At 70.2% G+C, this 55,065-nt stretch carries 54 protein-coding genes and 3 pseudogenes (2 of these 57 cut by a window edge); 25 read left to right on the forward strand and 32 right to left on the reverse strand.

The annotated features are described in order from the left end of the window. Positions 1–629 carry the 5' portion of an endonuclease NucS gene (gene nucS / locus ABZ154_RS13590; protein WP_356832093.1) on the reverse strand. 43 nt of this gene lie to the left of the window's left edge, so the window shows 629 of its 672 coding nt (coding positions 1–629); its start codon is at positions 627–629; the stop codon falls past the left edge of the window. A gap of 271 nt (positions 630–900) precedes the next feature. Here nucS and ABZ154_RS13595 point away from each other — a divergent pair, with 271 nt between their 5' ends. Next, a complete protein-coding gene (locus ABZ154_RS13595; protein WP_003966234.1) occupies positions 901–1,293 on the forward strand; it encodes an SCO5389 family protein in 393 nt (130 codons plus the stop codon). A 134-nt stretch (positions 1,294–1,427) separates the two neighbouring features. Here ABZ154_RS13595 and ABZ154_RS13600 read toward each other — a convergent pair whose 3' ends face one another. Next, positions 1,428–2,459, reverse strand: coding sequence for an LLM class flavin-dependent oxidoreductase (locus ABZ154_RS13600; protein WP_356832095.1), 1,032 nt, complete (start codon positions 2,457–2,459; stop codon positions 1,428–1,430). A 251-nt stretch (positions 2,460–2,710) separates the two neighbouring features. Here ABZ154_RS13600 and ABZ154_RS13605 point away from each other — a divergent pair, with 251 nt between their 5' ends. Continuing rightward, the gene (locus tag ABZ154_RS13605; protein ID WP_356832098.1) at positions 2,711–3,040 is read left to right on the forward strand and encodes an ATP/GTP-binding protein; all 330 of its coding nucleotides are present in this window, start codon (positions 2,711–2,713) and stop codon (positions 3,038–3,040) included. A 19-nt stretch (positions 3,041–3,059) separates the two neighbouring features. Here ABZ154_RS13605 and ABZ154_RS13610 read toward each other — a convergent pair whose 3' ends face one another. The 7 genes from ABZ154_RS13610 to mce all read right to left on the reverse strand — a co-directional run bounded on the left by ABZ154_RS13610 (position 3,060) and on the right by mce (position 12,904). Next, the gene (locus ABZ154_RS13610) at positions 3,060–3,926 is read right to left on the reverse strand and encodes an ABC transporter permease (protein WP_356832100.1); all 867 of its coding nucleotides are present in this window, start codon (positions 3,924–3,926) and stop codon (positions 3,060–3,062) included. Then, complete coding sequence (locus ABZ154_RS13615) at positions 3,923–5,098, reverse strand: ABC transporter ATP-binding protein (RefSeq protein ID WP_356832102.1); 1,176 nt, start codon at positions 5,096–5,098, stop codon at positions 3,923–3,925. The genes ABZ154_RS13610 and ABZ154_RS13615 overlap by 4 nt, the downstream gene beginning before the upstream one ends. A 163-nt stretch (positions 5,099–5,261) precedes the next feature. After that, on the reverse strand, positions 5,262–6,041 hold the full coding sequence (locus tag ABZ154_RS13620; protein ID WP_356832104.1) for an ABC transporter permease subunit: 780 nt from the start codon (positions 6,039–6,041) through the stop codon (positions 5,262–5,264). 5 nt (positions 6,042–6,046) lie between these two features. Further along, a complete protein-coding gene (locus ABZ154_RS13625) occupies positions 6,047–7,069 on the reverse strand; it encodes an ABC transporter ATP-binding protein (protein ID WP_356832106.1) in 1,023 nt (340 codons plus the stop codon). A gap of 82 nt (positions 7,070–7,151) precedes the next feature. After that, positions 7,152–8,090, reverse strand: a complete 939-nt coding sequence (locus ABZ154_RS13630; protein WP_356832108.1) for a cellulose-binding protein — start codon at positions 8,088–8,090, stop codon at positions 7,152–7,154. A gap of 288 nt (positions 8,091–8,378) precedes the next feature. Continuing rightward, positions 8,379–12,272: a polarized growth protein Scy gene (gene scy, locus ABZ154_RS13635; protein WP_356832110.1), complete on the reverse strand. Its 3,894-nt coding sequence runs from the start codon at positions 12,270–12,272 to the stop codon at positions 8,379–8,381. 203 nt (positions 12,273–12,475) lie between these two features. Next, positions 12,476–12,904, reverse strand: a complete 429-nt coding sequence (gene mce / locus ABZ154_RS13640; RefSeq protein WP_356832112.1) for a methylmalonyl-CoA epimerase — start codon at positions 12,902–12,904, stop codon at positions 12,476–12,478. A 145-nt stretch (positions 12,905–13,049) separates the two neighbouring features. Here mce and ABZ154_RS13645 point away from each other — a divergent pair, with 145 nt between their 5' ends. Then, positions 13,050–14,255 carry an acetyl-CoA C-acetyltransferase gene (locus tag ABZ154_RS13645; RefSeq protein WP_356832114.1) on the forward strand — a complete coding sequence of 402 codons (1,206 nt, stop codon included), beginning with the start codon at positions 13,050–13,052 and terminating at the stop codon, positions 14,253–14,255. Between the two features lie 34 nt (positions 14,256–14,289). After that, the gene (gene meaB, locus ABZ154_RS13650) at positions 14,290–15,258 is read left to right on the forward strand and encodes a methylmalonyl Co-A mutase-associated GTPase MeaB (protein WP_356832116.1); all 969 of its coding nucleotides are present in this window, start codon (positions 14,290–14,292) and stop codon (positions 15,256–15,258) included. An 85-nt stretch (positions 15,259–15,343) separates the two neighbouring features. On the opposite strand, the gene ABZ154_RS13655 is transcribed toward meaB, so the two are convergent. Further along, positions 15,344–16,063, reverse strand: a complete 720-nt coding sequence (locus ABZ154_RS13655) for a PepSY domain-containing protein (RefSeq protein ID WP_356832118.1) — start codon at positions 16,061–16,063, stop codon at positions 15,344–15,346. Between the two features lie 119 nt (positions 16,064–16,182). On the opposite strand from ABZ154_RS13655, the gene ABZ154_RS13660 reads away from it, so the two are divergent. Together ABZ154_RS13660 and ABZ154_RS13665 are read left to right on the forward strand one after the other, a co-directional pair. Continuing rightward, positions 16,183–16,845, forward strand: a complete 663-nt coding sequence (locus ABZ154_RS13660; protein WP_356832120.1) for a response regulator transcription factor — start codon at positions 16,183–16,185, stop codon at positions 16,843–16,845. After that, entirely contained in the window at positions 16,842–18,302 is a 1,461-nt protein-coding gene (locus ABZ154_RS13665) for a HAMP domain-containing sensor histidine kinase (protein ID WP_356832122.1), read from the forward strand. The genes ABZ154_RS13660 and ABZ154_RS13665 overlap by 4 nt, the downstream gene beginning before the upstream one ends. Positions 18,303–18,337: 35 nt before the next feature. Here the strand turns inward: ABZ154_RS13665 and ABZ154_RS13670 are convergent, their stop codons facing one another. The 4 genes from ABZ154_RS13670 to ABZ154_RS13685 all read right to left on the reverse strand — a co-directional run bounded on the left by ABZ154_RS13670 (position 18,338) and on the right by ABZ154_RS13685 (position 21,016). After that, on the reverse strand, positions 18,338–18,814 hold the full coding sequence (locus tag ABZ154_RS13670) for a MarR family transcriptional regulator (protein WP_356832124.1): 477 nt from the start codon (positions 18,812–18,814) through the stop codon (positions 18,338–18,340). A 170-nt stretch (positions 18,815–18,984) separates the two neighbouring features. Further along, positions 18,985–19,737 (reverse strand): AIM24 family protein, encoded by a 753-nt coding sequence (locus ABZ154_RS13675; protein WP_356832126.1) that lies wholly within the window; start codon positions 19,735–19,737, stop codon positions 18,985–18,987. Further along, positions 19,734–20,384 (reverse strand): AIM24 family protein, encoded by a 651-nt coding sequence (locus ABZ154_RS13680; protein ID WP_356832128.1) that lies wholly within the window; start codon positions 20,382–20,384, stop codon positions 19,734–19,736. Before ABZ154_RS13680 ends, ABZ154_RS13675 begins: the two co-directional genes overlap by 4 nt. Continuing rightward, on the reverse strand, positions 20,384–21,016 hold the full coding sequence (locus tag ABZ154_RS13685) for an AIM24 family protein (protein WP_356832209.1): 633 nt from the start codon (positions 21,014–21,016) through the stop codon (positions 20,384–20,386). Before ABZ154_RS13685 ends, ABZ154_RS13680 begins: the two co-directional genes overlap by 1 nt. Positions 21,017–21,251: 235 nt before the next feature. Here ABZ154_RS13685 and ABZ154_RS13690 point away from each other — a divergent pair, with 235 nt between their 5' ends. Both ABZ154_RS13690 and ABZ154_RS13695 read left to right on the forward strand, forming a co-directional pair. Beyond that, a complete protein-coding gene (locus tag ABZ154_RS13690; protein WP_030569041.1) occupies positions 21,252–21,602 on the forward strand; it encodes a DUF3817 domain-containing protein in 351 nt (116 codons plus the stop codon). Next, positions 21,599–21,733: pseudogene (locus ABZ154_RS13695) on the forward strand (thiamine-binding protein); the annotation flags it as partial. The gene ABZ154_RS13690 and the pseudogene ABZ154_RS13695, both read left to right, overlap by 4 nt. Before the next feature lie 164 nt (positions 21,734–21,897). On the opposite strand, the gene ABZ154_RS13700 reads toward ABZ154_RS13695, so the two are convergent. Further along, positions 21,898–22,143, reverse strand: coding sequence for a hypothetical protein (locus ABZ154_RS13700; RefSeq protein WP_356832130.1), 246 nt, complete (start codon positions 22,141–22,143; stop codon positions 21,898–21,900). Continuing rightward, entirely contained in the window at positions 22,140–22,331 is a 192-nt protein-coding gene (locus ABZ154_RS13705) for a hypothetical protein (RefSeq protein ID WP_356832132.1), read from the reverse strand. The genes ABZ154_RS13700 and ABZ154_RS13705 overlap by 4 nt, the downstream gene beginning before the upstream one ends. A 149-nt stretch (positions 22,332–22,480) precedes the next feature. Here ABZ154_RS13705 and ABZ154_RS13710 point away from each other — a divergent pair, with 149 nt between their 5' ends. Then, positions 22,481–22,750 carry a winged helix-turn-helix domain-containing protein gene (locus ABZ154_RS13710; RefSeq protein ID WP_356832134.1) on the forward strand — a complete coding sequence of 90 codons (270 nt, stop codon included), beginning with the start codon at positions 22,481–22,483 and terminating at the stop codon, positions 22,748–22,750. A gap of 1 nt (position 22,751) precedes the next feature. Here ABZ154_RS13710 and ABZ154_RS13715 read toward each other — a convergent pair whose 3' ends face one another. From ABZ154_RS13715 to ABZ154_RS13765, 11 genes are all read right to left on the reverse strand, one after another. Further along, entirely contained in the window at positions 22,752–22,898 is a 147-nt protein-coding gene (locus ABZ154_RS13715; RefSeq protein ID WP_356832136.1) for a hypothetical protein, read from the reverse strand. 122 nt (positions 22,899–23,020) lie between these two features. After that, the gene (locus ABZ154_RS13720; protein WP_356832138.1) at positions 23,021–28,273 is read right to left on the reverse strand and encodes a peptidoglycan DD-metalloendopeptidase family protein; all 5,253 of its coding nucleotides are present in this window, start codon (positions 28,271–28,273) and stop codon (positions 23,021–23,023) included. After that, positions 28,270–28,554 carry a hypothetical protein gene (locus ABZ154_RS13725; RefSeq protein WP_356832140.1) on the reverse strand — a complete coding sequence of 95 codons (285 nt, stop codon included), beginning with the start codon at positions 28,552–28,554 and terminating at the stop codon, positions 28,270–28,272. Before ABZ154_RS13725 ends, ABZ154_RS13720 begins: the two co-directional genes overlap by 4 nt. A 97-nt stretch (positions 28,555–28,651) precedes the next feature. Further along, complete coding sequence (locus ABZ154_RS13730) at positions 28,652–28,930, reverse strand: hypothetical protein (RefSeq protein WP_356832141.1); 279 nt, start codon at positions 28,928–28,930, stop codon at positions 28,652–28,654. Positions 28,931–29,576: 646 nt separating this feature from the next. Further along, entirely contained in the window at positions 29,577–29,906 is a 330-nt protein-coding gene (locus ABZ154_RS13735) for a hypothetical protein (protein WP_356832143.1), read from the reverse strand. 154 nt (positions 29,907–30,060) lie between these two features. Then, positions 30,061–30,390 (reverse strand): HNH endonuclease signature motif containing protein, encoded by a 330-nt coding sequence (locus tag ABZ154_RS13740; protein ID WP_356832145.1) that lies wholly within the window; start codon positions 30,388–30,390, stop codon positions 30,061–30,063. 3 nt (positions 30,391–30,393) lie between these two features. Continuing rightward, positions 30,394–30,633: a hypothetical protein gene (locus ABZ154_RS13745; protein WP_356832147.1), complete on the reverse strand. Its 240-nt coding sequence runs from the start codon at positions 30,631–30,633 to the stop codon at positions 30,394–30,396. Continuing rightward, on the reverse strand, positions 30,630–31,001 hold the full coding sequence (locus ABZ154_RS13750; RefSeq protein ID WP_356832149.1) for a hypothetical protein: 372 nt from the start codon (positions 30,999–31,001) through the stop codon (positions 30,630–30,632). The genes ABZ154_RS13745 and ABZ154_RS13750 overlap by 4 nt, the downstream gene beginning before the upstream one ends. Positions 31,002–31,012: 11 nt before the next feature. After that, a complete protein-coding gene (locus ABZ154_RS13755; protein ID WP_356832151.1) occupies positions 31,013–31,894 on the reverse strand; it encodes a hypothetical protein in 882 nt (293 codons plus the stop codon). Positions 31,895–31,969: 75 nt separating this feature from the next. Then, a complete protein-coding gene (locus tag ABZ154_RS13760; protein ID WP_356832153.1) occupies positions 31,970–32,221 on the reverse strand; it encodes a hypothetical protein in 252 nt (83 codons plus the stop codon). 1,077 nt (positions 32,222–33,298) lie between these two features. Continuing rightward, on the reverse strand, positions 33,299–33,958 hold the full coding sequence (locus ABZ154_RS13765; protein ID WP_356832155.1) for a hypothetical protein: 660 nt from the start codon (positions 33,956–33,958) through the stop codon (positions 33,299–33,301). A 151-nt stretch (positions 33,959–34,109) separates the two neighbouring features. On the opposite strand from ABZ154_RS13765, the gene ABZ154_RS13770 reads away from it, so the two are divergent. Then, entirely contained in the window at positions 34,110–34,292 is a 183-nt protein-coding gene (locus ABZ154_RS13770; RefSeq protein WP_356832157.1) for a hypothetical protein, read from the forward strand. 53 nt (positions 34,293–34,345) lie between these two features. Here the strand turns inward: ABZ154_RS13770 and ABZ154_RS13775 are convergent, their stop codons facing one another. Further along, on the reverse strand, positions 34,346–35,815 hold the full coding sequence (locus ABZ154_RS13775; protein ID WP_356832159.1) for a recombinase family protein: 1,470 nt from the start codon (positions 35,813–35,815) through the stop codon (positions 34,346–34,348). A gap of 23 nt (positions 35,816–35,838) precedes the next feature. On the opposite strand from ABZ154_RS13775, the pseudogene ABZ154_RS13780 reads away from it, so the two are divergent. The 4 genes and pseudogenes from ABZ154_RS13780 to ABZ154_RS13795 form a co-directional block, all read left to right on the forward strand. Then, positions 35,839–36,000: pseudogene (locus ABZ154_RS13780) on the forward strand (thiamine-binding protein); the annotation flags it as partial. A 173-nt stretch (positions 36,001–36,173) separates the two neighbouring features. Beyond that, positions 36,174–38,027 (forward strand): glycosyltransferase family 2 protein, encoded by a 1,854-nt coding sequence (locus tag ABZ154_RS13785; protein WP_356832161.1) that lies wholly within the window; start codon positions 36,174–36,176, stop codon positions 38,025–38,027. Positions 38,028–38,030: 3 nt separating this feature from the next. Next, positions 38,031–39,986: a kelch motif-containing protein gene (locus tag ABZ154_RS13790; RefSeq protein WP_356832163.1), complete on the forward strand. Its 1,956-nt coding sequence runs from the start codon at positions 38,031–38,033 to the stop codon at positions 39,984–39,986. Between the two features lie 66 nt (positions 39,987–40,052). Further along, positions 40,053–40,208: a hypothetical protein gene (locus ABZ154_RS13795; protein ID WP_356832165.1), complete on the forward strand. Its 156-nt coding sequence runs from the start codon at positions 40,053–40,055 to the stop codon at positions 40,206–40,208. A gap of 81 nt (positions 40,209–40,289) precedes the next feature. Here ABZ154_RS13795 and ABZ154_RS13800 read toward each other — a convergent pair whose 3' ends face one another. Both ABZ154_RS13800 and ABZ154_RS13805 read right to left on the reverse strand, forming a co-directional pair. Further along, on the reverse strand, positions 40,290–41,366 hold the full coding sequence (locus ABZ154_RS13800) for a glycoside hydrolase family 6 protein (RefSeq protein WP_356832167.1): 1,077 nt from the start codon (positions 41,364–41,366) through the stop codon (positions 40,290–40,292). Between the two features lie 202 nt (positions 41,367–41,568). Continuing rightward, positions 41,569–42,552: a DUF5937 family protein gene (locus ABZ154_RS13805; RefSeq protein WP_356832169.1), complete on the reverse strand. Its 984-nt coding sequence runs from the start codon at positions 42,550–42,552 to the stop codon at positions 41,569–41,571. An 88-nt stretch (positions 42,553–42,640) separates the two neighbouring features. Here ABZ154_RS13805 and ABZ154_RS13810 point away from each other — a divergent pair, with 88 nt between their 5' ends. The 4 genes from ABZ154_RS13810 to ABZ154_RS13825 all read left to right on the forward strand — a co-directional run bounded on the left by ABZ154_RS13810 (position 42,641) and on the right by ABZ154_RS13825 (position 46,604). Further along, positions 42,641–43,915, forward strand: coding sequence for an MFS transporter (locus tag ABZ154_RS13810; protein ID WP_356832171.1), 1,275 nt, complete (start codon positions 42,641–42,643; stop codon positions 43,913–43,915). A 10-nt stretch (positions 43,916–43,925) separates the two neighbouring features. Next, complete coding sequence (locus tag ABZ154_RS13815; protein ID WP_026241067.1) at positions 43,926–44,435, forward strand: MarR family transcriptional regulator; 510 nt, start codon at positions 43,926–43,928, stop codon at positions 44,433–44,435. A 55-nt stretch (positions 44,436–44,490) separates the two neighbouring features. Then, positions 44,491–44,817: a DUF3817 domain-containing protein gene (locus ABZ154_RS13820; RefSeq protein ID WP_356832173.1), complete on the forward strand. Its 327-nt coding sequence runs from the start codon at positions 44,491–44,493 to the stop codon at positions 44,815–44,817. A gap of 86 nt (positions 44,818–44,903) precedes the next feature. Beyond that, positions 44,904–46,604, forward strand: a complete 1,701-nt coding sequence (locus tag ABZ154_RS13825) for a methylmalonyl-CoA mutase family protein (RefSeq protein ID WP_356832175.1) — start codon at positions 44,904–44,906, stop codon at positions 46,602–46,604. 45 nt (positions 46,605–46,649) lie between these two features. Here ABZ154_RS13825 and ABZ154_RS13830 read toward each other — a convergent pair. Both ABZ154_RS13830 and ABZ154_RS13835 read right to left on the reverse strand, forming a co-directional pair. Continuing rightward, positions 46,650–46,852: pseudogene (locus tag ABZ154_RS13830) on the reverse strand (ATP-binding protein); the annotation flags it as partial. Then, the gene (locus tag ABZ154_RS13835; RefSeq protein ID WP_356832177.1) at positions 46,849–47,493 is read right to left on the reverse strand and encodes a TetR/AcrR family transcriptional regulator; all 645 of its coding nucleotides are present in this window, start codon (positions 47,491–47,493) and stop codon (positions 46,849–46,851) included. The gene ABZ154_RS13835 and the pseudogene ABZ154_RS13830, both read right to left, overlap by 4 nt. 413 nt (positions 47,494–47,906) lie before the next feature. Between ABZ154_RS13835 and ABZ154_RS13840 the strand changes: the two genes are divergently transcribed. From ABZ154_RS13840 to ABZ154_RS13870, 7 genes are all read left to right on the forward strand, one after another. Further along, positions 47,907–48,875 carry a tetratricopeptide repeat protein gene (locus tag ABZ154_RS13840; RefSeq protein WP_356832179.1) on the forward strand — a complete coding sequence of 323 codons (969 nt, stop codon included), beginning with the start codon at positions 47,907–47,909 and terminating at the stop codon, positions 48,873–48,875. 667 nt (positions 48,876–49,542) lie between these two features. After that, positions 49,543–50,184 carry a DUF6230 family protein gene (locus ABZ154_RS13845; protein WP_356832181.1) on the forward strand — a complete coding sequence of 214 codons (642 nt, stop codon included), beginning with the start codon at positions 49,543–49,545 and terminating at the stop codon, positions 50,182–50,184. A 96-nt stretch (positions 50,185–50,280) separates the two neighbouring features. Next, a complete protein-coding gene (locus ABZ154_RS13850) occupies positions 50,281–50,850 on the forward strand; it encodes a DUF6114 domain-containing protein (RefSeq protein WP_356832183.1) in 570 nt (189 codons plus the stop codon). Continuing rightward, positions 50,840–52,204, forward strand: a complete 1,365-nt coding sequence (locus ABZ154_RS13855; RefSeq protein WP_356832211.1) for a hypothetical protein — start codon at positions 50,840–50,842, stop codon at positions 52,202–52,204. Before ABZ154_RS13850 ends, ABZ154_RS13855 begins: the two co-directional genes overlap by 11 nt. Before the next feature lie 345 nt (positions 52,205–52,549). Beyond that, on the forward strand, positions 52,550–53,701 hold the full coding sequence (locus ABZ154_RS13860) for a right-handed parallel beta-helix repeat-containing protein (protein WP_356832185.1): 1,152 nt from the start codon (positions 52,550–52,552) through the stop codon (positions 53,699–53,701). Between the two features lie 36 nt (positions 53,702–53,737). Next, positions 53,738–54,262, forward strand: a complete 525-nt coding sequence (locus ABZ154_RS13865; RefSeq protein WP_356832187.1) for a SigE family RNA polymerase sigma factor — start codon at positions 53,738–53,740, stop codon at positions 54,260–54,262. Further along, positions 54,259–55,065, forward strand: the 5' portion of a protein-coding gene (locus ABZ154_RS13870) for a hypothetical protein (RefSeq protein ID WP_356832189.1). Its footprint extends 69 nt past the window's final position; 807 of the gene's 876 nt are visible here — the first part of the coding sequence; its start codon is at positions 54,259–54,261; its stop codon lies off the right edge, out of view. The genes ABZ154_RS13865 and ABZ154_RS13870 overlap by 4 nt, the downstream gene beginning before the upstream one ends.

Consider the following 55,065-nt stretch of genomic DNA (forward strand, 5'->3'; position numbering starts at 1 on the left):
TCGTAGTCGAGGACCAGGCAGCCGATGCCCCGGTCCGTCGCGAGCACGCGCGCCTGGGGCTTGATCTCCTGGGCCGCGAAGACGCCCCTCACCGGGGCGAGATGCGGGTCGCGGTTGAGCAGCTCCAGATAGCGGGTCAGCTGCTCCACGCCGTCGATGTCGCCACGCCGCTTCAGCTCCACGGCCACCGTCCGCCCGTCCGCGTCGCGGCAGAGGATGTCCACGGGGCCGATGGCGGTGGGGTACTCACGGCGGATCAGGGTGTGGCCCTCGCCGAGGATCTCGATCCGGTCGGCGAGCAGCTCCTGGAGGTGCGCCTCCACGCCGTCCTTGATGAGGCCCGGGTCGACGCCCAGCTCGTACGAGGAGTCGTGGAGGATTTCCTCCATCGTGATGATCAGTTTTTCGCCCGCCTTGTTCACCACGGTCCAGACGCCCGCCTCATCGCCGGCGCCCTCCTTCAGGGTGCACGGCGGGGACATCCAGTTGAGCGGTTTGTACGCCCGGTCGTCGGCGTGGATCGAGACGCTGCCGTCCGCCTTCACCAGGATCAGACGGGGGGCGGAGGGCAGGTGGGCTGTGAGCCGGCCCGCGTAGTCGACGGAGCAACGGGCGATGACGAGACGCATGGTCGGCAACGCTACTCGACGACGGGGGCCCGGCGCGATTCCCCATCCGTCGACCCCTGTCACTCGCTCCCCAGCACGGAGCGCCGGAGTGAGCTTGCCCCTCTTTGCGCCCCTTCGTTGGTGGCCGGTTGTGTTCCCAATCTCCTGGTGCGGCCCCCACCGCACGCTTAACGTGGATGCAGGAGGTCGTCGTCCGTGCACGCTGCGTCGTCGCCTTCCTTCCCTGCCCGTAAGGCCCCGGTCACCGTCCGGGGTCGCGAGAGGAGAACCCATGTCGCTCGACGTCTCACCGGCGCTGTTGGAACAGGCCGAGCGAGGCGAGGTCGACGAAGCCGACTTCGTCGACTGCGTCCGGACCTCCCTGCCTTTCGCATGGGAGATGATCAGCTCGCTGGTGGCTCAGCTGAAGGTGGACGGCGGCCAGTTCGCCGACAACCAGACGCCGCCGCCGGATGAGCAGGCACGTGGTCAGCTGCTGCGTGCGCTCGCGAGTGATGCGATACGCGGCGCGCTCCAGCGGCACTTCGGAGTGCGTATCGCCTTCCAGAACTGCCACCGCGTCGCGGTGTTCCCGCTGGACGCATCGGTCGACGACCGGCTGGCCAAGTTCACTTCGGTGAGGGGCCAGTTGCTCAACCAGTCGCCCGAACTACGGGACTGCTGAACGCTCCTGCTGCCGCTTCGGGCCGCGGGAGGTGCAACTGGCTCCGGGGCGGCAGCTCCCGTACCACCGCACCACGTTCCACCGCACCACGCTTCACGCTTCACGCGAGGTCGTTCCGCATGCACAGGCGCAGGTCAGGTGAGCAGCGGCAGGACGTCCGCGCCGAGGCGCCGCACGTTCTCCTCGGTCGCCGCGAGGTCGCCCGACCCCTCCACCAGGAGGGCGAAGCGGGTGATGCCGGTCCGCTCGGCCGTGGCCGCGAGCCGGTCGGCGGCCAGCTTCGGCGGGCCCACCGGGTGCAGCCCGCACAGCAGCTCCGCGTACGCGACGGGGTCCCGCATCACGCGGTGCCGGTCGTCGACCGTGACATGGGCGTCCAGGCCCTGGCGCAGCCACCCCGGCATCGTCTTCACCAGCGTCTCCGTGGCATCCCCCGGTCCGTCCGCGATCTGGGCCACCCCCGCGGACACATGTGCGGCCCCCTCGACCACCTCCGGCGGATGACCGGCCTCCCGGGCCGCCGTACGCCACAGGGCGACCATCTCCGCCTTCTCCTCGTCCCCGCAGTGCATGCCCAGCAGCATCGGCAGCGCCCGCCCCGCCGCCAGCCGCACGGTCTTCGGCGAGGTGCACGCCACGATCACCTCGGGCCCTTCCGACGGTCCGTCCAGCAGTTCGTCCGCGCGCGGCACCACCGCCACCTCCCGGAAGCCGAACCGCTCCCCGCGCCCCGCGACACGCGGCTCCCGCAGCCAGTCGAGCAGCAGCTCCAGCGCCTCGGGGAAGCCGTTCTCGTACGCGTCGAGACCGCCGCCGAAGACCTCCAGGTCCACCCAGGGCCCGCCCCGGCCCACCCCGAGCGAGAACCGTCCGCCGCTGGTCAGATGCAGCAGCGCGGCCTGCTCGCCGAGGGCGACCGGGTGGTGGTTGGGCAGCACGCTGACGGCGGTGCCGACCCGGATGCGCCGGGTCCGGCCGAGCAGCAGGGCGGCCAGCGTGGTGGCGGACGGGCAGACCCCGTACGGCACGAAGTGGTGCTCGGCCAGCCAGACCGAGTCGAGCCCGGACTCCTCCGCCGCCTCGGCGGACCGGACGGCCCGGTGCAGGGCCTCGCCCGGCCCCTGGCCCGGGAACTGAGCTGCCAGAACGAACGTTCCGATGCGCATCGCGTGTTGCCTCCTCTGCGGCCGACGCGTGTCTCCCCCACTGGCAACAACGTCTGACACGTGCCAAAGGCACGGTCCGGGGCGAAGTTGTTGCGATTTTCCGCTAACTCACTCCCGTGAGCGATCGTGCCGGATCGTGCCCGGACCCCGGTGCCGGATCGCGCCGCCCCGTTCCCGCCCGGCACCTGCCCCCGGTGCCAGCCTCTACGCTTGGAGCAAACCGTGCCCGAACCGCCCCCGTGAGGTGTCCTGTGTCCCCGCGCCGCAACCGCCCCCGTGTCGGCGGGAGCCCCGACGAACACCCCGGTACGGCGCTGGGACGGTACGGCGGGGGAGGGGCCACCGAGAGCTGGCAGGGCGAGGAGTGGTCGGTGCGTCCGGTGAGCGGCGCGAGCGCCCAGGGCAAGCGGTACCGCTGCCCCGGCTGCGACCAGGAGATCCCCTCCGGCGTCCCGCACCTCGTCGCCTGGCCCCAGTTCAGCGGCATCGAGGACCGCAGACACTGGCACAAGGCCTGCTGGAACGCGAAGGACCGCCGCACCACGCGGGTGCAGCGGTCCAGGAACGCGCCGCGCTACTGAGCGGGGTGCGGGCGGCGGCTCAGACGTCGCGCCGGTCCAGCGCCAGATAGGCACCGCCCATGGCCACGGCCGCGACGCCCAGCATCAGCAGCAGCGGCTCCCAGCCGGACGGGCCGGTCTCGGTGACCGTCGAGCCGTACAGCGCGCCGAGCTGGTTGGGGATCGAGTACTCGAAGAGGACGCGCTGCAGTCCGCGCAGGCTGTCGGAGAACATGAACAGCGCGAGGACCAGCGGCAGCAGGACCACCGCGATCATCACCGTGATGGCGCCCGCCGAGTGCCGGATGATCGCGCCGACCGCCAGCGACACCAGGCCCAGGCCCGCGATGTAGAGCCCGACCCCGACGGTGGCGCGCAGCCACACCGAGCCGGAGTCGACGCCGCTGCCCAGGATCACCGTCTGGAACACCGCGACGACCGTGGCGGTCACGGTGGTGATGACGAAGGCGAGCAGGAAGAAGACGATCGCCTTCGCCGTGAGCACCCGGGCCCGGCTCGGGCAGGCCGTCAGCGTCGTACGGATCATGCCGGTGCTGTACTCCGAGCCGATCGTCAGCACGCCGAGGGTGATCACGCAGATCGAGCCCAGCAGCACCCCGAAGAAGCCGAGGGCCACGACCGGCTCGCCGGCCATGTCGGTGTCGGCGGCGGCGACCAGCAGCGCGGACATCAGCCCGATCGCCACCATCAGCACGATCATCACGCCCAGGGTCCACAGCGTGGAACGGACGGAGCGGATCTTCGTCCACTCCGAGGCGATCGCGTCGCCGAGCGTGGCCCGGCGGATGGGGATGGGCGACTCGTAGTACCCCAGCGGGCCAGCCGGCAGCCCGGGCTCCGGCTGCGGCTGCTGCTCGTGGGCGCGCGGGGCGGCCGGCGTCGTCATCGGGGGTCCTCGCTGGTCTTCGTCCCGGCCGCGTCGGCGGGGGAGTGGTCGGGAGCGGCCGGGTTCGGTGCGGCGGCCGGGCCGGGGGTGGCGTACGGGTTCTGCCCGGGCGGCGGCGGGGCGTACCAGCTCTGCTGCGGCACCTCCACCGGCTCGGGCTGCCCGTAGCCGGGCGCGGCCCCGTAACCGCCCTGAGCGTCCCCGTAGGACCCGTACGCCGCCGGCGGGGGCTCCAGGAGCCCCGCCTTGGCGTCGTCCGTCGAGCGGTAGTCCACGACGCCCTGCGTCATCCGCATGTAGGCCTCCTCCAGCGAGGCCCGGTGCGGCGACAGCTCCCAGAGCCGTACGTCGGCCCCGTGGGCCAGATCGCTGATCCTCGGCAGCGGGAGGCCGGTGACGCGCAGGGCGCCGTCCGGCTCGGACATCACGCTGCCGCCCGCCTCGATGAGCGAGGACGTCAGCTTCTCCCGCTCCTCGGGGGCGCCCGAAGGGACCCGGACCCTGGCGAAGTCGGCGGAGTTCGCCGAGATGAAGTCGGTGACGCTCATGTCGGAGAGCAGCCGGCCGCGCCCGATCACGATCAGATGGTCGGCGGTGAGGGCCATCTCGCTCATGAGGTGACTGGAGACGAAGACCGTGCGCCCCTCGGCCGCCAGCGTCTTCATCAGGTTGCGGACCCAGTGGATGCCTTCGGGGTCGAGACCGTTGACCGGCTCGTCGAAGAGCAGCACCTGCGGGTCACCGAGCAGCGCCGCGGCGATCCCGAGGCGCTGCCCCATCCCGAGGGAGAAGCCGCTGGAGCGGCGCTTGGCGACGTCCCCGAGCCCGACGACGCCCAGCACCTCGTCCACCCGCCGGGCCGGGATCCCGGCCAGCTGGGCCAGCGACAGCAGGTGGGTGCGGGCGGTCCGCCCGCCGTGCACCGCCTTGGCGTCCAGCAGCGCGCCCACCTGACGCGGCGCGTTCGGCAGACTCCGGTAGGGGTGCCCGCCGATCGTGACGTAGCCCGCCGTCGGCCGGTCCAGACCGAGGATCATCCGCATGGTCGTGGACTTGCCCGACCCGTTCGGGCCGAGGAAGCCGGTGACGGCCCCCGGCCGGACCTGGAAGGAAAGGTCGTCCACGGCCGTCTTCGCGCCGTAGCGCTTGGTCAGGCCGACTGCCTCGATCATTCTCCAGCCCCATCGACTCACTCTGTCGTTCGGGGCTCGGGCCGTCCGGCCGCACACCCCCCGTAAGAGTTAGGAGGATAACCAGGCCTTGACGGTTCCGGCCAAGTTCCGCACAGCCTGCGAGCGGGCCGTCACGCGGACCGGCGGCCGCTTCCCGGCGCCTCTACGCGTCCCGGTTCTTCAGGACCAGGTAGCCGCCGAGCACCGCCGCGACCACCCAGGCGACCATGATCCCGAGACCGGCCCAGGGCCCGTACGGCGACGGATCGCTGCCCATCGCCTCCGGAACGACCTGCATGATCTTCGACCCGGCCTGGTCGGGGAAGTACCGGGCGACGTCCTTGGCGTACGGCACCGCGATCAGGATCTGCGAGATCAGGAAGAAGAACGGCACCAGGATGCCCAGCGAGAGCATGGAACTGCGCAGCATCGCCGTGACGCCCATGGAGAAGATCGCGATCAGCCCCATGTAGAGACCGGCGCCGACGACCGCGCGCAGCACGTTGTCCGCGCCGAGATCGGTGCCCCGGTCGCCCAGCAGGGCCTGGCCGAGGAAGAACGAGACGAAGCTCGTCAGCAGGCCGACCACGAGGGCCAGCACCCCGGCCACGGTGATCTTGCTGAACAGGAGCGTCCCCCGCTGCGGCACGGCCGCCAGAGAGGTGCGGATCATGCCGGAGCTGTACTCCGTACCGACCACGAGCACCCCGAACACGACCATGGCGAGCTGGCCCAGGACCGTACCGGAGAAGCTGACGAGGGTCGGGTCGAAGGTCACCTGCTCGGCCTCGGAGAGGTCGTCGAACGTCGCGTTCAGCAGGGCGCACAGGGCCGCGCTCATGGCGACCGTGACGGCGAACGCGCAGATGAGCGTCCAGGTGGTGGAGGAGACCGTGCGGATCTTGGTCCACTCGGAGTTGAGGACCGCGGGTACCGAAGCCATCTTCGTCACGCCCCCTTGCTCTCGGTGCCGTCGACGGACCCGGGCGCGGTGGTTCCGCCCGGCTGCTGCCAGCCCTCGCCCCAGCCAGCCCCCGCCGTCGGCGGGGGTTCGGCGCCGGCCGGTCCGGAGTGGGCGTGGTACTCCACGGAGCCGGCGGTCATCTGCATGAACGCCTCCTCCAGGGAGGCCCGCTGCGAGCTCAGCTCGTGCAGCACGACCTGGTGACGGGCCGCCAGTTCACCGAGCTCCTCGGTCGTGGCGCCGTCGATCTCCAGGGTGCCGCCGTCCGCCTCCACGGCGGTGAAGCCCTCCTGGTGCAGCACGTCCCGCAGCCGCTCCTGCTGCGGCGAGCGCAGCCGTACGTAACTGCGGGAGTTCTCGTGGATGAAGTCCGCCATCGAGGTGTCGGCGAGCAGCTTGCCCTGGCCGATCACGATCAAGTGGTCGGCGGTCAGCGCCATCTCACTCATCAGGTGCGAGGAGACGAAGATGGTCCGGCCCTCGGCGGCGAGCGCCTTCATCAGGTTGCGGATCCAGTGGATGCCCTCGGGATCCAGGCCGTTGACCGGTTCGTCGAACATCAGGATCTCGGGGTCGCCCAGCAGTGCGGAGGCGATCCCGAGCCGCTGGCCCATGCCGAGGGAGAAGCCCTTGGACTTCTTCTTCGCGACCGCGCTCAGACCGACGGTGTCGAGCACCTCGTCGACCCGGCTGCTCGGGATGCGGTTGCTCTGCGCCAGGCAGAGCAGGTTGTTGTACGCGCTGCGGCCGCCGTGCATCGACTTGGCGTCGAGCAACGCCCCGATGTACTTCAGCGGTTCCTGCAGTTCGTGGTAGTGCTTGCCGTCGATGCGCACCGTGCCGCTGGTCGGGTTGTCCAGATCGAGCATCATGCGCATGGTGGTGGATTTGCCTGCCCCGTTGGGGCCCAGAAAGCCGGTCACCATGCCCGGTCTGACCTGGCACGTCAGATGGTCGACGGCAACCTTGCTGCCGAATCGTTTGGTCAGTCCCTCGAGCTCGATCATGCGCACACGCTAGAACGGCCGCGCGCCCGGCGCCACCACAAAGGCGGAGCCGGGCGCGCGGAAGGAACCGTTCCGGGGCGGGTCAGCGGGTCTGCTGGGCCGGAACACCGCGCTGCGCGGGCTCTTCGTCCACGGGGGAGCCGGCGGCGGCCACCGCGGCGCCGGTCAGCGTCGCCAGCATCTCACGGACGTTGGTCAGCTGCGCGTTGATCGAGTCGCGGCGGTTGGTGAGCGCCGCCAGCTCGCGCTCCGACTCGCTGCGGATCCGGTCGGCCTTGGCGTTGGCGTCGGCCACGATGTCCTCGGCCTGGCGCTGCGCGGTCTCCACCGTCTGACGGGCCCGGCGCTCGGCGTCCGTGCGGAGCTTCTCGGCCTCCAGGCGGAGCTGCTCGGCGCGGTGCTCGATCTCGGCGAGACGCTTCTCGGCCTTGGCCTGACGGGACGCGAGGTCGCGCTCCGACTGCTCGCGCCGCTTGGCGAGGTTCGTCTCGAAGTCGGCGGCGGCCTGCGCGGCCTTGGCGCGGGTCTCCTCGAAGAGGGCGTCCGCCTCCTCGCGCTTCTGCTGCGCGTCCTTCTGGGCGTCGGTGCGGAGCGTGTTCGCCTCGCCCTGGGCCTTCTCGACGATGCGGACGCCCTCGTCCTCGGCCTTCGACTTGCGCTCGGCCGCGAAGGACTCCGCGTCGTTGCGCACCTGCTGGGCGGCCGACTCGGCCAGCTCGCGGTGCTGCTCGGCGGCGCGACGGGCCTCCTCACGCAGGTCCTTGGCCTCCTCCTCGGCGAGGCGGAGGATCTTCTCGACACGCGCACCGAGCCCGGCGTACGAGGGCTCGGCGTCGTTCACCTGGGCCTGGGCGTTCTGCGTTTCGAGGTGCAGCTCCTCGATGCGCTTTTCCAGAGACGTGATGCGAGCCAGGGCACTATCACGGTCGGCGACGAGCTTGCTGATGCGGTCGTCCACCTGACCGCGGTCGTAACCACGTCGCACGAGCTCGAAGCCGAAGGGGGAGGAAGGGTCACTCATGGGGTTCCTGTCGAATGAGACCGGTGAGGTGATAGGGGAATCCTAGGGGCCATAGCGGCGTGTCAGCGTGCAGATGCCGGTTTGATCTGGAGAATGACACCCCTTTTGAGTGGCTGACCCCCGGAGTGCTTGCCACTCGTAGGGTTGAATGTCCATGACGAAGCACGCGCCCCCGTACGCTGCCGCCCCGGACATCCTGCTCTGTTCTCCCCCGTACGTCTGCTGCTCTCCCCCGTACGTCTCCCGCGTTCTCCCCGTACGTCTGCCGCGTCATCCCTCGTACGACCGCTACCTCTCCGAGGACTTGCCCCCCGAACGCGTGCCCGCCGCCGCGGGAGCCTTGCCGCCTCCCGACGAGCCGGGCGCCGGTTTCGCGCCCCCGCCCGGAGTCTCGAAAGACTCCAACGCCTCCAGCACGTCCTGGACACGGGAGATCTCCGTATTGATGTCCTCGCGCCTGCGCACCAGGACGTCCAGCTCGCGCTTGCCCTCGGCGACCGTCTTCTCCGCCTCGGCCGCCGCGTCGGCCCGCAGCTTCTCCGCCTCGCGGATCAGCCCGGCCTTCTTGGTCTCGGCCTCCTTCAGCAGCGACTCGGCCCGCTTCACCGCGGCGATCCGGACCTTGCTCGCCTCCGAGTTGGCCTCCGCCAGCAGCTCCTTGGCCTTCGCCTCCGCCTCGTCGCGCTGCTCGGTCGCCGCCTTCATCAGGTTGTCGACGCGCTCGCCGGCGGTCTTCATCTGCTCGGACGTCTCCCGGCGGGCCCGCTCGTGGAGCTCCTCGATCTCGCTCTCCAGCCGGGCCCGCAGCTCCTCGGCCCGCTCCCGGATCTGGGTGGCGTCGCGCCGGGCGCCGACCAGCAGCTCGTCGGCGTCCGTACGGGAGCGCTCCACCAGGGTGTTGCCCTCGACCGTCGCCTCCGAGGTGATGCGCTCGGCCTCCTTGCGGGCCGCGCCGACCATCGTGTCGGCCTGCGTCTCGGCCTCGGTGGCCGTACGCAGCGCCTCCTCGCGGGCCTTGTTGATGAGCTGGTCCGCCTGCTCCGCCGCGTCCGCCCGGCGCTTGGCCGCGGCCTCGCGCGCCTCGTCCAGCAACCGGTCCGCCTCCTGGCGGGCCTCCGAGCGCAGCTCCTCGGCCGCCGACTCCGCGTCCGCGCGCAGCCGTTCGGCCTCCTCGCGGGTGCGGGCGGCGTGCTCCTGGGCGGAGCTGAGCCGCTCGGCCGCCTCGGTGCGCAGCCGCTCGGCCTCCTCGCCCGCCCCGGCCAGCAGCCGGTCGGCCTGCTCGGTGGACTCCTTGCGGCGCCGGTTGGCCTCCGTGGTCGCCTCGACGACGAGCTGCTCGGACGCCTGGGCGGCCTCGTGGCGGATGCGCTCGCTCTCGGTCGTCGACTCCCCGATGAGCCGGTCCGACTGGGCCGCCGCCTCCGAACGGATCCGGTTGGCGTCCTGCCGGGCCTCGGCACGGGCCTTCGACGCGTCCTGCTCCGCCGACATGAGGGCGTCGGACGCCTCCGTACGCACCCGCTGGCTGTACTCCGCGGTGTCCGCGCGCAGCCGCTCGGACTCGGTGATCGCGTCGGAGACCGTCCGCTCGGCCAGCGCCTTGGCGGCCTCGGTCTCCTCGTAAGCCTCCTGCCGGAGGCGGGCCGCCTCCTCGTTGGCCTCCTGGCGCAGGCGTACGGCGTCCTCGGAGGCCCGCTCCCGCTCGGAGTGCGCGTCGGCGCGGACCCGGTCCGCCTCCTCCTGCGCCTCGGTACGGGTGCGCTCCGCGACATGCTCCGCGGTCGAGCGCAGCCCGGCGATCTCCTCCTCGGCCTGCTCCTGCAGCCCGGAGACGGAGTCCCGCACCTGCTGGGCGGTCTGCTCGGCCGCCGAGACCAGCTCGGTCGCCCGGGCGTCCGCCTCCTCGACCAGCCGCTGCGCCTCGGCCTGCGCCTCCTCCACCCGCTTGCGGGCGGAGGCCAGCAGCTCCTCGCTCTGCTCGCGGGCCCGCTCGCGCTCCTGCCCGGCCTCGGCCCGGGCCGCGCCGAGGATCTCCTCGGCCTCCCGGCGACGGCGCGTGGCCTCCTCCTGGGCGGCGTCCAGCGCCTCGGCCGCCTCGGCGCCGACCCGCTCGGCGGCCGCGGCCGCCTCGGCCCGCACCCGGTCGGCGGTCTCCTGCGCCTCGGTCCTGAGCCGCTCGGCCTCCGCCGCAGCCTCGCTCCGCAACCGTACGGCGATGTTCTCGCCCTCGGCACGGGACTGCGAGGCGTCCGCCGCGGCCTCGTCGCGCAGCCGCTCCGCCTCCGCCTCGGCCTGCTCGGTGAGGACGCGCAGCCGCTCGGCGGCCTCGGTGCGCTGCCGCTCGGCCTCCTCGTTCGTCTCGCGGCGGATCCGCTCCGCTTCCGTACGCGCCTCGCCCAGGGCTTCCTCGGCGGCGGCGAGCCGGGTCTCGGCCTCCGTGTGCAGCCGGTTCAGCTCGCCGGCGGCCTCGGCCTGCCGGGCGGCGACCGCGCGCTCGGTCTCCTCGCGCAGCTCGGCGGCTGCCCGCTCGGCCTCGGCGGTGGTGGCCTCCGCCTGTTCCTCGGCCTCGGCCCGCAGCTTGTCGGCCTCGGCGCGGGTGCGCTCCAGCGTCTCCTCGGCCTGCTTGCGGAGGGTGGCCGCGCGCTCGGCGGCCTCAGCGCGGATGCGCTCGCTCTCGCCGGTGGCGGAGGTGCGCAGCTCGTCCGCGTCGGAGCGCGCCTTGGTCAGGAGCTCCTCGGCGGTACGGGCGCCCTCCTCCAGCTGCTGGACCGCCTCGCGGCGGGCCTCGCCCCGGATGCGCTCGCCCTCGGCGACCGCCTCGGAGCGCAGCTGCTCGGCCTCGCCGCGCAGCCGGCGGGCCTCCTCCTGGAGCTCGACCGTCCTGGCCCGGTACTCCTTGGTGTCGTCCTTGGCCGCGCCCTTGAGCTCGTCCGCCTGCTCGGCGGCCTCTCCGCGCAGCCGGTCCGCCTCGGCCTCCGCCTCGCGGCGGATCCGCTCGGCCTCCTCGCTCGCGGCCTTCCTCGTCGACCGCGCGTCCTCGGAGGCCTTGGTGAGGACCTCCTCGGCGCTGCGGGCGGCCTTGGCCAGCTGGGCCGCAGCGTCCTCGGCGGCCGCCGTACGGGCCTTCTCGGCCGCCTCGGCGACCAGCCGGTCGGCCTCGGCGCGGGCGTCGACGAGGGCCTGCTCGGCCTCCTCCTTGAGCGTCTCGGCGCTCTTAGTGGCCTCGCCGACCAGCCGGGCGATCTCCGACTTCGCCGTACGGGTGCGCTGCTCGTTCTGCGACTCGGAGGCGGCCAGCTTCCTGGCGGCCGCGTCCTTCGCCTCGGCGAGGACCTTCTCAGCCTCCAGCCGGGACTCCCGCAGCCGGGTCTCGGCCTCCTGGAGCCGCTGCTCGGCGGCCCGGTTCAGCTCGGCCGTCTGCTGGCGGGCCTGCGAGGTCTCCGCGGTGGTGCTGGAGCGCAGCTGCTCCGCGTGGCTGGTGGCCTCCTGGGCCTGCGCGGAGGCGGCGCCCAGCATGCGCTCGGCATCCTTGCGGGCGCGCAGCAGGATCGCTTCGGCTTCGGCCCTGGCGCTTTCGGCCTCCGAGCCGACGCGCTGCCGGATCTCCTCGGCCAGCCGGGCGGCCTCGGCCCGCGCGGCGGCCAGTGCCTGCTCGGCCTCGGCGCGGGACTCGTCGAGCAGGCGGCGGGCCTGCGACTCGGTGCGGGCCCGCAGCTGTTCGGCCCAGGCGACGTTCTCGTTGACGTGCGACTCGACGGTCTGCCGGCGCTCGGCCAGCTCCTGGTCGAGCTGCTGCCTGCGCTGGACGGCCTCGTTGTGCAACTCCGCCTGGAGGCGGGCCTGGTGCTCGGCGTGCTCCTGGAGTATGCGCTGCGTCTGGGCCCGCGCCTCGCGCAGCTCGCGCTCGGCGTCGCTGCGCAGCTGCTCGGCCTGGATCTGCGCGTTCCGCAGCATCTGCTCGGCCTGGTAGCCCATGTCCGCGCTGTCGTAGGCGGGACGGGTCGCCAGACTGCGCCGCGCCTCGTGCAGCTTGGCGCGCAAGACCTCGACCTGGTAACCGAGGTCCTCGGCGTGCTGGACGGCCTTCTCCCGATCGGTCTTCAGCCGGTCCATCTCGGCTTCGAACCGCGAGAGATGGTCGTCTTCAGCTCGGTGGCTCTCCTGGCTTTCGTAGCCCCGCACTGCGCGGTCCCATCCTTCCCCGAGCTCTCAACTTCGTTCGAGCAGGGGAGACCCCAACCCTGTCGCAACTCTCCGCACGAAAACCGCTCGCGGGCGAGCGGTCCCCCGGGGAATGGTGACAGACAAACGACGAGGCCGCGGTACGGCCCCGACCCGGCCCCGGCCCGGAGCCGCCCACTCTACCGGGCCGGGTATCCGCCAGGTCAGTGCTCCGGGCTGCTCGTGACCAGTTCGGTGAGGACACCGTGGCAGTCCTTGGGGTGCAGGAACGTGATCCGGGACCCCATCGAACCCGTCCTGGGCTCGTCGTACAGCACGCGGACGCCCTTCTCGCGGATGTCCGCGGCCTCCCCGTCCACATCCGCCGTGCCGAAGGCGATGTGGTGGACGCCCTCCCCGTTCTTCGCCAGCCACTTGCCGACGGCCGAATCCTCCCGGGTCGGCTCCAGGAGCTGGAGGTACGAAGCCCCGCCGTCCGAGGTCTCGTTGATCTTGAGCATGGCCTCCCGAACGCCCTGCTCCTCGTTGATCTCGCTGTGGAACACCTCGAATCCGTACGTGGCACGGTAGAACTCCACCGTCTTGTCCAGGTCGAAACAGGCGATCCCGATGTGGTCGATACGCGTCAGCATGGAATCAGCATGGCTTCGCACCACCGCTCCCGCCACGGTTACACAACGTGCGCGCCGTCACACCGGCTGCCGGATGACGGGCGCGGTACCGCTCAGTACATTCAGGTAAACCCTCGTTCACATCCGATCCCAAGGGGCCGTGCCCATGCCAGCAACGACCGGTACCACCACCTCAGTGATCGTCGCGGGCGCCCGGACGCCCATGGGCCGTCTCCTCGGCTCCCTGAAGAGCTTCTCCGCGGCCGACCTCGGCGGCTTCGCGATCAAGGCGGCCCTGGACCGGGCCGGTATCGGGGGCGACCAGGTCCAGTACGTGATCATGGGCCAGGTGCTCCAGGCCGGCGCGGGCCAGATCCCCGCCCGCCAGGCCGCCGTCAAGGCCGGCATCCCGATGAACGTGCCCGCGCTCACCATCAACAAGGTGTGTCTCTCCGGGCTCGACGCCATCGCGCTCGCCGACCAGCTCATCCGCGCCGGTGAGTTCGACGTCGTGGTCGCCGGCGGCCAGGAGTCCATGACCAACGCCCCGCACCTGCTCCCCAGGTCCCGCGAGGGCTACAAGTACGGCGCGATCGAGATGCTCGACTCGATGGCCCACGACGGTCTCACCGACGCGTACGAGAACATCCCCATGGGTGAGTCCACGGAGAAGCACAACAGCCGCCTCGGCCTCGACCGCGCCGCCCAGGACGAGATCGGCGCCCTCTCCCACCAGCGGGCCGCCGCCGCCCAGAAGAACGGGATCTTCGAGGCCGAGATCACCCCGGTCGAGATCCCGCAGCGCAAGGGTGAGCCCGTCGTCTTCGCGAAGGACGAGGGCATCCGCCCCGAGACGACCACCGAGTCCCTCGGCAAGCTGCGCCCCGCCTTCGCCAAGGACGGCACGATCACCGCGGGCACCTCCTCGCAGATCTCCGACGGGGCGGCCGCGGTCGTCGTCATGAGCAAGGCCAAGGCGCAGGAGCTGGGCCTGGACTGGATCGCCGAGATCGGCGCCCACGGAAACGTCGCGGGCCCGGACAACTCCCTCCAGTCGCAGCCCTCGGGCGCCATCCGGCACGCCCTCGAGAAGGACGGCCTGGCCGTCGAGGACCTCGACCTGATCGAGATCAACGAGGCCTTCGCCGCCGTCGCCGTCCAGTCCATGAAGGACCTCGGCGTCACCGCGGACAAGGTCAACGTCAACGGCGGCGCCATCGCGCTCGGCCACCCGATCGGCATGTCCGGCGCCCGGGTCGTCCTGCACCTGGCCCTGGAGCTGAAGCGGCGCGGCGGCGGCACGGGTGCCGCGGCGCTCTGCGGGGGCGGCGGCCAGGGCGACGCGTTGATCATCCGCGTCCCGGGCAAGTAACACCGTAACGATACGAGGCAAGGCGAACGGAGCGGTGAACGTGGACCTGGACGTCCCCACGCTGGTCGAGCAGGCGCGAGCAGGCAGGCCGCGTGCGGTGGCCCGGCTGATCTCGCTCGTGGAGGGGGCGTCCCCGCAGCTGCGCGAGGTGATGGCCGCGCTGGCTCCGCTGGCCGGCCACGCCTACGTCGTGGGGCTGACCGGTTCGCCGGGCGTCGGCAAGTCCACCTCCACCTCCGCCCTCGTCCGCGCCTACCGCCGGGCGGGCAAGCGGGTCGGCGTCCTCGCCGTCGACCCGTCCTCCCCGTTCTCCGGCGGCGCGCTCCTCGGCGACCGGATCCGGATGGCGGACCACGCCTCCGACCCCGGCGTCTACATCCGCTCCATGGCCACCCGGGGCCACCTCGGGGGCCTCGCCTGGTCCGCCCCGCAGGCGATCCGGGTGCTGGACGCGGCGGGCTGCGACGTGGTCCTCGTCGAGACGGTCGGCGTCGGCCAGTCCGAGGTGGAGATCGCCTCCCAGGCCGACACCTCCGTGGTGCTGCTCGCCCCCGGTATGGGCGACGGCATCCAGGCGGCCAAGGCGGGGATCCTGGAGATCGGCGACGTCTACGTGGTCAACAAGGCCGACCGCGACGGCGCGGACGCCACCGCCCGCGAGCTGAACCACATGCTGGGCCTGGGGGAGTCCCGCGGCCCCGGCGACTGGCGCCCCCCGATCGTGAAGACGGTCGCGGCCCGGGGCGAGGGCATCGACGAGGTCGTCGAGGCCCTGGAGAAGCACCACGCCTGGATGGAGGAGCACGGCGTCCTCGCCGAGCGCCGCACGGCCCGCGCGTCCCACGAGGTCGAGACGATCGCGGTCACGGCCCTGCGCGAGAGGATCGCGGACCTGCGCGGCGACCGCCGCCTGCACGCCCTGGCCGAACGCATCGTGGCGGGGGACCTGGACCCGTACGCGGCGGCGGACGAGCTGGTGGCGGGGCTGACGGGGAGCTCCTGAGCCTGCGCCGATGCCGAACGGCCCCGTACCGCAGCGGCGGTACGGGGCCGTTCGGCATCGGACCCTCTGAGCGGCGGGAGGGCGGTCAGTCGTCGTCGCCGCCGTCGCGGTCGTCGCCGCCGTCGCGGTCGTCGTTCGGGTCGTCCGCACGGTCGTCGCCGTCGTCGTCCCGGTCCTCCGTGACCTTGCCGGTCTTCGCGTCGACCTTCAGCTCGTGCTGCTTGCCGTCCTTGCCGGTGATGTCGACGTCCCAGCGCGGGACGGCGTCCCGGCGGCTGTTGTCGTCATCGTCACCGTCGTCCAGGTCGATCGACGTGATGCTGCCCGGCGCGGTCTTCAGGGCCGCCTCCGCCGCGTGGTTCAGCGTGACGGGGGAGGCGCGGGGCGCGTTGCGGTCGCGGTCGTCGTTGTCGTCGCCGCGGGTCTTCAGGACCTTGCCGGTGGTGGCGTCGACCGTCACGTCGTGCCAGGTCCTGTCGGAGCCGTACACATCCAGCTCCCAGACCGTAGGGCCGTTGTCCTCGTCATCGTCATCGTCGTCGTCCAGCCCGGCTTCCGTGACCGTGCCGGGGACGCTCTTCAGTGCGGCCGCCACCGCCTGGTCGAGCGTGATGCGGGTGGACTCGGGGCCCGTGGAGCGGTCGTCGTCGCGGTCGTCCGCGCGCTCCGCGCCTGCCGACGGCTGCTGGGTGGACGTGCCGGTCCGGCGGTCGCCGTCGTCGTCCGCGAAGGCGACGGTGGCGGCGGCCGTGCCGCCGATGAGAACGGCCGCGGTGACGGCTGCGATGGTGACGTTGCGCTTCATGAGGGTCCTCCCCGAGAGCTGCTGTGCTGTTCGACGGGTTCCACACTGCCGACCCGTTGCTGAACGCAGCCTGAAGCCACCTGAAGGCGCCTTCAGGTGGAGTTTGCGAGGCTGTGCGCATGCGCCTGTTGATCGTGGAGGACGAGAAGCGTCTCGCGGTGTCCCTTGCCCGGGGACTCACCGCCGAGGGCTTCGCCGTGGATGTCGTGCACGACGGGCTCGAAGGGCTGCACCGGGCGAGCGAGGGCGGCTACGACCTCGTGATCCTCGACATCATGCTGCCCGGCATGAACGGCTACCGGGTCTGCGGTGCCCTGCGCGCCGCCGGGCACGAGGCGCCGATCCTCATGCTGACCGCCAAGGACGGCGAGTACGACGAGGCCGAGGGGCTCGACACCGGCGCGGACGACTACCTGACCAAGCCCTTCAGCTACGTCGTCCTCGTCGCCCGGGTGCGGGCTCTCCTGCGCCGGCGCGGGGCCGGAACCGCCGCCCCCGTGCTGACCGTCGGCACCCTCCGCATCGACACCGCCGCCCGCCGCGTCCACCGGGGCGGGGACGAATACGCCCTCACCGCCAAGGAGTTCGCGGTGCTGGAGCAACTCGCCCTGCGCCCCGGGCAGGTGGTGAGCAAGGCGGAGATCCTGGAGCACGTCTGGGACTTCGCCTACGACGGCGACCCGAACATCGTGGAGGTCTACATCTCCACCGTGCGCCGCAAGTTGGGCGCCTCCTCCATCGTGACGGTGCGCGGCGCCGGCTACCGGCTGGAGGCGGGATGAGGTCCGTACGGGCCAGGGCCGCCGTCGGCGCCACCCTGGTCGTCGCCGTCGCCCTGGTCGCGGCCGGGCTCGCCGTGCTTCTCGTCCTGCGGGCCAACCTGATCGACCAGGCGGACCTCCAGGCGGAGGTCGCCGCCCGCGAGGTGGCCGGACAGCTGGCCCTGGACACCGCCTACGCCGACCTGGACCTGGACGACGAGGAGGACCACCCGGTCCAGGTGACCGACGAGGAGGGGCGGGTGGTGTTCGTCTCGAAGGGGCTGGGCGCCATCTCCGGGACCGGTTCGTCCGGCGTCAGCCCCGTACCCTCCGCCTCGGTGGGCGCCACCCCCTCGCCCGGGGACGATGACGATGACGATGACGATGACGATGACGACGACGGGAGCGGCAGCGGGCGGCCCGAGCGCGGCGAGGTCTCCTCCGGCGACCCCGGCTTCTCCGACGGAACCGCCACCGTGGACGGCAAGCAGGCCGACTACCGGTTCGCCGCCGTCGAGGCCACCACCCCGGCCGGACTGACCCTCACCGTCCACGCCGGTGCCCCGCTCGCCGCCGAGCAGGAGGCGGTGAACACCGTGCGCGGGGCCATGCTGACCGGGCTGCCGCTCCTGCTGGCCGTCGTCGCCGGGGTGACCTGGCTGGTGACCCGGCGCGCGCTGCGGCCCGTCGAGGGGATCCGCAGGGAGATGGCCGCGATCACCGCCTCCGAGGACCTGGCCCGCCGCGTCCCGGAACCCGACTCACGGGACGAGATCGCCCGCCTCGCCCGCACGACCAACGAGACGCTCACCGTCCTGGAGGCGTCCGTGGAGCGGCAGCGGCGGTTCGTCGCGGACGCCTCGCACGAGCTGCGCTCCCCGATCGCCTCGCTCCGCACCCAGCTGGAGGTGGCCGCGGCCCACCCGGAGCTGCTGGACCTCCCGGGCGCGGTCGCCGACACCGTACGCCTCCAGGTGCTGGCTGCGGACCTGCTGCTGCTGGCCCGGCTGGACGCGGGGGAGAAGCCCGGGGCCGCACGCCTGGAGGCGGGGGCGCTGGTGCGCGAGGAGGTGTCCCAGCGGACGGGGGACCGGATCCCGGTGACGGTGGAGGTGGCCGAGGGTGCGGCGTACGAGGTGAACGGGTCGCGCGGGCAGCTGGTCCGGGTGATCGGGAACCTGCTGGACAACGCGCAGCGGCACACCGAGGGGCTCGTCGCGGTGTCGGTGGCGGCCGACGGGAGCGGGGTGCGCGTCGAGGTCCGCGACGACGGGGCAGGCGTCCCGGAGGCCGAGCGGGAGCGGATCTTCGAACGGTTCGTCCGGCTGGACGACGCCCGCAGCCGCGACGACGGTGGCGCCGGGCTCGGCCTCGCCATCGCCCGTGACGTGGCCACGCGCCACGGCGGAACGCTCACGGTCCACCGGGCCCCCGAGGGCGGCGCGGCGTTCCGGCTGCGGTTGCCCCGCGCGGCCTGACCGACGCCGGAAAGGCACCGGTCAGGTCGTGTACGTCACGGCTTCCCGCGCCGCCCCCGCAGGTGCTCCGCGATCGGCGTCAGCGCCGCGTTCAGCTCCGCCAGGGCCTCCGGGGAGAGCAGATCCATGAAGTGGTTGCGCACCGACTCGACGTGGTGCGGGGCGACCTTGCGCATGGTCTCCGCGCCCAGCTCGGTGAGGACCGCGTAGAGGCCCCGGCGGTCCGACTCGCAGTGCGTACGGCGGACCAGGCCCGCGCTCTCCATCCGGGTGATCTGGTGCGAGAGCCGGCTCTTGGACTGCAGGGTGGCGGCGGCGAGGTCGCTCATCCGCATCCGCTGTTCATCGGACTCGGAGAGGTTGACCAGGATCTCGTAGTCGTTCATGGTCAGGCCGAACGGCTGGAGGTCCTTCTCCAGCTGGTGCATCAGCAGCCTGCTGACGTCCAGGTGGGTGCGCCAGGCGCACTGCTCCGTGTCGCTCAGCCAGCGGGTGGCCGTCTCGGTCTCCATATATCGATTCTACCTAAGATGTTGAAAGCCGGACGAAATGGGAGGGTGTGACGGCGGGCACCCCAGGGCGACGGGAGTGCCGGCAGGCGGCGCCGGAGTGGCGGCGGGCCTCCTGGCAAGGGCCGACGGCGGGGCGCAGACGTTCGAAGTCACACTCCGCAGCCTACCGCTCACAAGCCGAAGCGACGCTGGAGGTCCCCCAGCTGGCCGGGCATGCGCGGTGCGGATCCGCCGCCCGGAACGCCCGGTTCACCCGGCACCGCGCCCGTCGCCTGCTCCGCCATCAGAGCCTCGCTGGACTGGAGCAGCACCGTCCCCGCCCCCACGAACTCGAACTGGTGCTCCTCGCCCGACGTCCCGCCGATCCCCGTCAGTGACCGGATTCCGCCCATCACGCCCGTCATGTACCCGTGGTCGTAGTGGTGGCACGGCGAGGGGCAGTCGGCCCAGCCCACCAGTGCCTGCGGGTCGACCCGCAGCGGCGGCTCCATGAAGACCACCGGCCCGTTCGACGCGGCCACGAACTTCCCCGTACCGATCAGCGTCACGAACCCGGGCACGATCGACTGCTTCAGCGCGAGCGACGGGTCGAACGCCAGCAGGTTCCCCGACCGGATCGTCAGGTTCCCCTCGTCCAGGTCGAAGGAGTTCACATCGAAGGCCCGGTCCGCGAGCAGCATCTTCCCGCTCCCCTCGGCCACCACCCAGTCGCTCGCGTGCAGCGGCGAGTGGAAGCTGGAGCGCACCAGCCGGTCGAACCGGCCGTGCCCGATGCCGTCGAAGTTGATCTGCCCGTAGTAGGCGATCATCTTCCCCTTCTGCAGGAACCACCGGCTTCCCTTGAGCTCCACGCAGAAGGTGTAGGAATTGACGTTGTCGTCCGACGGCAGCGTCATCGGATCGAAGATCACAGGCGTGCTCACAGCTTCTCCTCCGAGGCCTGGACGTACACCGCGCCGTTCCCGCTCAGCTCCAGCTGGAACGCCTCGCCGGAGCCGCGCCCCACCATGTCCCGCCAGCCGACGGCGGTGGAGAGCCTGTTGCGGACCTCGCCGTGGTGGGCGACGTACGCCTGCGGGTCGACGTGGACGTCCCGGCCCGGGCTGATCGGCAGCTCGATCACCCCGCCGTGCGCCATCACCGCGACCGCGCCGTGCCCCTTGAGGGTGGTGGTGAACAGGCCCTGGCCGGTCACCTGGCCGCGGACCATGCCCATCACGCCACCCTGCGAGCCCATGAACATCGTGCCCTGCTGGAGGGACCCGTCGAAGGCGAGGAGGCGGTCGGCCTCCACGTACAGGGTGTCGCCGGCCAGGTTGATCACCTGGATGTGGTGGCCGCCGTGGCCGAACATCACCGTGCCCGAGCCCTCGACCGTCATCAGCGGTGTCGCCTCGCCCGTCACCCGGCGGCCGATCATCGAGGCGAAGCCGCCCTGGCCGCCCTGGATGTTCGGGGTGAACGAGACCTCGCCCCGGTAGGCCAGCATCGCGCCGCGCTGGCTGAACAGCTTCTGGCCCGGTACCACCGTGGCCTCGATCATCTTGGAGTTGATCTCCCGGAACGGCATCAGACATCGCCCCCGACGGTGTTGCGCTCGCTCGGCTGTACGTAGACCATGCCGTCGCCCTCGAAGCGGATCTGGAAGGCCTCGCCCGAGCCCTCGCCCATCAGCGTCCGGAAGTTGACCCCGCTCTGGAGCTGCTGCCGCAGATTCCCCTGATGGGCGATGTAGGCGCCGGGGTCGACCATCAGCGGATACTGCGGGGTCACCCGCAGCACCAGCGCCTCCCCGTCCGACATGATCGCCGCCTGCCCGGTGCCCTCCACCGTGGTGGTGAACAGACCGTTGCCGCTCGCCCCGCCGCGCAGCCCGGTGAAGGTCGTCCCCGTGCGCAGACCGGAGTCGGTGGCCAGCAGGTTGCTCGCTTCCACGTACAGCTTGTCGCCGTGCAGGGAGACCAGGCTGATCTCGCTCGCCCGGTCGGCGAAGTAGCAGGTGCCCTGCCCGGACACCTCCATCACCGTCATCTGTTCGCCGGTCAGCCGGCGGGTCACCATCCCGCGGAGGCCCTCACCGCCGCCGGACAGCTTCTTGAAGCTCATCCGGCCGTCGTACGCGACCATCGAGCCGTTCTTCGCCTTGACCGCATCGCCCGTCAGATCGACGGCGAGCGTCTTGCTGCCTTGGAGCCGGAACATCGCCACGCGATGAAGGTAGCCGTCCGCCCGCGCTCCGGCCAGGTCCTACGGAACCGTTACGCCCCTGATGCTCCCCTGATGCGTACCCGGACCGGCCCTGCTATGCGGTGATACGCGCGCCCGCGGGCGGGGGAGGCCCCCGGCGCCGGGGGCGGGCCGGAGCGATGCCACAATGGGGACGGCTTGTGCCTGGGTTCACAAGCCCACACGACCCCCTCCCACCGAAGGTGCCCCTGTGGACATCAAGACCGCTTCCGCCCTGCACCGGCTGCGCCTCATCTCGCTCCCCGAGGCGCTCTCCTTCCCCGCCCTGCTCATTTTCGGCTCGCTGCTCATGCGGGTCTCGGACATCGACTTCCTCATGCCGCCCCTCGGCATGATCCACGGCGTCCTCTTCACGATCTACGTCGTGTTCCTGCTGGACGTGTGGGTCAAGGCCAAGTGGCCCCTCAAGCGCGTCGCCCTGTTCTTCCTCCTCGCCGTCATCCCCTTCGGCGGCCTCTACGGCGACAAGCTCCTCAAGCAGTACGAGGCCGACGGCGTCATCGCCGCCCGCGCCCGTCGCGAGGGCACGGTCAGCGCATGATCGTCGCGTTCTCCGTCTCCCCGCTCGGTGTCGGTGAGGACGTCGGCGAGTACGTCGCCGACGCCGTGCGGGTCGTACGGGAGTCGGGGCTGCCCAACCGGACCGACGCCATGTTCACCTCCGTCGAGGGCTCGATGGCAAAGGCGTGAGTACATAGGTGCGACCCCACGCCAAAGCCCCGCCGCTCCGGGGGTGGGAACGGCGGGGCTCTGGTTGAAGTGGGCGGGACGGGTATGTCGACCTGTGACCCGCCCACTCCTGCGTGCGGTGCTGTGACGAGCAGCGGCACGCAGGTCTAGGGGGCAGGAGGCTTCGGGTCCTCCCCTTCGCGTACGACGAACGCCCGCCCGGTGACGGTCCGGGTGAACTGACGATGGTTGCTACGTCCGCTGTGCCCCATGCACTGAACGTCGACGGCTTCCCCGTCGGCTGACGGCTCCGCCTTCCACGCGCAGGAGACGCAGCTCGCGGTGTACGTCAACGGCATGTCAGGGTGGGCGGTGATGCGGTGCACGAGACTGCGGAACACGGCGCGGCTCATCGCTTCACCTCGTGGGGGTGCTTCCGGATCTCGATGTTGCAGTCCGAGACCGTGGAGAGGTCTCCCAGCTTCCGCGCTGCCTCCCGCTGCCGCCCCAGCGACGCACACACGTCGCAGGCGAAGAACGGGACCGGTTCCAGGGTCCGCAGGGGGTCGGACAACTGAACGGCTTGGGTAAGGTCTGGCATGTCGTACCTGCCTTCGTCAGGTCGGCCACGCCCCCGGACCGTTCGCGCGGTCGCGGGGGTTCTTCCGCGCATGGTATCGCCTTGTATCGCTACGTAGCGAGACGTATCCCAATGATCATCGTCAAAGCGGTACCGCTAGCTTCATGATCATGAGCGCTTCGCCTGATGACGAGATCGACCCGGATGCACCGCTGACGCCGTACCGTCAGTTGGTGGAGATCATCCGTGCTCGCATCGCGCGCGGAGACTGGGCTCCTGGTCGTCGGATGTCGAGTGAGACGCAGCTTGTCCAGCAGTACGGCATAGCGCGCAGCACCGTTCGTCGGGCAATCGCCGTACTCGTCGAAGAGGGCGACGTGTTCGTGGTGCCGCAGCGAGGCACGTTTGTGGCGAAGGCGTCGGCCGACGAGGCTCCCTAGCTCACACGTCGAACCCCATCGCCCTCATGCGGCTCCGGTACATCCGGCCGTGGTGCTGCGAGCAGAATCGGCGTAGCCGGCCCCGTCCTTCCTTCTGCTCCAGCGGGGCGGCGCAGTGTCCGCAGGTGATGTTCTCGTTGCTCTTCATGGTGTCGCTGCCTCTCAAGTAGGAAGCCCATGTCGGGCCGCTCCAGGGGTAGTTGGGGTGTTACAGGTGAGCCGCCCTGCCATGTCGGCAGAGCGGCTCCAGCGTGCTTCTGGTGTGGAGTCTCAGAGGTAGCGGCCAGTGGCCAGGCCGGCGGCCGTCGCGCCGGAGTGCACCTCGATACGACTGTCGACGAAGCCGCCAACCTTCTGACCGTCGATGTAATTCTCGACAATCACCGTGGGCGGTTCCGCCGGCATGTTGCCACCACGCTGCGCAGGCAGGCTCTGAAGGGACCGGCTCATCGCCATGGAGTCGCGGTTGTTGTACACCTGCGTCGGGTGGAGGAACCGGACCAGTTCCGGGCCCTTCTCGCCGACCCACGCCATCTCGCCGATCTGCGGGAAGCCGCCGGATGCGTAACCGCCCGGACGGTTGTAGGCCGTAGGGAGTGATCCGTACGCAGACTTGGCGTACCGCATGGAGGCAAAGATGTTCGCCATCGGGTCGACGGAGACACCGTGCTTGAACGGTCCCTGCTTTCGGAACATGCCCGCGTAGGCCTCGAATGTCGGCTTGATGACCTGCATCAGGCCGACGCTCGGGGTCCCGTTCTTCGCGTTGGAGTCCCAGTTGTTGACGATCCCGGGGTCACCGCCCGACTCCTGACGGAGACGCCGTAGCGTCAGGTCCGCATAGGAGAGCGGGTTGCCGGTCGCGTTCAGGGCCGCCTTGACGGTGGACCTCCAGCGCTCGACACCCTTGCCGCCACTGCCGGTCCCACCGCCACCCGTCAGGTAGCTCATGGGGTCGACCGCGCGTCCGTTGACCCGCGCCTCCAGGTGGAGGTGAGGGCCGCTGGAGTTGCCTGTCGAACCGACTTCGCCGAGCTTCTGGCCCTGCTTCACCGTGTCGCCGACGGACGTCAGCATGCGGGAGAGGTGGGCGTAGAGCGACGTGAGGCCGCCACCGTGGTTGACCATCACGTGGTTGCCGTACGGACCGCCGCTCTTGGCCATGGCGACCTTGCCGCCGGAGACCGCCTTGACGGCCGTACCGAGTGCTGCGGCGAAGTCCAGACCGGTGTGCGCCCCGGAGGACCACATCGAACCCTTCTTGCCGAACGGCGTGCTCATCGGGGCGTTCACGGGGTTCACCCACTGGCCGCCCCCTCCGCCTCCGAAGCCGAAGACGTTGAGCGCGGAGTCCTTCAGGCCCTCCAGCATCTTGAGTGGCATCTTGGCGATCGACTTCGCCCAGGGGTTCGTCAGGACCGGCTGCATCTTCTCTGCGACAAAGCCCTTGGCCTTGGCGAAGAGTTTCGACGGATCGATGTAGTCGGTCACTCCCGAGAGGAAGTTCCCGGCATCGCTCGCCTTATCCTTCAGCCACCCGACGATTCCGCCGTCCTTGTAGGCCGGCATGCCGTTGGAAATCGCTCGCTGAACGCCGCTGATCCCGCCGGAACGGGCAGCCGCGTTCCACTGGTTGATTCGGTCTTCGCCGATAGCACGCGTCCACTCGGGACGCATGATCGCTTCGCCACCGCCAACGGCGATGATTCGGTCATCACGGCCGGGTGAGTAGCCGTCCATCACGCCACCGGTGTGGAATCCCTTGAAGGGCTTGAGGGGTTCAGCGCCGGTGATAGCGGCAACACGGTCCCAGAGAGGAACAATTCCCTCGTTGTACACCTTGTCGATGATGAACTTCACGGGCTTCTTTGCGATGCCCGCGATCTGGTCCCACGCCTTCTTGATGTCACCCTTCGCCTTGCCGAAGGAATCAGCCACCAGGCCCATCGCGTGCTTGATGTTCTGGAAGTGCGGCTTGATTCCCTTGTCGTAGAGCCAGGCCGCCTTGTCGCCGATCCATCCGAAAATCGGACGGATAGCCTTCTCCCAGAGCCACTTGGCTCCTTCGCCGACGAGCTTGAACCGATCCCACATCCACTTGAAGGCTGGCTTGATGGCCTTGTCGTAGAGCCAGACTGCCTTTTCACCGATCCACTGGAACGTCGGCTGGAGAACCTTCTTCCACAGCCACGTCGCATCAGCGGCTATCGATCGGAAGGCTGGGCCGATTGCCTTCTCCCAGAGCCACTTCGCTACGGCTCCCAGGATCTTGATTGCGATGGTCGTCGGGAGGAGGAAGGCAACGACCAGGGCCGTGACCAGGATCTTCCCCCACTTGAAGAGGAATCCGAAGACCGGGCCCACGTAGCCCCACAGCCAGACGGCTGCGGCTCCGATCGCCTTCATACCGGTCCATATGCCTGCGAAGGCTGGCTTCAGCCCGTTGTCCCAGATCCATATCGCTGCCGTCTTGATGGCTCGTGCGACGGTATCGACGGTGATTCGGAACCAGTCCCAGTTCTTGTACGCGTAGATCACTGCGGCTACAAGAAGTCCGACCACGAGCACAATGGCTCGGATGATCGGGACGATTCCTGTCGCCGCTAGCGCAAACGCCCAACCATGTGTGGCAATCGCTGCGATGATCATGACAGACTGATACAGGATCATGGCGCCGGCAAAGGCCGCCATTCCGAGAGTGATTGCCTTCTGGACCGCGTAGAGCAGCCAGAGAGTCATAACCAGCTCGGGCACGTTCGTCGCCAGCCACTGGATCCCGTCCAGGAGCGGCTTAATGGTGTCGAACAGCATCTGAGTCAGCGGCGCCAGCGCCTTGCTGAGATCGAATATCGTCGACAGCAGCTCGCCGATGAACTCCGCCAGGCCGGGGCTTGTTGCCTTGACGTACGCGAGGAACTTCTCGAAGTCCGGGGAGCCCTTGAGGCTCGTGCCCCACTTTGCGAAACGCTCGGTGATGCGGTCGGAGTGCGCCGCGATGCCGTCCATCTTGGGGAGGAAAGCGTCGATGATTCCGGCGATTCCGGCGATGACGTTGCCGAACGCTACGCCGAATCCGACAACGGCCGGCTCCACGTTCTCCGCCAAATCATCCTTGAAGGACTTCCAGAACGGCGTCTTCATCTGCGCCGACGCCTTATCCATCAGCGTGTCGATGCCCTTAGCGGCACCTTCCGCAAGAGGCGTCAGGCCCGGGAGGGAATCCTTCAGGCTGACGACACCGCGAGTGAAGAGCGGAACGACAGCGGGGCTGAGCTCCTTGCTCCACGCCTTGAACGCCTCAACCAGTCCACCGGATCCGGAGATCGCGTTGAAGAGCTGCCGACTTTCCGGCGTCAGCTTCGCGAGTGCGTTGCGGTACTCGTCGGCCTTGGTGACGGACTTGGTCGTCGTGTCGATGCCTGAGAGTCGAGCGGACTGGAGACCCCGCTCGGCAGAGGCGATCTGCTCAGCGGCCGACACCTGCGCTTCCGCGGCGGCCCGTACGGCGTCGGAGACACCGCGCTGGGCGTCGGCCACGGTGCGGGCAGATGCCTTCTGGGACTTGGCGGCCTTCGACTGCGCGTCGGCGACGGCGACGGCAGCGTCACGGACACCCCTCTGGGCGTCGGCAATAGCCTCCGTCCGGTCGATGACAGTGCGCTGAGCGGCGGCGATTGCCTCCGTGCGGTCCACGACGGTGCGCTGGGCGTCCGCCAGGCGGTCGGTAGCGGTCTTGACGGCATCGCTGCCTTCGACGCCGGCCTTCTTCTGGGCGTCAGCGGACTTCTGAAGGTCCGCGTAGTCCTGCTTCTGCTGCTTGGCGCGCTCCACGGCCCGGTCGTAGGACAGCTGAGCCTGGTCCAAGTCGAGCTGCGTGGCCTTGCCAACGGCGGCGTCGGTCTTGGTCTTGTTGAGATCGAGCTGTGCTTGCTGGACGCGGAGGGTTGCCTCCCGCTGATCCAAGGCGCCGTTCGTCAGCTCGTCGTTGAGGTCACGGAGCTTCTGAGCGGCGTCGACGCGAGCGCGACTGAGGTTCTCCTGCGCGTCCTGAGCGGAGCGGTTGGCGTCAGTGAGTGACTCCTGTGCGTCGCGCAGGCCACGGTGGGAGTCGGTCAGACCCTCGTGCGCGGACCGGAGGCGACGGTGGGATTCGGTGAGGCCGTCCTGTGCGCGCTTGATAGCGTCGGCGGAAGCCTTGCGCTGGTCCGCTGCGCGCTCCACGGCGTCGGCAACGGCACGCTCTGCGTCCTCCACTCCCCGGGCCGCCTGCGCGATGGAGCGCGAGGCGTTGCGGTGTGCGGAGGCCAGGGACGACTGTGCGCCGGCCAACTGCAAAGCGCGCTGCGCGGCCTGGACGTTCTTCTTGGCGCTGTCATCGGTGGCGGAGGCGGATTCCTTCTCCGCGGCGGTCTTCGCCTTGAGAGCGTCCATGACGCCCTTGATGGCGGGGATGGCCGCGAGGCCGACGGCTCCCACGCCGATCGCTGCGGCGCTCGCCATGGAGACCACGGCGCCCAAGCCGGCGGCAAGGACGGGACCGAGGGGGATCGCCACAAGAGCGGCAGCCTGAGCCGTCAGAATCGCCATGGCCATCAGTGCGCCGGACGTGTTGGCGACGGCGTCGATACGGAAGGTCTTGGTGTCGTCCGCCATTGCCTGGAGGGCCGCAAGCTGCGCGGCTGCTGCGCCAGCGTCCACGCGTACGTCGATGTCTGCCGTCGTCAGGGAGAGAACGAGGAGACGCTCTTGCACGGCGTTGATCTGCGCTAGGGCTTCGGCCGAGTCGATGTCGATACCTATGCGCGCATCCGCCAGGGTGGCGAGGCGCTCCCGGAGACTCTGGATCTCCGCGCGAGCGGGAGAGGTGTCCGCGTCGACGTTGATCTCAGGAAGGGAGGCCTGCGCCTGCGCAATGGCGGAGCGCATCTTGGCGCCCAGCGCCCCGTCAACCTCCAGCTCGATGACGCCAGGACGGCGGGTCAGGGCGCTGATCTCCGCCTTGATCTCCGCCAGTGCGGCACGAGCCGTAGCCGTGTCCGCTCGGACGGTGATGTTCGGGTGAGCAGCCCCGAGCCGGCGGAGCTGCTCCTCCAGGCGCGTGACCTCAGCGTGCGCGGCTTCGGCCGACACGTCGATGCCGATGCGCTTGTTGGAAAGCTGCTCCAACTTGGCCCGGATGCGGGCTAGCTCGGCATCCACGCCTGTGTCGCCCAGCTTGATGTCAAGCTTCGGCATGGCTTCGAAAGCGGCCTTCAGCTTGCGGCGGATAGAGCGCGCGAACGCCCCACCTGCGTCGTCGCCCTGCTTCCCCGCAGCCCGCACACCGGCTCGTCCACCTTGGACGATGGCGTCAGGGATGGAGATCACGATATTCCGCGATATCGCGTCGCCCATCTTCCGTCCCGCCTCTTCGCCGACCTTGTCGGCAATGGGCAGAACGAGGGCCTTCAGCTTGGTGTGGAACTGCGGGATCACGGGGACGACGTCAACGGCCGCACCGCCGACAATGTCAAGGTCGGTCACGGCGTCTCACCACCCGACGTCACTCGGAAGTCAAGGAGCCAATCGACGTCGGTTGGGTCCTGGCGGGCACTCAGCATGCGCCCGACCTCGCGGAGATTGGCGACCATGGCCAGGGTCCGGGGGGTCTGGTCCATCGCCTCCAGACCACGCTTCAACCAGTCGTGATCTCGGCAGGCGTCACCGCAATGCGTCGTCGGCAACGGCATGTTGGCGACGAGTACCAGCTCCACATGGAAGCGGCAGCCGTCTCGGGCGCAGATGTTGTCTCGGGTGTTACTCATGGGCCCTCCGGAGGGCATAGAAGAAGGCCCCTGACGCGTCCGTCACGGGCCTGAAAGTGGGTCTATGGGCTTGTGGTGGTGCGGGTCCTCCGTGGCCTTACCGGCGGCGGGGCCGGCGTCGGACGGGGCGGCTCACCGCTGCGGAGACGTCGGTGCGGAAGACGCCGGGAACGTTGACCGCGAACGATGAGCGCGCGTTCAACTCGCCCTCCAGGCGCGTGAGTTCGGCCCGCTCTCCGTCCGCCTCCAAGCCGGTCTTGTTGGTCACGTCACGCATGCGCGTGAGCCAGATGTGACAGTGCTTGCCGCACGTGCGGTACGTGGGTGCGACGTCGAACGGGCAGCCACGTCGGCGGCACTGAGCAGCGGGGGTCATGGGCTCCTCCAGGTAAAGGGATGGCAAACTCAAGGCGGGTTAGCTAGTTTGCTTTGGTTTGCGATGTCACGGTTCTAGCGCGGTGACCTACTGTTTCACGGAATCGCATTCCGGAACTGTGCAACCGATTCGCGCCTAAGGCGATGCGGCCAGGCGCGCACGGTGGACCGTGCGGAGCCGGCGGGAGGGGCGCTCAGTGGCGCTCAGGGGCCCCGAAAGGGCTGCTGAAGGGGCCGCAGGTCGACCTCTAACCGGATCCCGGATCGCGCCGGGCAGCATGCTTACGCTCTCCAAGGGAAGGATCAAGGGATCACCCCCCTGGGGTGACCATGAGATCGCCGCAGGTCAGGCAGGGTGCGGCGTCAAGCGAGCGTCGGCCGGTTCTCGCCTGCGACGCCACGGGCCACGCAGCCGAACGCCTGCATGAGCGTCAGCCCACGCTCGTCGGCCCACGCCTGTCGCGCTCGTCGCCAGCGGTTCCACGCGACGACATCGCGCTGTCCGTCAGTGAGAGCCTGGTCGTCAGCCGTGATCCACTCGTCTACGTAGCACTGCATGAGGGCCGTAGGCACAGCGGACGAGGCGGCTCGCCCCTGCCCTGCCGACGCCTGTGCCCTTCGGGCTAGCTGCGCTGCCTTGCGTGCGCTCACGCTGTGAGCCGAGCACGACGCGCGTCGATGTCCAGGCTGTGCGCTGTCGGCACGGTGTGCAGTTCGCCCATGCCGTCGCTCTCACGCTCCAGCGTCCAGCCCAGCGTCTTCAGCCCTGCCGGACTGAGCCCGAGGTGGTCTGCCAGGTAGCGCGCCTCTGCTGCCAGGCCTGCCGTCACCTTGCCGCTGAAGGCGTCGCACGTGATGCGCACGTACATCGCGACGATGGGGACGAACGAGTCGTCCCACATCGTCGCCTGACCTGACGCCCACAGATCCGCCCACGCGGCCCGCTCGTGCTCGGTCCACTCACGCCCTGTCGGCATGTCCGGGGCTGGCAGGTCACACCCTGCGAGAGGGAGCACGACAGGGCCTGTCGCTCCGCGTGCTCCCCTCCCGCGGTACTCCCGGCTGCCGGGGTTGGAAAGGTCTCGTCGCGGTCCAGGGGCGACCATCGGGGCCCCTCCTTCCGTTGTCGGGTCAGTCGTCCAGCGCCGGGTGCGTCGACGGCTTTCGGTGCACGCTCACGCGCGTCAAGGCGGCGGCTGTACCGCCTTCGCTGCTGCTCTTCGCCCGATGATGAAAGGGGCACAGAAGGGCGAGGTTGTCCATGTCGTCGGACCCGCCCAGCGAATGCGGGATCACGTGATCGACGTCCGTCCCGGGGAGTTCGCAGCGTCGGCCGTCGCTGTACTTCGTGGTGCACTGTCCGCCGTCACGTCGGATCACCTGACGTCGAAGGCGGGCCCACCCGCGGGGCAGGGTCTCGCGCCTCGTCGACCCTGCCCACGGCTTGCGGGGCTCGGCCACGTCCTAGCCCTGACCGATAGCCGCAACGGCATCGAGACGGACCGTGTACGCCTTCGTAGCGACGGTGACGGTGAGCACGTTCGGGTGGTACTGCATTCCCTGCGGTCCCGCAGCCATGACGTACGAGAGCGTCCCAGTCAGGGCCTTGCCCGACGTCAGCTCCACCACCACGGCCGTACCGTTCAGCTCGATGGCGCGATCCTTGATCGGCTGCGCGTACCGGTCGGACTGGAAATTGCTCATCGTCGGTGCTCCGTGGTGTAGGTGGGTTCGGCGTAGGGGTTGCGGGTGCTCGTCGGAAGCGGCTTGCGCTCCGGCCGGTTGCCGTCGGCGTCCAGGCCGTTCTTCCGGCGGTACTCAGCGACGCCAGCGCTGATCGTCCCGGCGGTACCGGTGACGTCAGGGCCACGTGCTCCACCTGCGCGGGGCGTCGGGGGCGCGGGGTTCAGCTCCGATGCGAACGAGGCAGCATCAGCGGTCAGGGCCGCCTCGTCCGCCCCCTGGAGTCGTGCGGACTGCTCCACGGTCAGGCCTGCGGCCAGGCCGGCACGGAGCTTCGCGAGGTCGAGCATGGGCCCCGCGAGGGGCTCCGGAGTGATCTCTTCGGGCATGTCGGTACCTCCTAGTTGATGCGGTTGGTGATGTCCGCCGGCGCGGGCTTGCGTCCGTGGACCGGGCGGGGCTTGGGGGTCGGTGCAGGCGGGATGGGCTCCTCCCGCACCTCCATGACGAGGGGTTCCGGAGCGGCCTCCGCGTAGCGCTGTTCGTACGCGTCCTGCGCGGCAATGACGTCCTCCACGCTCTCCGGCACGTACGCCACGCCGTTCATCTGCGCCAACCAGACCAGGTGATCGAGCGTGTAACGCTGGTCCCGCATGGCGGTGAACTGCCCGCGCGGCGTCTCGTCGCTGACGCCCTGGACGTCACCAAACCCACTGTCCTTGGCCCGCTGGTACGGGCTGCCGGGGCCGGTGAGCTGGCCCAGACGAAGCATGTCCCACTGGCCGCTACGGATGTCCCGGAGCGTCGGCAGAAGGGCACGGAGCGCCGTGTACGCCTCCGCTACCTCCTTGCCTGCCGTCAGCGCCTCGTCGGCCGTGCGGACGGCTCCCAGGGCCTCCGTGTGCTTCCTGGCCTCCTTCAGGAGGCCCGCGAGCTGCGCGCCCAGGGCCGTAAGGATCTCCGGAGCGTTCATCTCACGCAGGGTCGTCAGCGTCTGCGCGTGAGCGCTGCCCGCGTACATCGAGCCGACCGCGGAACGAAGGGCGTGAGCGCCGACGGCTGCTGTGTACGCCTCCGTGGCCCGCGCCTCCACGTCGGCCGGCATAACGCCTGTGGCGATGTACTCCTCCAGCGCCTCGTTCACGATCTTCTGCGCTGCGATCTCCGGGGCGTCGGCACCGGGGACGGTGCGATGAAGCTCGTCGACGCGCTTCTTGCGCTCGTGGTAGTCGACGAGTTCGGGAATGGTCGCGTACGCCGCTTCGAGTGCGGGGTTGGGCATGTTGGGCCTCTCTCAGGAATGACTCAGGCCCCTGCCGGGAGTAGCAAGGGCCTGCGGTAAGGGTCTGTGCGGGCGTCAGGCGACGTCGTACAAGCCGGTCGCCTCGAAGAGCGCCGTTCGCTGCGCCCTCCGGTCACGGAAGCGCTCAAGGACGGCAACCGAGTTCGCCTCGTAACGGGCCTTGGCCTCGTCACAGGCACACGCGCGGCACTGCTTCTTCAGTCCTGACGCGTTGTTCGCGTCTCGGTGGAAGTGTTCAGTCGTCAGCGGGAGCACCTCCCCGCAGGTGCGGCAAGCGCCCTTGGGGCGGCTAGGTACGTCACTCATCACGGGGTCTCCGTCCTTCTCGCTATCGGGATATCTCGCTATGTCGGCCACGAAAAAGAGCCGCCCCGAAGGACGGCTGAAGCTTGACGACCCCGACGGGAACACGTTCGGCGCGAGGAGGAGAGGCAACTCAGCGCCAACGGCTCAACCGTCGGGGTCGATGCGTCCGCACCTGCAGGAGGGAGCGGGGGACGCAGTGCACGCAGGGCGGTTCGGTCTACAACCTGAAGCCGGCCCTGCGGTCTATGGGGTCGCCACTCTGTGTGACGGCCGGTGAGAGCCTTCGCGCATGCGCGCCTGAGTAGCCCCTCACATTGGTTATGGAGACGCCGTGACGGTCCGCCGAGACGTCGAAACAGCCGCGCACGCCTCTCACCTGCGGTTACTTCTGAGGGAGGTCGATTACGCCGCCTGATCCTGTTACGAAACAGTTACAGAAGCCATCCAGCATGTGAGATAGAGCCAATTTCGGGCCTCCATGCGGCCCGTCAGCGCGACTTCCTGAGTCGTCAGCCGGCCGGACGGGCGAGGCTCTCGACTACACGAAAGCCGCAGGAGGCCGCTGGAGCGCCTTGCGCGGCCCCGCTGGCTCCGGGTGCCGGAGTGCGGCCCTGCGTCCGCGAGAGAGGCACACAGGGGCTCCCCTGCCCGTTCCTCGTCGTTCCGCCTCCGCCGCCCTCGTTCTCGACGTCGAGCGGGGCCTCCGACGCCCTCTGGACAAGCCGGTGCCAATTTGACAGATCTACCCCTATTTCTAAGACCTTCTTAACGCGTGTTAGAGAGAGGTAGAAGTAGGGGTTAGTTTGACCAGATTGGCCAAACTGACCGCCACTTGGTGGCGGAGCGTAGCGACGAGGCGGGGAAAATAACCCTCCGGAGTCAAGGTCAAATTGGACCCCTTTTTCAGGCGGGGGTAACGGCGTGAGGGTTACCGCCCGGTAATGCCGCAGTTTGTCCAGAGCGGAGTTTCGCACTCCGGATGGAGGCGGCGCGGGACGTCGACGAGGCGAGGGGCCCCGGACGCGACGAAGGGCCCGACCGGTGTCCGGCGGGCCCCGCTCGTCACTCAGGGTTAGGTCAGACCGTCACGATCTTCGCTCGCGGGTGCTCCCGACGGGCCTCCGCGACGCACGTGGAGTGCACGGGGGAGAAGGTGGTCCCCCTCTTGACGATCTCCAGCTCCTCCACGTCGGCCGACTCGCCGCAGTGCGCGCAGCCCATCGTCAGGCCCGAGCACTCGAAGCACTGGATGTCGCCCTGCTCGTCGCGGAGCGGTTGAACGTTCTGTCCCAGCCCGCAGACGCAATAACCGGCCTCCTGCGGGCTGGCGCTGTCGTAGACCGGCATGCCGGCCGCCAGTGCCTCCGCGACGAGGACGAGGCCGCTGGCATCCCGCAGCATGGTGGCCGTGCCGGCGACGTACAGGGCGTCGAAGTCGGTGACTGAGTAGTCGTTGTGCAGCGCGTACGTGGCGACGGTTCCGGTCTGCTCTGCGACGTCGACCGCGTACCCCTGGAGGAAGGCGCGATCGTCGGCGGTGCGGGTCGGGCCGACGACGAGGACGTTGGCGTGGAAGGGGGTCTCGTCGCAGCCCGGGTGAGCGAACACCTGGCAGCCGTCGACGTGGCCCGCGGGGATCATCTCGCCGTCCTCCAGGCCGCAGACGACGCACGCGATGCCGTCGAGCTGGGCAGGGGTGAGGTTGCCGACGTGGAGGGGGGCGACTCGTGCGACCATGGTGGTTCTCCTTCAGGGGAATTCACAGGCCCGCTCTCCGCCAAGATGCGCGGGCCTGTGATGTGCTCCCGGCCTGTTCCCGGGTGGTTGACCACCCCCGAAGAGTGGCACATGGTTGCGGGGTGGTCAACCACCCTGGCAGGGTGTCCTCATGGCCAACATGCATAAGCACCCTGTCCGCGGTCTGCGCGGCATCGACGACACCCTGTGGACGGACTTCGACAGCGCCACCAAGGCGGCCGGCAGCGACCGTTCAGCCACGCTCAAGGCGTATATGGAGTGGTACGTCAGGCGTGAGGGAGCTGCCCCTCCGGAGCGTCCCCGTGTGAAGTAGCGCAGCACAAAGCCCCCGTCGGACGGATCCGGCGGGGGCTTCTCTGTGACGTCCTACATCGCCTCTTGAGCCTCGATGTCGTCCAACGCGTCTTGCTCCGGGTCAGTGCGTACCCAGCCGATCTCCAGTCGGTCCGGGCGCGCCTTCGGATGTAGCACGACGCGCAACCCCATGGAGCGCAACAACCTCGTCTTGCCCGCCTCATCTGACGCCGCCCACGCGTCACCCATGGTCCGTCCGGTGGGCGTCTCTACCTCCCGCACCTCCGGGTCATGGGCGGCCAGGAGAGCGGCGTAGGCGGCTTCGAGCTTGGCTGACATCTCCTCGTATGTCCCGAGCATCAGCGGCCCCGCCGTCGCCATCTGTGCGCCGATGCGCGCAGCCTGCTCCTGTGCTTCGATCATCTCTGCGGAGAGGTCGTTGCCACCCTCAAGGTGTATGTCGACCTCCGCGAAGCGTCCGTAGACCTTGACGAACTCCTCTTCCACCCTGTCGTTCAAGGTCTCCTGATAGATGGTGACGTGGCCGGCCTTGCAGCGGTACAGAGGTACGCCCTTATCGCTGGTCCCTCCGTTCAGCCGTCCCGCGCAGCGGTAGCACGAGGACATCTCGGCACACCGGGGCGTCGCCTGACGTGGCGCACGGTCGGCGCCCGTCGCCAGGTCCAGCATCCGCTGACGCACGGCGAGCACTTCGGCGGCGCTGACGATCGGCTCCGCGAACTGGACAGGTGTGACGCCGTCGTCGGCTAGGACAAGCGCGCCCTTGTGGTTGCGCTGACCTCGCAGCGTGGGGGCCTTCAATAGGCGACGCCATTGCGGCTCGCTCAGGCCCACGGTGCGCGCGGTACCGGCGACGGTGCCTTCTGCGATCAGCTCTCGGATGCCAGCCCGCACCTTCTCCGCCTGTTCGGGGTCTACCTCCAGGTACGCGGCCCCGTCGCGACGAACGATGCGGTAGCCGAAGGGGGCCCGGCCCGCACCCCATCGACCCTGCGCGCGTCGGGTGGCGTGGCCGTCCGTGATGCGGTCCTTGATCAAGTCCCTTTCCCACTCGGCCAGCGCTGCGAGTACGACAGCAACCATGCGACCCGTCGGGGTGCTCGTGTTGATCGTGTTATCGGTGGTGGCGACGCGTACGGCGTGAGCCTCACCCCAAGCCGTCAGACGAAGGAACTCGCTGACGCTGCGGGCGTAGCGGTCAAGTTTCCAGCCGATCATCATTCGTCGGATGACGCCCGCGCGGTCCAGTCGTCGGGACTGCTCCACGTCGCGCATGAGGCGCCGCATGTCCTTGCGCAGTTCCAGGGGGCGTGCGCCTGACACTCCTGCGTCGATGTACTCACGCACCTCAACTTGGTCTTTCGTCGCGCCCATCTCGGCTAGCCAGCGCTGGAACTCGGATCCGTCCATCCACGATTGGTAGGCGGATCGCTGGGTGTCGATGCTCGCTGAGCCGTCGTTGTCGCGGCTGAGTCGCAGGTACGCGTAAAGGATGACTCTGATCTGCGCTGCCAATGTCATGTGCTCGAAGCTACTCGTATTCGGGGGAGTGGGACGAGGTCATGGACGTCGTCAAGCGCGCCGTGGCCGCGGTGGAAGCCCGCGCGGGACGCGTCTCCCTGGTACTGAAGGCCGACATCCGGCCCGGTGTCACCGACGGCCTGACCTCGAAGGTCGAGACGGTGGAGCGGTACCTCGCCCCCTGACGTCCCGTCGGCCATCCGTCGCCCCGCGTTCACCCGATAAGCCCCCGGCGCCACACGGCCGGGGGCTCTTCCGGCTCCGGATCAAAAACCCCTCACTCGGACCTGTCAGGTCGACACGCTGTTGCCCGTCCCCTTCTGTGGGGATATCAACCCGTTCGACAGTGGGAGGCACGGTGCGGTCGGAGGGCTACGACTACGACACCTACAGCCGGCTCGCGGGTCCGCTCACCGAGCCGGACCCCGAGGGATACCGAGTCCGGTACCGATCCCTTCTCTCGACGGAGAAGCACCGAATAAGGGCCGTCCTCCTGATGACGCTCGCCCCGGTGCTCACCGGCATCCTGCTGCTCTACCTGGTCTGGCCCACGCACTGGACCGAGCGGGAGAACGGGGAGCGGTGGCTCGTCGTCGCCGACACCGTGATGCTCCTCTCGATCGGGCTGATCGAGATATTCATGCTGGTCAACGTGGTCTCCATCGCGCACGCGACGATGGTCGCCCGGGACCCCGTACCCGTGACGCCCGAGCCGGGCACCCGGGTCGCCTTCCTCACCACGTACGTACCCGGCAAGGAACCGCTCTCCATGGTGCGCGCCACCCTGAAGGGCGCGGTGCGCCTCACCCACCCCGGGCCGCTGGACATCTGGCTCCTCGACGAGGGCGACGACCCGGCCGCCCGGATGCTCTGCGCGGAGCTGGGCGTGCACCACTTCACCCGGCGCGGGGTGCCCGAGTGGAACCGTAAGAAGGGCGTCCACAAGGCGAAGACGAAGCACGGCAACTACAACGCCTGGATCGCCCTGCACGGCGACGCCTACGACTTCTTCGCCTCGGTCGACACCGACCACGTGCCGATGCCCAACTTCCTGGAGCGGATGCTGGGCTACTTCCGGGACCCGGACGTCGCCTTCGTCGTCGGACCGCAGGTCTACGGGAACTACGACTCGGCCGTCACCAAGGCCGCCGAATCGCAGCAGTTCCTCTTCCACGCGCTGATCCAACGCGCGGGCAACCGCTACGGCGCCCCGATGTTCGTCGGCACCAACAACGTCGTCCGCGTCGCCGCCGTACGCCAGGTCGGCGGCCTGTACGACTCGATCACCGAGGACATGGCGACCGGCTTCGAGATCCACCGCCGCCGCAACCCCCTCACCGGACGCTACTGGCGCTCCGTCTACACCCCCGACGTGCTCGCCGTCGGTGAGGGGCCCGCCTCCTGGACGGACTTCTTCACCCAGCAGCTGCGCTGGTCGCGGGGAACGTACGAGACGCTGTTCAAGCAGTACGGCAAGGCGCTGTTCCGGGTGCCTCCCGGCAGGCTCCTCAGCTACACGCTGATGCTCGTCTACTACCCGATGACGGCCGTCAACTGGCTGCTCGGCGTGCTGAGCTGTGTGCTCTTCCTCTGGTTCGGGGCGTCCGGCACCCAGGTCGCCGCCTCCATCTGGCTGATGCTCTACAGCGACGCCGCGGCCCTCCAGATCGGGCTCTACCTCTGGAACCGCAGGCACAACGTCTCCCCGCACGAGCCCGAGGGCTCCGGAGGTCTCGCCGGGATGGCCATGTCCGCGCTCTCCGCCCCGATCTACCTCAAGTCCCTCGGCTCGGCGGTGCTGCGCACGGACGGCCGGTTCGTCGTCACGCCCAAGGGCGGCCAGGTCTCCCCGGACCGGCTGCTCACCTTCCGTATCCATCTCGCCTGGGCCGCGGTCCTGCTCTCCTCGCTCGTCGCCTCCGTCCACCTGAACCACACCCATGTCGCGATGCGGACCTGGGCGACGCTGGGCCTCGCCATAGCCCTCTCCCCGGTCGCGGTCTGGGCGTGGACCGAGTGGCAGGACCGGCGTACGCGGGGACGCAGCGCCGCCCTCGCACCCGCCGCCGCATCCCCGCCCGCTCCCGTGCGACAGCCGCTGCCCGCGACGGCGTTCGTCACCACGACGACCACCACCACGACCACGAGTGCCCCGGCGACCAGCAGCGCGAGCGCCGGTACCACCGCCACCACCACCGCAGGAGGGAACTGACCCATGGCCTACCGGCCTTCGAGGAAGATGCGGAAGACGCTCCTGGGCGGCGGCGCCGTGGTCGTGCTCGCGGGGCTCAACGCCCCGGCGGCGCTCTCCTTCGCGGAGGACCAGTACCACGCGTACAAGATCGCCCAGCCGGAGTACAAGGCGGAGTACGGCTCCTGGGAGCGGGTCGACATCCCGAAGGAGTACCGCACCAACGCCATCCACGCGGCACTCCTGCACACCGGGAAGGTGCTGATCGTCGCGGGCTCCGGCAACGACGAGAAGAACTTCGACGCGGGCACCTTCGACACCGTGCTGTGGGACCCGGCCGAGAACGTCTTCCAGAAGATCCCCACCCCCGAGGACTTCTTCTGCGGCGGCCACGCCCAGCTCCCGGACGGGCGGCTGCTGATCGCCGGCGGTACCGCCCGCTACGAGGTCCTCGACGACAAGGTGAAGCGGGCCGGCGGCGGCATGCGGGTGAAGAACGAGAACCCGGACAAGCCGCTGAAGCTGAAGAAGGGCACGGTCTTCCGCTCTCCCTCCGGTGTCGAGTACGTCGCCAAGTTCGACGTCACCGTGCCCAAGGCGAAGCGCGAGTTCGAGGTCACGTACTTCAAGAGCGGCCAGATGAAGCCGTGGAAGACGAAGGTGACGGCGGCGGAGCAGCGGGTCTTCGTGGAGGCGGTGAACGACGGCGTCGAGGCGGTGGCGGCCGAGGCCGCCCAGTACGAGATCGTCGGGCTGAAGGGCCAGGAGGCCGACAACTCCTACGGCCTCGCCGAGAAGATCACCATGGACAAGCAGGACTTCCAGGGGATCAGGGCCGCCTACGAGTTCGACCCGACGGCGGAGAAGTACATCAAGGTCGACCCGATGAAGGAGGCCCGCTGGTACCCGACGCTCGTCGGCCTGGAGGACGGCAGGGTGCTCTCCGTCTCCGGTCTCGACGACGTCGGCGCGATCCTCCCCGGCGACAACGAGATCTACGACCCGAAGACCAAGAAGTGGTCCAAGGGCCCCTTCCACTACTTCCCGACCTACCCGGCGCTCTTCCTCACCAAGGGCGGCAAGCTCTTCTACCCGGGCGCCAACGCCGGTTACGGCCCGGCGGAGAAGGGCCGCGAGCCCGGGATCTGGGACATCAAGAAGAACACCTTCACCAAGGTGCCGGGGCTGACCGACCCCGACGAGCTGGAGACGGCGGCCTCGCTGCTGCTGCCGCCCGTGCAGGACCAGAAGGTGATGGTCCTCGGCGGCGGCGGGATCGGTGAGTCCAAGAAGTCCACGGCCCGCACGGCCGTCATCGACCTCAAGCAGGCCAGCCCGGCCTTCACGGCCGGCCCCGACCTGCCGCAGGGCACGCGCTACCTGAACAGCGTGATCATGCCGGACGACACGGTCTTCACCAGCGGCGGCTCCGAGGACTACCGGGGACGCGGCGACAGCAACATCCTCAAGGCGCAGTCCTACGACCCGAAGACCAACACCTTCAAGGAGGCGGCCGAGCCGACGGTCGGCCGTAACTACCACTCCGAGGCGCTGCTGCTGCCCGACGGCCGGGTCGCCACCTTCGGCTCCGACTCGCTCTACGGCGACAAGGACAACACCAAGCTCGGCAAGTTCGAGCAGCGCATGGAGGTGTACACCCCGCCGGCCCTGCACCGTGGCAAGGACAAGCGGCCGGTGATCGGGGACGGCCCCGACGCGGTCGAGCGCGGCGCGAGCGTCACCTTCAAGACCGGCGACGCGGACCGGATCGCGACGGCCCGGCTGATGCGGCCGAGCGCGGTCACACACACCACGGACGTGGAGCAGCGCTCCATCGAACTGGGCGTGAAGAAGGGGAAGGGCGAGGTGAGCGTGAGCGTGCCGGACGACGCCACGCTGGTGCCGCCCGGCTGGTACATGCTCTTCGTCACCGACACCGACGGCATCCCGTCCGAGGCGAAGTGGGTCAAGGCCGGCTGAACAGGGAGGCAGAGCGGGGGGGCACCCGCGCGCGTCAGTACGGTCAGCAAGGGGCGCAGCACGCGGTTGGTCGCCTGGGACATCGCGCCGGGCGGCGGGGAGTACGAGAACCGGCTGGTGCTGGTCGGCATCGGCGCCAAGGAGACGGTGTCCCTCAGCGGCGCCCGCATACCGGCGGACCACTCCGCCGGACGCTGGGAGCCGATCTCCGCCCGGGGGTGAGGGGCGGCCGGAGACGGGAGCGGTCGGAGCTGGGGGCGGCCGGAGCCGGGTAAGCCGGGACCGGCTCACCGCGCGAGGGCCTCAGGACTTCGCGCGGTGGGCCAGTCCCAGGGCGTACTCCGGCCACCAGGTGCCCGCCTCGGGGCCGCCCCGGCAGGTGCCGTCCGACTCGCCGGGCCGCTTGATCCACAGGTAGGCGTCGAGCCGGTCGTCGCGGGTGTCGGTGGTCGGGGGCGTGCCGAGCGCCCGGCCCGGCGGGTTGCACCAGGCCTCGGCGCGGTCCCCGGTCAGGGGGCCGCCGCCGTTGCGGCTGGTGTCGATCACGTAGTGCGCGCCGCCGACGGCGTCGGAGAGGCGAGCTCCGTACTTCTTCACGTCGGCGGTCCGCTGGAAGTTGGAGACGTTCAGCGAGAACCCGTCGGCCCGGTCGATCCCGGCCTGTCGCAGCGGTTCGGCGATCTTGGACGGTTCCTTGATCCAGTCCGGGTTGCCCGCGTCCAGGTAGACCTTGGTCCGCGGCTTGGCCTTGAGCGTGTCCACGGCCTCGGAGAGCAGCTGGAAGCGCTCGGCGTGGTGCTCGGGCGGGGTGCAGCCGTCCGCGACGTGGGGGAGGGCGTCGGGCTCCAGGATCACGGTGGCCGGGGCGTCGCCGATGGCCTCGGCGAACTCCCCGAGCCAGGTGCGGTAGGCGTCCCCGTCCTTAGCGCCGCCCGCCGAGTAGAGCCCGCAGTCACGGTGGGGGATGTTGTACGCGACGAGCAGGATGCTCTTCTTCGTCTCGGCCGCGGCCTTCGCGGCGGCCACGATGTCGGGCCCGGGCGCGTCCCAGGCGGGCCAGAGCGCCACCGGCCGGTCGGCGATCCGCCGCAGCGCCTTCGCGTCGTCCTCCCGGCCCTGCCGGTCCCAGGCGCGCACCTGACGGGCGGCGTCGCTGTCCGGGTCCACCCAGTACGGGGAGGCCGCGCTCGGCGCGGGTTCGCCCCGTACGGGGTCGGCCGCGGCGGCCGTGGGGCTCGGGCCGTCCGGTGAGGAGCAGCCCGCGGCGAGGGCGGTCGTCAGGGCGACGGCGGTCAGGACGGGGAGAACGCTGAAGGCTCCGGAGAGTCTGAAGGCTCCGGAGACTTTGGAGACTGTGGGGATGATTCTGCGGCCGGGCATCCAGCCCCCTCGGACGACGGTGGCTCACGGGCTACGGGAGCATATGCGCTGGTGGCATACGGACGACGGCACAGCGGAACACGGCTGAGCACGGAGAGACAGTGTCAATCGTGACATATCAGTCACCGTGAGTGGCGGTGCGACACCATCGGTGACCACCGAACGCCCCGGTGCGGCCGCAACCGGGAAGCCGGGCCCCTGCTCAGCCCGAGACCGCCAGCGCGACCCCCAGCGGCGTGCGCTCGTACAGCACCTGGTGTCCGTACCGCCGCGACGTCAGCAGTCCCGCCCCCCGCAGCACCGACAGATGCGCTGATACGGAGGAGGGGGCGAGCCCGAGCCGGTGGGCCAGGGCGCTCGTGCCGGCCGGTTCGTCCAGCGCGTGCAGCACGTCCGCCCTGGCCCGGCCCAGCAGCCGGGCCAGGGCGTCCGGTGTCCGCTCACCGGCCGCGCTCCACAGCCCGCCGATCCCGCGCGCCGGGTAGATCAGCCCGGGCTGCCACGGCTCCTGGTGGCCGCCCACCACCTCGGGCCAGACGAAGACGCTCGGCATCAGCACCAGCCCCCCTCCGCCCAGCACCTGATGGTGGTCGCCCCGCGTCCCCTCCACGGTGAGTGTCGAGCCGTTCCAGCTCAGCTGCGCGCTCACCTCGCCGAGCAGCCCCGCGAGCCCGTTGTCCGCGAGCCGGCGGGAATGGTGGGCGATGTCCGCCTCCAGGACCGCCCGCAGCCGGGGCCAGTACGGTTCGATCAGTGTCTGCCAGGCCCGCTCCAGCAGATCGGCGATCTCGCGCACGGTCCGCGCTGGGTCGGCCAGCAGGCGTCGGCCGGCCGCGGACTCCAGCGCGGCGGGCCGCTCCGACAGGGCCAGCGCCATGTCCGCCCGGGCGACCTCCGGATCGACCGCCCGGACCGCCGCGATCTCCTCCTCGAAGGTGGCCAGCGGGCCGATCGGGGGCGGGCAGATGAAGTCCGGATTATGGCCGCCGTCCGGCATGAGCAGCCACAGCGGTGCCAGATCGAGGGCCGCGGCCGCCTCGCGGATCTGCCGGAGCCAGGGGAGGTGGTAGCCGTGCCGGTAGGGGCGGGCCAGCGTGCGCACGGCCTCCTGGGTCTCGACCAGCGGTGAGAGCGCGAACCGGCAGCGCAGCAGGTCGCTCTCGTCGAAGTGCAGCTGGAACGGCACGCTTCCCCCCCATGGCCGCCGACCGGTGAACATTCGCCTCCGGCCGAAACTCTACGGCGCAGGGGTGCATCGGGCCCAGGCTCTTGTCATGTCCCAGGGATCTGCCACCGCCCCGCCCGCCGGCTACCGCGCCGTCTTCGCCGTGACCGAGTTCCGGGCCGTCTTCGCCGCCCACCTGCTGTCGCTCCTCGGCGTCGTCGTCAGCGAACTCGCCCTCACCGTCCTCGTGTACGACCTCACCGGCTCCCCGCTGCTCAGCGCCCTGACGTTCGCGCTGGGGCTGCTCCCGTACGTGATCGGCGGGACGCTGTTCGCCGGGGTCGCCGACCGCTGCCCGGCCCGCCGGGTCCTGGTCGTCTGCGATCTCGTCTGCGCGGCCTGCGTCGCCGTGATGCTGGTGCCCGTCGTCCCGGTCGCCGGACTCCTCGCCCTGCGCTGCCTGGTCGCCGCGGTCGCGCCGGTCTTCACCGGGACCCGGATGGCCGCGCTCACCGACATCCTGGGCGACGGCGACCTCTATGTCCTCGGCCGCTCCCTCCTGCGGATCGTCTCGCAGAGCGCGATGCTCATCGGCTTCGGCGCGGGCGGCGTGCTGCTCACCGTGCTCTCCCCGCGCGAGGCGATCGCCGTCACCGTGGTCACCTTCCTCTGCTCGGCGGCCCTCCTCCGCTTCGGCACCCGCGACCGCCCCGCCCGCGCCGGGAACGGCTCCGCCACCCTGCTCAGGGAGTCGTTGTCCGGGGCCCGCCTGGTGCTGGGCGACCGCCGGATCCGGGCGCTGCTGCTCCTGCTCTGGCTGCCCCCGATGTTCGTGGTCGCCCCGGAGGCGCTCGCCGCCCCGTACGCGGCCGAGATCGGCGCCGGTCCGGCCGCCCTCGGGCTGCTGCTCTGCGCGATGGCCGTCGGCCACGTGGGGGCCGAGCTCTTCGTGGGGTCCGCGCTCCGCCCCCGGACCCGCTCCCGGATCGTGCTGCCGGTCGCCGCCGTGGGCCTGCTGCCGCTGGTGGTGTACGTGGTCCGCCCGGGGCTGCCGCTCGCCCTCGCCGTCCTCGCGCTGGCCGGGATGGGGGCGGCGTACGTCATCGGGCTCGACCAGTGGTTCGTGGACGCCGTGCCGCCCGAGCTGCGCGGCCGGGCCATGACGCTGCTCACCGCCGGGCTGATGACGATCCAGGGCACCGGGATGGCGCTGGCGGGGCTCGCGGCCGAGTTCTTCCCGGTGCACCACGTGGTCGCCGGATCCGGAATCATCGGTACCGCCGTCGCGCTCCTCGTCGTCGCCGAGGTCCGCCGTACGGCCCCCGGTCAGATGTCCGATACCGAAAGGCGAGACGGGGCTGACCGGCATGTGACCAGTCGGTAAGGTCGGTGCCGTGCCGAAGCCGCTCAGCCTTCCCTTCGACCCCATCGCCCGTGCCGAGGAACTCTGGCATCAGCGCTGGGGGCCGGTGCCCTCGATGGGGGCGATCACCTCGATCATGCGGGCCCAGCAGATCCTGCTCGCCGAGGTCGACGCCGTCGTCAAGCCGTACGGTCTGACCTTCGCCCGGTACGAGGCGCTGGTGCTGCTCACCTTCTCCAAGGCCGGTGAGCTGCCGATGTCCAAGATCGGTGAGCGGCTGATGGTGCACCCCACCTCCGTCACCAACACGGTGGACCGGCTGGTGAAGTCCGGCCTGGTGAGCAAGCGCCCCAACCCCAACGACGGCCGCGGCACGCTGGCCTCGATCACCGACAAGGGGCGCGAGGTCGTCGAGTCGGCCACCGAGGACCTGGTCGCGATGGACTTCGGGCTCGGGGTGTACGACGCCGAGGAGTGCGCGGAGATCTTCGCGATGCTCCGGCCGCTGCGGGTGGCGGCGCAGGACTTCGACGAGGGGTGAGTGAGGCCCGGGGGTGGGCGAAGATCGCCCCGGCCGCCCCGTTACGCTCGTGTCCATGAAACAGAACGTGCTCACCCGCTACCGGGTGATGGCTTACGTCACCGCCGTCTGGCTGCTCGTCTTCACGGTGGCGATCATCGCGAAGTACGCCTTCGACACCGGCGACACCATGGTGATCTCCCAGATCCACGGCGTGCTGTTCATCGTCTACGTCATCTTCGCCTTCGACCTCGGCTCCAAGGCGAAGTGGCCGTTCGGCAAGCTCCTGTGGGTGCTGGCGGCCGGCTGCATCCCCTTCGCCTCCTTCTTCGTCGAGCCGAAGGTCAGCCGCGAGGCCCAGGTGCTGGTCACCAAGCCCGCCACGGAGCCCGCGCAGGCCTGACCGGCACGGCACCCTCACCGCCCCGCGCAAAAGCGCCGGGCGGTTTGCCATCGACATTTACTAGGACGTCCTAGTAAATTCGAAGCATGGACGCTGACGCGATCGAGGAAGGCCGCCTCCGCTGGCAGGCCCGTTACGACAAGGCCCGCAAGCGTGACGCGGACTTCACCACGCTCTCCGGGGACCCGGTGGAGCCGGTCTACGGGCCGCGCCCCGGCGACACGTACGAGGGGTTCGAGCGGATCGGCTGGCCGGGGGAGTACCCCTTCACCCGCGGGCTGCACCCGACCGGCTACCGGGGCCGCACCTGGACCATCCGCCAGTTCGCCGGCTTCGGCAACGCCGAGCAGACCAACGAGCGCTACAAGATGATCCTCGCGGCGGGCGGCGGCGGACTCAGCGTCGCCTTCGACATGCCGACCCTGATGGGCCGCGACTCCGACGAACCGCGCTCGCTCGGCGAGGTCGGCCACTGCGGGGTCGCCATCGACTCCGCCGCCGACATGGAGACCCTCTTCAAGGGCATCCCGCTCGGTGACGTCACCACCTCCATGACGATCAGCGGCCCCGCCGTCCCGGTCTTCTGCATGTACCTGGTCGCCGCCGAGCGCCAGGGCGTCGACCCGGGGGTGCTCAACGGCACGCTCCAGACCGACATCTTCAAGGAGTACATCGCGCAGAAGGAGTGGCTCTTCCAGCCCGAGCCCCATCTGCGCCTCATCGGCGACCTGATGGAGCACTGCGCCTCCTCCATCCCCGCCTACAAGCCGCTCTCCGTCTCCGGCTACCACATCCGCGAGGCCGGGGCGACGGCCGCGCAGGAGCTGGCGTACACCCTCGCGGACGGGTTCGGCTATGTGGAGCTCGGCCTCTCCCGGGGCCTCGACGTCGATACGTTCGCCTCCGGGCTCTCCTTCTTCTTCGACGCCCACCTCGACTTCTTCGAGGAGATCGCCAAGTTCCGCGCCGCGCGCCGCATCTGGGCCCGCTGGATGAAGGAGACGTACGGCGCCAAGACCGACAAGGCGCAGTGGCTCCGCTTCCACACCCAGACCGCCGGGGTCTCCCTCACCGCGCAGCAGCCGTACAACAACGTCGTACGAACGGCTGTCGAAGCCCTCTCCGCCGTGCTCGGCGGCACCAACTCGCTCCACACCAACGCCCTGGACGAGACCCTCGCCCTCCCCTCCGAGCAGGCCGCCGAGATCGCGCTGCGCACCCAGCAGGTGCTGATGGAGGAGACCGGCGTCGCCAATGTGGCCGACCCGCTGGGCGGCTCCTGGTACGTGGAGCAGCTCACCGACCGCATCGAGGCCGAGGCCGAGAAGATCTTCGACCAGATCAGGGAGCGCGGCACCCGGGCACATCCCGACGGGCAGCATCCCATCGGCCCGATGACCTCCGGCATCCTGCGCGGCATCGAGGACGGCTGGTTCACCGGCGAGATCGCCGAGTCCGCCTTCCAGTACCAGCGGTCCCTGGAGAAGGGCGACAAGCGGGTCGTCGGCGTCAACGTCCACCACGGCTCGGTCACCGGCGACCTGGAGATCCTCCGGGTCAGCCACGAGGTCGAGCGCGACCAGGTCAGCCAGCTCACCGCGCGCAAGGCCGCCCGGGACGACGCGAAGGTGAGCGCCGCGCTGGGCGCGATGCTGGCCGCGGCCCGCGACGGCTCGAACATGATCGCGCCGATGCTGGACGCGGTACGGGCCGAGGCCACGCTCGGCGAGATCTGCGAGGCGCTGCGCGAGGAGTGGGGCACGTACACGGAGCCGCCGGGCTTCTGAGGCTCTACGGAGCCAGGGCTCGCCCCGCTGCGGGCCCTCCCCGCCGAACGCCACCACGAACAGCGCCCCGCCGCCCGGCGCCGCCCCCACCGTCAGCTCCGCCCCGTGCGCACGGGCGGTCTGCCGGGCCATCGCGAGCCCGGCCCCGTGCCGGGGAGGGCGCGGGCGGCCCCGGAGCGGCAGAAGCGGTCGAGGACGTACGGGGGATCCTCGGGCGCGGTCCCCGGCCGGCGGTCCCGAACCGCTACCAGGTGTGAGTGGCGCTACCCGCCTCGGCGCCGGCCAGTCCGAGCAGCAACAGCGTCGTGAACCCGCTCGCCCACGCGGCGTCCACCGGTTCGGCGCTCACCAGCGTGCGGTGCACCACGGCTCCGGCGATCACGTCGAAGATCAGGTCCGCGTTGCGGGCGGCGGCCGAGGCGTCGTCCTCGTACCGCAGCTCGCCGCGGGCCTGGGCCCGTTCCCGGCCCAGGAGCACCAGCCGCTTCTGCCGGTCCACGATGGCCGAGCGGATCCGGCGGCGCAGCGAGTCGTCCCGGGTGGACTCGGCGACCACCGCCATCAGCGCCGTCCGGGTCTCCGGCCGCTCCAGCAGGGCGGCGAACTGGAGCACCACGCCCTGCACGTCGGCGGCCAGACTGCCCCGGTCGGGGAGCTCCAGCTCGTCGAAGAGGACGGCCACCGCGTCCACCACCAGCTCGTTCTTGCCCGCCCAGCGCCGGTAGAGGGTCGTCTTGGCGACGCCTGCCCGGGCCGCCACATCGCCCATGGTCAGCTTCGACCAGCCGAGGTCGACCAGGGAGGCGCGCGTCGCCTCCAGGATCGCGGCATCGGCGGCGGTGGAGCGCGGGCGTCCTGTTCGGGCGGTTCGGGGGTCGGTGCGGCTCATGATGCGGCGACCATACCGGCCGGTAGGGAGGTCCGGTCCGCCCCGGGTTCCGTGAGACAGATCACCGGGACGGCCTGTTCCGGCGGGCCGATCGGCAGTTACGCTACGGGTCGTAGCGTAAGGAGGGCGGCAGGCCCGCCCCGTACGCCACGGAACGAACGAGCGACAGCCACAAGGCGCCGGGTGGGGACCCGGAGCCGCACGGGCCGGCCGGATGGGGATCCGGAAGGCCCACCGGGTCCTATCCGGGCCCGTCTCTGTTCCACCGGGGTCTTTTCGGAGCCCCGCCGGGGTTCTTCGGGGCCCCGGGGACCGTCTCTGTCCGTCCGCCCGGCGCGCCGGCCGGCGCCGCGGACCGGCCCGGTTCTTGTATCGCTTTCCGGAACGGTGTGCTCAGGGGGGAGGATGTAGGTATGCAGCCTAGGAACATGTCCATGAGCGGCGTCGTCGACCTCGCCGCTGTCAAGGCGGCCGGCGAGGCCAAGGCCAAGGCGGAGCAGGCCCGTGCGCAGGCCGCCCGCACAGGGGACGCCGGTGCCGTGACGCCCGCCGCCCTGGTGATCGACGTCGATGAAGCAGGCTTCGAGCGCGATGTCCTCCAGCGCTCCGCCGAAGTACCCGTCGTCATCGACTTCTGGGCCGAGTGGTGCGAGCCGTGCAAGCAGTTGGGCCCCCTGCTGGAGCGCCTGGCCGTCGAGTACAACGGCCGCTTCCTGCTGGCCAAGGTCGATGTCGACGCCAACCAGATGCTGATGCAGCAGTTCGGCATCCAGGGCATCCCGGCGGTCTTCGCCGTCGTGGCCGGGCAGGCCCTCCCGCTCTTCCAGGGCGCGGCCCCCGAGGCCCAGATCCGCGAGACGCTGGACCAGTTGATCCAGGTCGGCGAGGAGCGGTTCGGCCTCACCGGGATCGCCGTCGACCCGAACGCCTCGCCCGACGCCGTCCCGGCCGAGGTGCCGGCCGGCCCGTACGACGCCCTGCTGGAGGCCGCTGCCTCCGCTCTCGACGCCAACGACTTCGGCGGCGCCGTGCAGGCGTACAAGAACGTGCTCACCGACGACCCGGCCAACCCGGAGGCCAAGCTCGGCCTGGCCCAGGCGGAGTTGCTCGCCCGCGTCCAGACCATGGACCCGAACGCGGTCCGCAAGGACGCGGCGGACGACCCGGGCGATGTGACCGCCCAGGTCGCCGCCGCCGACCTGGACCTGGTCGGCGGCCATGTCGAGGACGCCTTCGGCCGGCTCGTCGAGGTGGTCCGCCGCAACACCGGCGACGACCGCAACACCGCCCGGCTGCGACTGCTGGAGCTCTTCGAGGTGATCGGCCCCGACGACCCCCGGGTCACCGCCGCCCGCACCGCGCTGGCGCGCGTGCTGTTCTGATCGCCGCATGTGAGGGCGAAGTGGTCGCGAGCTGATTGTCCCGTTCGCGAGCTGATTGTTCCGATGTGACAAGACGGCCGTGATGCCCCTGGGGTATCACGGCCGTTTTGCCGTCCGCACGCCAGGAGACACCCCCGCTTTACCAAGAATTGACAATGAGACGTGCTGTTACTGGCAGTAAGTCGATGAGGTCGCTCTGTCTGGTTTCGGCTGAGTTTCCCGCTGTTTCGATGTCCTTTTCGTGCCACCCTGTGTGGCCGCACGCTGGCGCCCGGTCGTACCACGGTTATCAGGTCGTTACTGGCAAGTAACGACCCCCCTTGTGCGGCGGCGCCGAATGCACCACGATCGGCCACGCTCGGTCCCATACCTTCAGCCCGGTCTCCAGCCGGTGCCGAGGGGCCTGTTGGGTCCCCACCGAGTGGGCCGGCGGCAGTGGCGCCGGTCGTGGACAGGGGGGTTCTCGCCAGGAGGCGGGGCCTGTCCGGCCGGCTGTACACACCGTGCAGCCAGTGGTTTGTCGCTCGGGGGTGAACGCCGGTGCAGCGGATGCGGTACACGCCTCCGTCTGCGGGCGCTCTCCTTCCCGAGGACGTAGCACTTCTCCCATCCCAGGACGGGTTTCCCACCCGCCCGGAGATGTACGTCCGAGAAGAAGGAGCAAGTTATGAGTTCCCAGGTTCGCGGTGGGACAAGATGGAAGCGTTTCGCCCTGGTCATGGTGCCGAGCGTCGTCGCGACGGCGGCGGTGGGCGTCGGGCTCGCGCAGGGTGCGCTGGCCGCGTCCTTCGCCGTGTCCGGCCAGAGCTTCAAGGTCCGGACCGACAAGCTGGTGGGCGATGACTTCGTCCAGTACGGCAGTGTTGCCGTCGGCAAGGACCTCAAGGGCAACGATGCCCAGCACCCGGTGGCGGTCTCGGGCTTCAGCAAGGCCACGATCACCAACATGTGCCAGTCGGTGGTCACGCCGGAGGTGCCCTTCGGCATCGGCAACGTCAGCCTGCAGCTGAGGGCCGGCACCAACCCGGAGAACCCGGTCGTGGCGACCAACCTCTACCTGGACATCGCCCAGCTCGACGCCGACGCCTACTTCGAGAACATCGACATCGGTGTCGCGGCCGGTTCCGTCGGTGCGCCCGGCATCCAGCCCGGGACCGAGAAGGGGGTCAACCCCAACGGCTTCGCGCAGCGGGCCAAGAAGGCCACCCTGACCGATGTGAAGCAGACGGCGTGGGCGACCACCGCCGGCACCTTCAAGCTCAGCAACCTGAGCCTGAAGCTGCACAAGGGCGTCAAGGAGTGCTTCTAAGCACTCGCCCGGGTGGCCGGGGCGCCCCGGCAGGGTCTTCCGGCCGCCCACCCTTTCTCCTCTCACAGCAGTACCGGTTCCAGGGAGCTGTTTTCCATGAGCCCCGAGTCCACAGGGCAGAACGAGCACAACCTCACCGTCTACCGGCGGGGATTCCGTACCTGGCGGGGTAACCGGCCGTTCTGGGCGGGTCTGTTCACCATGCTGGGCGGTGCGCCCATCGCCTACTTCCCGTACGCCGATCTCCACCTCGGCAACATGACGCTGGCGATGTCCACCACTGCCGGCGCCGGATCCCTCATCATCGGGGTCCTGCTGATCACGCTGGGCCTGACGATGTGGTTCCACAGCATCGTCCGGGTGTTCGCCGGTGTCGCGGCCATCCTCCTCGCGCTGATCTCCCTGCCGGTCGCCAACATCGGTGGCTTCGTCATCGGATTCCTTCTCGCGCTCATCGGCGGAGCCCTGTCCATCTCCTGGGCACCGGGCGAGCCCCATGCGGACGAAGCGGCCTTGCGGGACGCCCCGTTGCCGCTGGACAAGCAGCAGCCGGAGAGCGGGTACGCCCCCGAGGGCGCCCTGCAGGGCGCGGCTGTCCCGCAGCAGCCGGCGGGTGACCACGACGCGGCCTCCGGCTATGACGGGGGGACACATCGTGCGGGGTGACGAGCAACAGCAGCCGAACGCGTATGCCGAGGACGGCCTCCGCGAGCGCAAGGGCCCCCGCCACGCGGCCCCCAAGAAGTCGCTGCTGACCAAGTTGCACATGCCGAGCGGCAAGAAGGCCTTCGCGCTCGCCGCGATGCCGACCGCCGTCTTCGTCGGCATGGGCCTCACGCCGAAGCTCGCCATGGCCGACGGCAACCCCGACATCCCCTTCGCCCCGGGCCCCTGCGTCACCCGGTCCGACGAGCCCGACGCGTCCGCGTCCGAGTCCCCGAAGGCCACCCCGACCCCGTCGGCGACGCCCACGGACAAGGGCGAGCAGCCGGACAAGGGCCAGCAGCCGGGCCAGGACGACGGCGCCACCCCGAAGCCCACGGAGAGCGGCACGCCAACCGGGGACCCGGCGGCCGACGAGAAGCCCGACGCGGGGCAGAAGCCCGACACGACCGACGAGAAGCCCGCCGAGGAGCCGAGCCCCACCCCGACGCCCACCCGGTCGAAGAACCCGATCGACCCGCTGGGCCTGGGCGACGCCCTCAAGGACCTCTTCGACCCGGACAAGGGCAAGGACCCGGCCGAGGAGAAGCCCGACGAGACGGCGAGCCCGTCCCCGAGCCCCGCGGCCGACTCCCCGGAACCGGCCGACGAGCCGAAGGATCCGGAGAAGGACGCGCCGAAGGACGCGGCGGACGGCCCCGCGAAGGACGCCACCGACCGGGCGAAGGAAGAAGCCGGAAAGACGGCCGACGCGATCCGCGATGCCGCCGAGAAGGCGGGCGAGGACGTCAGGGAGCTCGACGACGACGTCAAGGGACTCGACCCCAGGAAGGACGAGGACATCCCCGACGGCGCCAAGCCGCGCTTCCCCTGCCCCGAACCCGACCCGGAGGCCCTCGCCGCGGCGTCCCTGGAGCCCGGCATCCCGCTGCTGCCGGCCGACCCGTGGATCCTGGAGTCCTCGCTGCTCACGCTCAACGGCCTGGACTACAAGGGCATCGTCGAGGTGAAGAAGTCGGACGGTTCCATCAAGAAGGTGCTGAAGTTCACCGCCAGCTCCATCGACATCAAGGACCTCCACCAGCTCACCACCGGCCCTGCGGGCACGACCGGCCACGTGAGGTCCCGTCCGGGCTCCACGTCGACCATCCGCAACGGCACGGTGACGATGTACACGGAGGAGCTGAAGGGCAACCTCTTCGGCCTCATCCCGATCACGTTCAACCCGCAGACCCCGCCGCCCCTGAACGTGCCCTTCGCCTTCTTCACCAAGGTCAAGGTCACCCAGGCCGGCCAGTTCGGCGGCTCGCTCAGGGTCCCGGGCCTGCAGAACTACCTCGACGGCGGCAAGAACTAGCCGCCGCCTGCTCCCGTCCGGGAGCCGCACAGAGCCGTGGGCTGTACCCCTCGCGAGGGGTACAGCCCACGGTCATCTGCCGTGGAGAACAGCGGGCCGCGTCACCGGCGCACGGTGAGCGGTTCGTCCAGTCCGGGCGGCCCGGCGGTGATGTCCCGATCCTCACGGAAGGCGTCGAACGGGATGCCCGGGGCTGACCGGGACGAACGCCGAGCATCAGCCGCCTCACATTTCCCGCACGCCCCGGCAACCTTTCCGCGAGCGGCGGCAACCAGGGGGCACGGGCCAGGCACCGAACTGCCCTGCCCGCCCCTGCCGACCCGACCGAGCGAAGGAAGCACCCACGTGAGCACCAGCAGAGGACGCCACCGCAGGACCCGAACGCTCTCGGCCGCCGTGGCCGTCGCCGTGGCCGCGGGGGGCGTGGGCGTCTGGGCGGCTACGGCCCCCGATGACGCGAGCGCCGCCGGGACCGTCGTCGTCTCGACCACGGCCCAGCTGGAGAAGGCGTTCGCCGCCGCAGCGCCTGGCACCACCATCCAGCTGCGCGGCGGTACGTACCACCCCGCCAAGAGCCTCAAGAGCCAGGCGAACGGGACCGCGCAGCGCCGGATCACCGTCACCGCCCACGGGACGGAGAAGGCGGTCGTCGACGGGTCCAAGCTGCCCAAGGGGGAGTGGCTGGTCGCGATAGGCGGCGACCGCTGGACCCTGTCGAACCTGACGTTCCGCAACTCCGGCGCCCACGGGGTCGTCGTGACCTCGTCCACCGGCGGGATCTTCCGCAACCTCACCACCCACGGCAACGGCGACTCCGGCTTCACGCTGCGCGGGGAGGGGACGAACGACAACCTGATCGAGAACCTCGACTCGTACGGCAACTACGACGCCAGGAACCACGGCCAGAACGCCGACGGCCTCGCCATCAAGTTCGGCTCCGGCACCGGCAACAAGGTCATCGGCGCACGCCTCTACAACAACGCCGACGATGGCATCGACCTCTGGCAGTGGGCCAGCCCTGTCCGGATCGAGCGCAGCTGGGCGTACGGGAACGGGGTGAACCGCTGGAACGACTCCGCCTTCGAGGGCAACGGCAACGGCTTCAAGCTGGGCGGCGGCGGGGCGAGCGCCGCGCACGTCGTCACCGGCAACGCCGCCTGGGACAACAGCAAGCACGGCTTCACGGAGAACAGCAACCCGGGCGCCCTGCGGCTGCACCGCAACACCGCCTACGCCAACGACGCCTCCGGCTACTACTTCGCCTCCTCGCCCGCGCGCCTCTCCCGTAACCTCGCGGTGGACAACGCGACCGGCGCGGCGAAGCTCGGCAAGCGCGTCGTCTCGGCCGCCAACACCTGGGACGCCGGGCAGGCGGGGCCCGCGGGCCTGCGTACCGATCCGACCAGCGCGTACGGGCCCCGCCGGGCCGACGGCTCCCTCCCGGCGACCACCTTCCTGGTCACCGGCACTCCGGACATCGGCGCGGGGATGAAGTAGGCAGCGATCCGCATGCACGAGGGAGCGGTTTTGGACATGGCTGACGACGCGTCCGCGGAGTTCCATGACTTCTTCGACCGCCACTACGCGGAACTCGCCCGCCTCGCCCACCTGCTGACGGGCGAGGCGGCCGCCGCCGACGACCTCGCGGCGGACGCGCTGGTGGCGCTATGGGACCGCTGGGACCGGGTCCGTGCGGCCGAGCACCCCGTCGCGTACGCCCGTGGGGTCGTCGCCAACATGGCCCGCAGCCGCGTCCGCGCGGCCGTACGCGAACGCCACCGCGTCGCGCTCTTCTGGTCCCGGCGCGGTGACCCGGCGGAGGGCCCCGACGTGGCGGCGGTCCTCGACGTGCGGCAGGCGCTGGGGAGACTGCCCTTCCGCAAGCGGGCGTGCGTCGTGCTGCGGCACGCGTTCGACCTGTCGGAGAAGGACACCGCGCTGGCTCTCGGGATATCGGTCGGCACGGTCAAGAGCCAGACCTCCAAGGGGATGGCGGAGCTCGAACGACTGCTGGCCGGCCGTACCTCGCTCGAACTCGCGGGAAGGGGAGAACGATGAGCGACCTGCCCGGGGAGCTGCGGGAGGCTGCCTCCTCGCACCACCCTGACCGGGCCCGGATGCTCGCCCGCATCGAGCGGGCGAGGCCTCAGAGCCACGGCGCCCCCGCCCGCCGGATCCGTTTCGTCTGGCCGAGGGCCGCCCTCGCCGGGTTCGTCGCCGCCGGGGCGTGCGTGGTCGGCGGCTTCGCCGTGGCGTCGGTGGTCCAGGCGCCCGACGACGTACCGGGATCGTCCGTCGTACAGGAGGAGGCACCACAGGAGGAGGCACCACAGGAGCGGGCCACGCCGGCGCCCCGCCCCTCTGACCGCATCCCCGCACCCCCGGTCGCGACCGGGAGCCCCGACGCGACGCCTCCTGTGCCGTCCGGGGCGCCTGAGGAGCCTGCCCGGCCGCCCACTCCGTCGGCCGGCGGCACCCCGCCGCGCACCGACGAGGACCGCCCGCCCGCACCGGGCGGCGGGAGCCTCTCCACCACCGACGGGCCGCTCTGGGCGGACGGCTCCATCGCCCCCGAGGACAACCCTGACTGGGCACAGAGCGAGGTCACGCTCAAGTCCCAGGAACCGCTCACCGCGCTCACGGTGGAACTCCTCGTCCCGCAGACCGGCCAGGTCCGCTCCACCGGCACCTGGCAGACCCGGCCGGACGGGGACTTCGACCTCTCCGTACGCGAGCGGGACGGCGTCCTCGTCCACCGCTGGACGCTCAAGGCCGGCCGCACGGTCCCGGCCGGGACGCATGTCTTCGCCGGGCAGTACGACCATGCGCCGGGCGGCCGCGACGCCGCACCGGACACGTAC

It is taken from the genome of Streptomyces sp. NPDC006261, from assembly GCF_040613515.1.
In the GTDB taxonomy this organism is placed as follows: domain Bacteria; phylum Actinomycetota; class Actinomycetes; order Streptomycetales; family Streptomycetaceae; genus Streptomyces.

What these genes read in the sequence shown, in the direction of transcription:
- ABZ154_RS13595 (WP_003966234.1), top strand. Translation starts at nt 901, where the DNA reads ATGTCGCTCGACGTCTCACCGGCGCTGTTGGAACAGGCCGAGCGAGGC.
- ABZ154_RS13600 (WP_356832095.1), bottom strand. Translation starts at nt 2,459, where the DNA reads ATGCGCATCGGAACGTTCGTTCTGGCAGCTCAGTTCCCGGGCCAGGGG.
- ABZ154_RS13610 (WP_356832100.1), bottom strand. Translation starts at nt 3,926, where the DNA reads ATGACGACGCCGGCCGCCCCGCGCGCCCACGAGCAGCAGCCGCAGCCG.
- ABZ154_RS13615 (WP_356832102.1), bottom strand. Translation starts at nt 5,098, where the DNA reads ATGATCGAGGCAGTCGGCCTGACCAAGCGCTACGGCGCGAAGACGGCC.
- ABZ154_RS13620 (WP_356832104.1), bottom strand. Translation starts at nt 6,041, where the DNA reads ATGGCTTCGGTACCCGCGGTCCTCAACTCCGAGTGGACCAAGATCCGC.
- ABZ154_RS13625 (WP_356832106.1), bottom strand. Translation starts at nt 7,069, where the DNA reads ATGATCGAGCTCGAGGGACTGACCAAACGATTCGGCAGCAAGGTTGCC.
- ABZ154_RS13630 (WP_356832108.1), bottom strand. Translation starts at nt 8,090, where the DNA reads ATGAGTGACCCTTCCTCCCCCTTCGGCTTCGAGCTCGTGCGACGTGGT.
- mce (WP_356832112.1), bottom strand. Translation starts at nt 12,904, where the DNA reads ATGCTGACGCGTATCGACCACATCGGGATCGCCTGTTTCGACCTGGAC.
- ABZ154_RS13645 (WP_356832114.1), top strand. Translation starts at nt 13,050, where the DNA reads ATGCCAGCAACGACCGGTACCACCACCTCAGTGATCGTCGCGGGCGCC.
- ABZ154_RS13655 (WP_356832118.1), bottom strand. Translation starts at nt 16,063, where the DNA reads ATGAAGCGCAACGTCACCATCGCAGCCGTCACCGCGGCCGTTCTCATC.
- ABZ154_RS13660 (WP_356832120.1), top strand. Translation starts at nt 16,183, where the DNA reads ATGCGCCTGTTGATCGTGGAGGACGAGAAGCGTCTCGCGGTGTCCCTT.
- ABZ154_RS13665 (WP_356832122.1), top strand. Translation starts at nt 16,842, where the DNA reads ATGAGGTCCGTACGGGCCAGGGCCGCCGTCGGCGCCACCCTGGTCGTC.
- ABZ154_RS13670 (WP_356832124.1), bottom strand. Translation starts at nt 18,814, where the DNA reads ATGGAGACCGAGACGGCCACCCGCTGGCTGAGCGACACGGAGCAGTGC.
- ABZ154_RS13680 (WP_356832128.1), bottom strand. Translation starts at nt 20,384, where the DNA reads ATGCCGTTCCGGGAGATCAACTCCAAGATGATCGAGGCCACGGTGGTA.
- ABZ154_RS13685 (WP_356832209.1), bottom strand. Translation starts at nt 21,016, where the DNA reads ATGTTCCGGCTCCAAGGCAGCAAGACGCTCGCCGTCGATCTGACGGGC.
- ABZ154_RS13700 (WP_356832130.1), bottom strand. Translation starts at nt 22,143, where the DNA reads ATGAGCCGCGCCGTGTTCCGCAGTCTCGTGCACCGCATCACCGCCCAC.
- ABZ154_RS13705 (WP_356832132.1), bottom strand. Translation starts at nt 22,331, where the DNA reads ATGCCAGACCTTACCCAAGCCGTTCAGTTGTCCGACCCCCTGCGGACC.
- ABZ154_RS13710 (WP_356832134.1), top strand. Translation starts at nt 22,481, where the DNA reads ATGAGCGCTTCGCCTGATGACGAGATCGACCCGGATGCACCGCTGACG.
- ABZ154_RS13715 (WP_356832136.1), bottom strand. Translation starts at nt 22,898, where the DNA reads ATGAAGAGCAACGAGAACATCACCTGCGGACACTGCGCCGCCCCGCTG.
- ABZ154_RS13725 (WP_356832140.1), bottom strand. Translation starts at nt 28,554, where the DNA reads ATGAGTAACACCCGAGACAACATCTGCGCCCGAGACGGCTGCCGCTTC.
- ABZ154_RS13730 (WP_356832141.1), bottom strand. Translation starts at nt 28,930, where the DNA reads ATGACCCCCGCTGCTCAGTGCCGCCGACGTGGCTGCCCGTTCGACGTC.
- ABZ154_RS13735 (WP_356832143.1), bottom strand. Translation starts at nt 29,906, where the DNA reads ATGCCGACAGGGCGTGAGTGGACCGAGCACGAGCGGGCCGCGTGGGCG.
- ABZ154_RS13745 (WP_356832147.1), bottom strand. Translation starts at nt 30,633, where the DNA reads ATGAGCAATTTCCAGTCCGACCGGTACGCGCAGCCGATCAAGGATCGC.
- ABZ154_RS13750 (WP_356832149.1), bottom strand. Translation starts at nt 31,001, where the DNA reads ATGCCCGAAGAGATCACTCCGGAGCCCCTCGCGGGGCCCATGCTCGAC.
- ABZ154_RS13755 (WP_356832151.1), bottom strand. Translation starts at nt 31,894, where the DNA reads ATGCCCAACCCCGCACTCGAAGCGGCGTACGCGACCATTCCCGAACTC.
- ABZ154_RS13760 (WP_356832153.1), bottom strand. Translation starts at nt 32,221, where the DNA reads ATGAGTGACGTACCTAGCCGCCCCAAGGGCGCTTGCCGCACCTGCGGG.
- ABZ154_RS13765 (WP_356832155.1), bottom strand. Translation starts at nt 33,958, where the DNA reads ATGGTCGCACGAGTCGCCCCCCTCCACGTCGGCAACCTCACCCCTGCC.
- ABZ154_RS13770 (WP_356832157.1), top strand. Translation starts at nt 34,110, where the DNA reads ATGGCCAACATGCATAAGCACCCTGTCCGCGGTCTGCGCGGCATCGAC.
- ABZ154_RS13775 (WP_356832159.1), bottom strand. Translation starts at nt 35,815, where the DNA reads ATGACATTGGCAGCGCAGATCAGAGTCATCCTTTACGCGTACCTGCGA.
- ABZ154_RS13790 (WP_356832163.1), top strand. Translation starts at nt 38,031, where the DNA reads ATGGCCTACCGGCCTTCGAGGAAGATGCGGAAGACGCTCCTGGGCGGC.
- ABZ154_RS13800 (WP_356832167.1), bottom strand. Translation starts at nt 41,366, where the DNA reads ATGCCCGGCCGCAGAATCATCCCCACAGTCTCCAAAGTCTCCGGAGCC.
- ABZ154_RS13810 (WP_356832171.1), top strand. Translation starts at nt 42,641, where the DNA reads ATGTCCCAGGGATCTGCCACCGCCCCGCCCGCCGGCTACCGCGCCGTC.
- ABZ154_RS13820 (WP_356832173.1), top strand. Translation starts at nt 44,491, where the DNA reads ATGAAACAGAACGTGCTCACCCGCTACCGGGTGATGGCTTACGTCACC.
- ABZ154_RS13825 (WP_356832175.1), top strand. Translation starts at nt 44,904, where the DNA reads ATGGACGCTGACGCGATCGAGGAAGGCCGCCTCCGCTGGCAGGCCCGT.
- ABZ154_RS13835 (WP_356832177.1), bottom strand. Translation starts at nt 47,493, where the DNA reads ATGAGCCGCACCGACCCCCGAACCGCCCGAACAGGACGCCCGCGCTCC.
- ABZ154_RS13840 (WP_356832179.1), top strand. Translation starts at nt 47,907, where the DNA reads ATGCAGCCTAGGAACATGTCCATGAGCGGCGTCGTCGACCTCGCCGCT.
- ABZ154_RS13845 (WP_356832181.1), top strand. Translation starts at nt 49,543, where the DNA reads ATGAGTTCCCAGGTTCGCGGTGGGACAAGATGGAAGCGTTTCGCCCTG.
- ABZ154_RS13850 (WP_356832183.1), top strand. Translation starts at nt 50,281, where the DNA reads ATGAGCCCCGAGTCCACAGGGCAGAACGAGCACAACCTCACCGTCTAC.
- ABZ154_RS13865 (WP_356832187.1), top strand. Translation starts at nt 53,738, where the DNA reads ATGGCTGACGACGCGTCCGCGGAGTTCCATGACTTCTTCGACCGCCAC.